This is a genomic window from Microbacterium album (assembly GCF_014643695.1).
Lineage (GTDB): Bacteria > Actinomycetota > Actinomycetes > Actinomycetales > Microbacteriaceae > Microbacterium > Microbacterium album.
Genome location: NZ_BMJY01000016.1, coordinates 1 through 57,671, shown reverse-complemented (window position 1 = coordinate 57,671; position 57,671 = coordinate 1). Strand labels below are relative to the sequence as shown.

49 protein-coding genes (1 of these 49 running past the window's edge) are annotated in these 57,671 nt (G+C 73.1%); 8 read left to right on the top strand and 41 right to left on the bottom strand.

What is annotated here, in order from left to right:
• The 11 genes from atpD to prmC all read right to left on the bottom strand — a co-directional run.
• On the bottom strand, positions 1 to 320 hold the start of the coding sequence (gene atpD, locus IEX37_RS13725) for a F0F1 ATP synthase subunit beta (RefSeq protein ID WP_188756851.1). 1,132 nt of this gene lie to the left of the window's left edge; the window shows 320 of its 1,452 coding nt (coding positions 1-320); the start codon lies at positions 318 to 320; the stop codon falls past the left edge of the window.
• Positions 321 to 367: 47 nt separating this feature from the next.
• Positions 368 to 1,264, bottom strand: a complete 897-nt coding sequence (locus IEX37_RS13720; RefSeq protein WP_188756850.1) for a F0F1 ATP synthase subunit gamma — start codon at positions 1,262 to 1,264, stop codon at positions 368 to 370.
• 21 nt (positions 1,265 to 1,285) lie between these two features.
• On the bottom strand, positions 1,286 to 2,929 hold the full coding sequence (gene atpA, locus IEX37_RS13715; RefSeq protein ID WP_188756849.1) for a F0F1 ATP synthase subunit alpha: 1,644 nt from the start codon (positions 2,927 to 2,929) through the stop codon (positions 1,286 to 1,288).
• 68 nt (positions 2,930 to 2,997) lie between these two features.
• On the bottom strand, positions 2,998 to 3,780 hold the full coding sequence (locus tag IEX37_RS13710) for a F0F1 ATP synthase subunit delta (RefSeq protein ID WP_188756848.1): 783 nt from the start codon (positions 3,778 to 3,780) through the stop codon (positions 2,998 to 3,000).
• Positions 3,780 to 4,331, bottom strand: a complete 552-nt coding sequence (locus tag IEX37_RS13705) for a F0F1 ATP synthase subunit B (protein WP_188756847.1) — start codon at positions 4,329 to 4,331, stop codon at positions 3,780 to 3,782. Before IEX37_RS13705 ends, IEX37_RS13710 begins: the two co-directional genes overlap by 1 nt.
• A gap of 35 nt (positions 4,332 to 4,366) precedes the next feature.
• Positions 4,367 to 4,606, bottom strand: a complete 240-nt coding sequence (gene atpE, locus IEX37_RS13700) for an ATP synthase F0 subunit C (RefSeq protein WP_188756846.1) — start codon at positions 4,604 to 4,606, stop codon at positions 4,367 to 4,369.
• A 43-nt stretch (positions 4,607 to 4,649) separates the two neighbouring features.
• The gene (gene atpB / locus IEX37_RS13695; protein WP_188756845.1) at positions 4,650 to 5,429 is read right to left on the bottom strand and encodes a F0F1 ATP synthase subunit A; all 780 of its coding nucleotides are present in this window, start codon (positions 5,427 to 5,429) and stop codon (positions 4,650 to 4,652) included.
• A 171-nt stretch (positions 5,430 to 5,600) separates the two neighbouring features.
• Positions 5,601 to 6,092, bottom strand: coding sequence for a Cg1360 family ATP-synthase-associated protein (locus tag IEX37_RS13690; RefSeq protein WP_188756844.1), 492 nt, complete (start codon positions 6,090 to 6,092; stop codon positions 5,601 to 5,603).
• Position 6,093: 1 nt separating this feature from the next.
• On the bottom strand, positions 6,094 to 7,293 hold the full coding sequence (locus IEX37_RS13685) for an MraY family glycosyltransferase (RefSeq protein ID WP_188756843.1): 1,200 nt from the start codon (positions 7,291 to 7,293) through the stop codon (positions 6,094 to 6,096).
• Positions 7,290 to 8,006 carry an L-threonylcarbamoyladenylate synthase gene (locus IEX37_RS13680; protein WP_188756842.1) on the bottom strand — a complete coding sequence of 239 codons (717 nt, stop codon included), beginning with the start codon at positions 8,004 to 8,006 and terminating at the stop codon, positions 7,290 to 7,292. Before IEX37_RS13680 ends, IEX37_RS13685 begins: the two co-directional genes overlap by 4 nt.
• A gap of 47 nt (positions 8,007 to 8,053) precedes the next feature.
• Entirely contained in the window at positions 8,054 to 8,950 is an 897-nt protein-coding gene (gene prmC / locus IEX37_RS13675) for a peptide chain release factor N(5)-glutamine methyltransferase (RefSeq protein ID WP_188756841.1), read from the bottom strand.
• A gap of 139 nt (positions 8,951 to 9,089) precedes the next feature.
• On the opposite strand from prmC, the gene cysK reads away from it, so the two are divergent.
• From cysK to IEX37_RS13650, 5 genes are all read left to right on the top strand, one after another.
• Entirely contained in the window at positions 9,090 to 10,028 is a 939-nt protein-coding gene (gene cysK / locus IEX37_RS13670; protein ID WP_188756840.1) for a cysteine synthase A, read from the top strand.
• Complete coding sequence (epsC, locus tag IEX37_RS13665) at positions 10,028 to 10,627, top strand: serine O-acetyltransferase EpsC (RefSeq protein ID WP_188756839.1); 600 nt, start codon at positions 10,028 to 10,030, stop codon at positions 10,625 to 10,627. Before cysK ends, epsC begins: the two co-directional genes overlap by 1 nt.
• Before the next feature lie 42 nt (positions 10,628 to 10,669).
• Positions 10,670 to 12,070 (top strand): amidase, encoded by a 1,401-nt coding sequence (locus IEX37_RS13660; RefSeq protein ID WP_188756838.1) that lies wholly within the window; start codon positions 10,670 to 10,672, stop codon positions 12,068 to 12,070.
• A 197-nt stretch (positions 12,071 to 12,267) separates the two neighbouring features.
• Positions 12,268 to 13,131: a WecB/TagA/CpsF family glycosyltransferase gene (locus IEX37_RS13655; RefSeq protein ID WP_188756837.1), complete on the top strand. Its 864-nt coding sequence runs from the start codon at positions 12,268 to 12,270 to the stop codon at positions 13,129 to 13,131.
• Positions 13,124 to 14,908, top strand: a complete 1,785-nt coding sequence (locus tag IEX37_RS13650; protein ID WP_188756836.1) for a glycosyltransferase family 2 protein — start codon at positions 13,124 to 13,126, stop codon at positions 14,906 to 14,908. The genes IEX37_RS13655 and IEX37_RS13650 overlap by 8 nt, the downstream gene beginning before the upstream one ends.
• A gap of 21 nt (positions 14,909 to 14,929) precedes the next feature.
• Here IEX37_RS13650 and IEX37_RS13645 read toward each other — a convergent pair whose 3' ends face one another.
• The 29 genes from IEX37_RS13645 to argS form a co-directional block, all read right to left on the bottom strand.
• Positions 14,930 to 16,051 carry a glycosyltransferase family 4 protein gene (locus IEX37_RS13645; RefSeq protein ID WP_188756835.1) on the bottom strand — a complete coding sequence of 374 codons (1,122 nt, stop codon included), beginning with the start codon at positions 16,049 to 16,051 and terminating at the stop codon, positions 14,930 to 14,932.
• Positions 16,048 to 17,508 carry an O-antigen ligase family protein gene (locus tag IEX37_RS13640; RefSeq protein ID WP_188756834.1) on the bottom strand — a complete coding sequence of 487 codons (1,461 nt, stop codon included), beginning with the start codon at positions 17,506 to 17,508 and terminating at the stop codon, positions 16,048 to 16,050. The genes IEX37_RS13645 and IEX37_RS13640 overlap by 4 nt, the downstream gene beginning before the upstream one ends.
• A complete protein-coding gene (locus tag IEX37_RS13635; protein WP_188756833.1) occupies positions 17,505 to 18,278 on the bottom strand; it encodes a hypothetical protein in 774 nt (257 codons plus the stop codon). The genes IEX37_RS13640 and IEX37_RS13635 overlap by 4 nt, the downstream gene beginning before the upstream one ends.
• Positions 18,275 to 18,973, bottom strand: a complete 699-nt coding sequence (locus IEX37_RS13630; RefSeq protein WP_188756832.1) for a hypothetical protein — start codon at positions 18,971 to 18,973, stop codon at positions 18,275 to 18,277. Before IEX37_RS13630 ends, IEX37_RS13635 begins: the two co-directional genes overlap by 4 nt.
• Positions 18,970 to 20,220 (bottom strand): rhamnosyltransferase WsaF family glycosyltransferase, encoded by a 1,251-nt coding sequence (locus IEX37_RS13625; protein ID WP_188756831.1) that lies wholly within the window; start codon positions 20,218 to 20,220, stop codon positions 18,970 to 18,972. The genes IEX37_RS13630 and IEX37_RS13625 overlap by 4 nt, the downstream gene beginning before the upstream one ends.
• Positions 20,217 to 21,494, bottom strand: a complete 1,278-nt coding sequence (locus IEX37_RS13620) for a glycosyltransferase family 2 protein (RefSeq protein ID WP_188756830.1) — start codon at positions 21,492 to 21,494, stop codon at positions 20,217 to 20,219. Before IEX37_RS13620 ends, IEX37_RS13625 begins: the two co-directional genes overlap by 4 nt.
• Positions 21,495 to 21,574: 80 nt before the next feature.
• Positions 21,575 to 23,107, bottom strand: a complete 1,533-nt coding sequence (locus IEX37_RS13615; RefSeq protein ID WP_188756829.1) for a lipopolysaccharide biosynthesis protein — start codon at positions 23,105 to 23,107, stop codon at positions 21,575 to 21,577.
• 11 nt (positions 23,108 to 23,118) lie between these two features.
• Positions 23,119 to 24,258 carry a DegT/DnrJ/EryC1/StrS family aminotransferase gene (locus tag IEX37_RS13610; RefSeq protein WP_188756828.1) on the bottom strand — a complete coding sequence of 380 codons (1,140 nt, stop codon included), beginning with the start codon at positions 24,256 to 24,258 and terminating at the stop codon, positions 23,119 to 23,121.
• 106 nt (positions 24,259 to 24,364) lie between these two features.
• Entirely contained in the window at positions 24,365 to 25,312 is a 948-nt protein-coding gene (locus tag IEX37_RS13605; RefSeq protein WP_188756827.1) for a glycosyltransferase family 8 protein, read from the bottom strand.
• Positions 25,309 to 26,997, bottom strand: coding sequence for a glycosyltransferase (locus tag IEX37_RS13600; protein ID WP_188756826.1), 1,689 nt, complete (start codon positions 26,995 to 26,997; stop codon positions 25,309 to 25,311). The genes IEX37_RS13605 and IEX37_RS13600 overlap by 4 nt, the downstream gene beginning before the upstream one ends.
• Positions 26,994 to 27,395, bottom strand: coding sequence for an acyltransferase (locus IEX37_RS13595; RefSeq protein WP_229663276.1), 402 nt, complete (start codon positions 27,393 to 27,395; stop codon positions 26,994 to 26,996). The genes IEX37_RS13600 and IEX37_RS13595 overlap by 4 nt, the downstream gene beginning before the upstream one ends.
• Entirely contained in the window at positions 27,392 to 28,513 is a 1,122-nt protein-coding gene (locus tag IEX37_RS13590; RefSeq protein ID WP_188756824.1) for an FAD-dependent oxidoreductase, read from the bottom strand. Before IEX37_RS13590 ends, IEX37_RS13595 begins: the two co-directional genes overlap by 4 nt.
• On the bottom strand, positions 28,513 to 31,641 hold the full coding sequence (locus tag IEX37_RS13585; protein ID WP_188756823.1) for a beta-xylosidase family glycoside hydrolase: 3,129 nt from the start codon (positions 31,639 to 31,641) through the stop codon (positions 28,513 to 28,515). Before IEX37_RS13585 ends, IEX37_RS13590 begins: the two co-directional genes overlap by 1 nt.
• Positions 31,638 to 32,741, bottom strand: coding sequence for an NAD-dependent epimerase/dehydratase family protein (locus IEX37_RS13580; RefSeq protein ID WP_229663275.1), 1,104 nt, complete (start codon positions 32,739 to 32,741; stop codon positions 31,638 to 31,640). Before IEX37_RS13580 ends, IEX37_RS13585 begins: the two co-directional genes overlap by 4 nt.
• A 173-nt stretch (positions 32,742 to 32,914) precedes the next feature.
• The gene (locus IEX37_RS13575; protein WP_188756822.1) at positions 32,915 to 35,416 is read right to left on the bottom strand and encodes a CHAT domain-containing protein; all 2,502 of its coding nucleotides are present in this window, start codon (positions 35,414 to 35,416) and stop codon (positions 32,915 to 32,917) included.
• A gap of 395 nt (positions 35,417 to 35,811) precedes the next feature.
• Positions 35,812 to 36,276, bottom strand: a complete 465-nt coding sequence (locus tag IEX37_RS13570; RefSeq protein ID WP_229663274.1) for a hypothetical protein — start codon at positions 36,274 to 36,276, stop codon at positions 35,812 to 35,814.
• Complete coding sequence (locus IEX37_RS13565; RefSeq protein WP_229663273.1) at positions 36,263 to 36,964, bottom strand: RNA polymerase sigma factor; 702 nt, start codon at positions 36,962 to 36,964, stop codon at positions 36,263 to 36,265. Before IEX37_RS13565 ends, IEX37_RS13570 begins: the two co-directional genes overlap by 14 nt.
• A gap of 131 nt (positions 36,965 to 37,095) precedes the next feature.
• The gene (locus IEX37_RS13560) at positions 37,096 to 38,904 is read right to left on the bottom strand and encodes a DUF4012 domain-containing protein (protein WP_188756820.1); all 1,809 of its coding nucleotides are present in this window, start codon (positions 38,902 to 38,904) and stop codon (positions 37,096 to 37,098) included.
• Positions 38,901 to 39,551 carry a hypothetical protein gene (locus tag IEX37_RS13555; protein ID WP_188756819.1) on the bottom strand — a complete coding sequence of 217 codons (651 nt, stop codon included), beginning with the start codon at positions 39,549 to 39,551 and terminating at the stop codon, positions 38,901 to 38,903. Before IEX37_RS13555 ends, IEX37_RS13560 begins: the two co-directional genes overlap by 4 nt.
• Complete coding sequence (locus tag IEX37_RS13550; RefSeq protein ID WP_229663272.1) at positions 39,548 to 40,519, bottom strand: glycosyltransferase; 972 nt, start codon at positions 40,517 to 40,519, stop codon at positions 39,548 to 39,550. The genes IEX37_RS13555 and IEX37_RS13550 overlap by 4 nt, the downstream gene beginning before the upstream one ends.
• A gap of 39 nt (positions 40,520 to 40,558) precedes the next feature.
• On the bottom strand, positions 40,559 to 41,584 hold the full coding sequence (locus IEX37_RS13545; protein ID WP_188756818.1) for a VanZ family protein: 1,026 nt from the start codon (positions 41,582 to 41,584) through the stop codon (positions 40,559 to 40,561).
• Between the two features lie 63 nt (positions 41,585 to 41,647).
• The gene (gene prfA / locus IEX37_RS13540; RefSeq protein ID WP_188756817.1) at positions 41,648 to 42,727 is read right to left on the bottom strand and encodes a peptide chain release factor 1; all 1,080 of its coding nucleotides are present in this window, start codon (positions 42,725 to 42,727) and stop codon (positions 41,648 to 41,650) included.
• A 13-nt stretch (positions 42,728 to 42,740) separates the two neighbouring features.
• Positions 42,741 to 44,924, bottom strand: coding sequence for a transcription termination factor Rho (rho, locus tag IEX37_RS13535; RefSeq protein ID WP_229663271.1), 2,184 nt, complete (start codon positions 44,922 to 44,924; stop codon positions 42,741 to 42,743).
• A gap of 174 nt (positions 44,925 to 45,098) precedes the next feature.
• The gene (gene thrC / locus IEX37_RS13530) at positions 45,099 to 46,568 is read right to left on the bottom strand and encodes a threonine synthase (RefSeq protein ID WP_229663270.1); all 1,470 of its coding nucleotides are present in this window, start codon (positions 46,566 to 46,568) and stop codon (positions 45,099 to 45,101) included.
• Between the two features lie 52 nt (positions 46,569 to 46,620).
• A complete protein-coding gene (thrB, locus tag IEX37_RS13525) occupies positions 46,621 to 47,595 on the bottom strand; it encodes a homoserine kinase (RefSeq protein WP_188756814.1) in 975 nt (324 codons plus the stop codon).
• Positions 47,592 to 48,953, bottom strand: coding sequence for a homoserine dehydrogenase (locus IEX37_RS13520; RefSeq protein WP_188756813.1), 1,362 nt, complete (start codon positions 48,951 to 48,953; stop codon positions 47,592 to 47,594). The genes thrB and IEX37_RS13520 overlap by 4 nt, the downstream gene beginning before the upstream one ends.
• Positions 48,950 to 50,437, bottom strand: coding sequence for a diaminopimelate decarboxylase (gene lysA, locus IEX37_RS13515; RefSeq protein ID WP_188756812.1), 1,488 nt, complete (start codon positions 50,435 to 50,437; stop codon positions 48,950 to 48,952). Before lysA ends, IEX37_RS13520 begins: the two co-directional genes overlap by 4 nt.
• 111 nt (positions 50,438 to 50,548) lie before the next feature.
• Entirely contained in the window at positions 50,549 to 51,328 is a 780-nt protein-coding gene (locus IEX37_RS13510) for an LmeA family phospholipid-binding protein (protein ID WP_188756811.1), read from the bottom strand.
• A gap of 31 nt (positions 51,329 to 51,359) precedes the next feature.
• On the bottom strand, positions 51,360 to 53,027 hold the full coding sequence (gene argS / locus IEX37_RS13505; protein WP_188756810.1) for an arginine--tRNA ligase: 1,668 nt from the start codon (positions 53,025 to 53,027) through the stop codon (positions 51,360 to 51,362).
• Positions 53,028 to 53,175: 148 nt separating this feature from the next.
• Between argS and IEX37_RS13500 the strand changes: the two genes are divergently transcribed.
• The 3 genes from IEX37_RS13500 (at position 53,176) to IEX37_RS16005 (ending at position 56,142) form a co-directional block, all read left to right on the top strand.
• Positions 53,176 to 53,982 carry an SGNH/GDSL hydrolase family protein gene (locus tag IEX37_RS13500; protein WP_188756809.1) on the top strand — a complete coding sequence of 269 codons (807 nt, stop codon included), beginning with the start codon at positions 53,176 to 53,178 and terminating at the stop codon, positions 53,980 to 53,982.
• Positions 53,983 to 54,322: 340 nt separating this feature from the next.
• Complete coding sequence (locus tag IEX37_RS13495; RefSeq protein WP_188756853.1) at positions 54,323 to 56,011, top strand: sodium:solute symporter family protein; 1,689 nt, start codon at positions 54,323 to 54,325, stop codon at positions 56,009 to 56,011.
• Positions 56,011 to 56,142 (top strand): putative transporter small subunit, encoded by a 132-nt coding sequence (locus IEX37_RS16005; RefSeq protein WP_229663269.1) that lies wholly within the window; start codon positions 56,011 to 56,013, stop codon positions 56,140 to 56,142. Before IEX37_RS13495 ends, IEX37_RS16005 begins: the two co-directional genes overlap by 1 nt.
• 183 nt (positions 56,143 to 56,325) lie before the next feature.
• Here the strand turns inward: IEX37_RS16005 and IEX37_RS13490 are convergent.
• The coding region (locus tag IEX37_RS13490) for an HNH endonuclease signature motif containing protein (RefSeq protein WP_188756808.1) at positions 56,326 to 57,671 on the bottom strand (1,346 nt) is incomplete at its 5' end.

Genomic DNA, 57,671 nt, shown 5'->3' with positions numbered 1-57,671 from the left:
GTGACGTTGAAGACCTTGCCCTTGGTGACGTCGCCGACGGGCACCGAGATGGGGGCGCCGGTGTCGCGCACCTCCTGGCCGCGGACCATGCCGTCGGTCGGCTTCAGCGAGATGGCGCGGACCATGTCGTCGCCGAGGTGCTGCGCGACCTCGAGCGTGATCTCGGTCGACGTGTCGCCGATGACGATCGTGGTCTTCAGGGCGTTGTAGATCTCGGGGATCGCGTCGTGCGGGAACTCGATGTCGACGACGGGCCCCGTGACGCGTGCGACGCGCCCGACGACCGCGGTCCCGGTCTCAGCCGTGGCGGTGGGAGTCATTTTTCGTCTCTCTCTTACTAGGTCTCTCAGGCCTTGCGCGGTTTCGCTCAGGACGCCAGGGCGTCGGCGCCGCCGACGATCTCGGCGATCTGCTGCGTGATCTCGGCCTGACGCGCGTTGTTGCGCAGGCGGGTGTAGTCGGTGATGAGCTTGTCGGCGTTGTCGCTGGCCGACTTCATCGCCTTCTGCGTCGCGGCCTGCTTGGCGGCGGCCGACTGCAGCAGCGCGTTGAAGATGCGGCTCTGGATGTACACCGGCAGCAGCGCGTCGAGCACGTCGATCGCGTCCGGCTCGAACTCGTACAGCGGGTAGATCTCGCTGCTCGCGGCCTCCGCCTCGTCCCCCTCGACGACCTCGAGGGGAAGCAGGCGCACCTGCTCCGCCTCCTGCGTCATCATGCTGACGAAGCGGTTGTACACGAGGTGGATCTCGTCCACGCCGCCCTCCGAGGCGTCCGTCTCGTACGCCTCGAGCAGGGACGTGGCCATCGCCTCGGCCGTCGCGAAGCTCGGCACGTCTGCGTCGCCCGTCCACTCCGCCGCGGTCGCGATGCCGCGGAACTGGAAGTAGCCGACCGCCTTGCGGCCGAAGAGGTAGAACACGACGTCCTTGCCCTGCGACCGCAGCAGCTCCGCCAGCTCGAGCCCCTCACGGATCACCTGCGAGTTGAACGCGCCGGCGAGGCCGCGGTCGGAGCTGAGGATCACGATCGCCGAGCGCTTCACCGACTCCGGCTCCCGCGTGAGCGGGTGGTCGATGTCGGTGTGCGTGGCGACCGCCGAGACGGCACGCGTCACCGCGCGGGAGAAGGGCGACGACGCGCGGACGCGCGCCATCGCCTTCTGGATGCGCGAAGCCGCGATGAGCTCCATCGCCTTCGTGATCTTCTTGGTGGTCTGGGCAGAAGAGATCTTCTGCTTGTAGACCCGGAGTTGTGCGCCCATGTTCCGTCTTCTCCGAGGGCGTTACGCCCGGCGGCCCTTGACGATCTTCTCCTGCGCCACCTCGGCGGCGTCCGCCGCCTCGTGCTCCTCGTGGCCGGGCGCACCGAGGTGAACGCCCTTGCCGCCCTGGAACTCGAGCAGGAACGTGTCGATCGCCTTCTCCATCTCCGCGACCGTCTCGTCCTCGAGCTTGCCCGTGTCGCGCAGCGTGTCGAGGACAGACGTGTTGCGACGGAGGTAGTCGAGCATCTCGCGCTCGAAGCGCAGCACGTCCTCGACCTCGATCGTGTCGAGCTTGCCGTTCGTGCCGGCCCAGATCGAGACGACCTGCTCCTCCGCGGGGTACGGCGAGTACTGCGGCTGCTTGAGCAGCTCGGTCAGACGCGCACCGCGGGCGAGCTGACGGCGCGAGGCCGCGTCGAGGTCGGACGCGAACATCGCGAACGCCTCCAGTGAGCGGTACTGGGCGAGCTCGAGCTTGAGCGTGCCGGAGACCTTCTTGATGTGCTTCAGCTGCGCGTCACCGCCGACTCGCGACACCGAGATGCCCACGTCGACCGCGGGACGCTGGTTCGCGTTGAACAGGTCGGACTGCAGGAAGATCTGGCCGTCCGTGATCGAGATCACGTTGGTCGGGATGTAGGCCGAGACGTCGTTCGCCTTCGTCTCGATGATCGGCAGACCCGTCATCGAACCGGCACCCATGTCGTCCGACAGCTTCGCGCAGCGCTCGAGGAGACGCGAGTGCAGGTAGAACACGTCACCCGGGTAGGCCTCGCGGCCCGGCGGGCGGCGCAGCAGCAGCGACACGGCGCGGTAGGCCTCGGCCTGCTTCGACAGGTCGTCGAACACGATCAGGACGTGCTTGCCGGCGTACATCCAGTGCTGGCCGATGGCCGAGCCGGTGTAGGGCGCGAGGTACTTGAAACCGGCCGGGTCGGATGCGGGGGCCGCGACGATGGTGGTGTACTCCATCGCGCCGGCCTCCTCGAGGGCGCCCTTCACCGAGGCGATGGTCGAGCCCTTCTGGCCGATCGCGACGTAGATGCAGCGGACCTGCTTGGTCGGGTCGCCCGACTCCCAGTTCGCCCGCTGGTTGATGATCGTGTCGATCGCGATCGCGGTCTTGCCGGTCTGGCGGTCACCGATGATCAGCTGACGCTGGCCGCGGCCGACCGGGATCATGGCGTCGATCGCCTTGATGCCGGTCTGCATCGGCTCGTGCACGCTCTTGCGCTGCATCACGCCGGGCGCCTGCAGCTCGAGGGCGCGGCGGCCCTCGATGCCCGTGATCTCGCCCAGGCCGTCGATCGGGTTGCCGAGCGGGTCGATCACGCGGCCGAGGTAGCCCTCGCCCACGGGGACCGAGAGCACCTCGCCCGTGCGCGTGACCTGCTGGCCCTCCTCGACGCCGGCGAACTCGCCGAGCACGACGACGCCGATCTCGTTCTCGTCCAGGTTCTGCGCGAGGCCCAGCGTGCCGTCCGCGAAGCGCACGAGCTCGTTGGCCATGACGCCGGGCAGGCCCTCGACGTGGGCGATGCCGTCGGCTGCGTCGATGACGGTGCCCACCTCGGTCGCCGCGTCGCCCGTCGGCTCGTAGGCGGCGACGAAGTCCTTCAGCGCGTCACGGATGACGTCGGGGCTGATCGTGATGTCTGCCATTGTCTTCCTTCAGGTTGTGGGATCCGCGGATCCCCAAGTGAGTCCGCTCGGGGCGGCAAGAGTTCGGGTCAGCCGGCCAGCTTCTGCCGCGCGTCGGCGAGACGCGAGGCGATGCTGCCGTCGATGACGTCGTCCGCGATCTGCACGCGCACGCCGCCCACGACCGCCGGGTCGACGACGGGATTGATGGTGACGTCGCCGCCGTAGCTGCGCGACAGCGCGGCGGCCAGGCGCTCGGTCTGCGCCGGCGACAGGGGGGTCGCGGTCGTGACCGTCGCGACCATCCGGCCGCGCTGCGAAGAGACGATGCGGATGGCGCGCGACAGCAGGCCACGGACCCGCCGTCCGCGCGACTGCTGCACGAGCGAGGACACGACGAGCGTCGTGCCGGCGCTCGCGCGGCTCCCGAGGAGGGACTCCATGAGCGCCCCCTTGGCTGCCCCGTCGCCGAGACGGCTGCCGAGCGCGAGCTCGAGCTCCGGGTTCTCCGCGACGATGCGGGAGACGCGGAACAGCTCGCCCTCGAGGTCGTCCTGCTCGGCCTTGGCGGCCGCGCGGATGGCGAGCTCCTCGATCCCGTCGAGCAGGTCGCCCTGCGACGACCACCGCTGGGCGGCGGTCGTCGACAGGAGCGACTGCGCGGTCGGCGAGAGCGAGCCGAAGACGCGGGCGACGAGAGCGCTGCGCGCCTCCGGCGCCGCGGACGCGTCGGTGAGCGCGCCGCTCAGCGCCGGGGAGCCGGCGACGGCACGGGCGGCCGCGAACAGCTCGCGGGCCGTGTCGAGGTCGACCGTCGCGGCGCTGAGAGCATCCGTCTGCGCCGCGAGCGCCTGAGTGGTCGCGCTTCCCATTACTTGGCCGCCTTCTCAGATGCCTCGAGGTCGGCGAGGAAGCGCTCGACCACGGCCGCGGCACGCTGGTCGTCGCTCAGCGACTCGCCGATGACGTTGCCGGCCAGGTCGACCGCGAGCGTGCCCACCTCACCGCGCAGCGAGACGAGCGCCGCCTGGCGCTCCGCCTCGATCTGCGCGTGCGCGCTGGCCGTGAGGCGCTCGGCCTCGGCGGCAGCGGCGGCCTTGGCGTCGGCGACGATGCGCTTGCCGTCCTCCCGGGCGGCCTCGCGGATGTCACCGGCTTCCTTGCGAGCCTCGGCGAGCTGCTTCGTGTACTCCTCGAGGGCGGCCTCGGCCTGACGCTGGGCCTCGTCGGCCTTGGCGATGTTGCCCTCGATGGCGGCGGCGCGCTCGTCGAGCACCTTGTTCAGGCGCGGCAGGGCGACGCGCACCACGACGATCGCGATGATGAGGAAGCAGACGCCCGACCAGATGATGTCGTACCAGGCGGGCAGCAGCGGATTGTTGCTGCTTTCCTCCGCCGCGACGACGACAAGAGCGTTCAGCATCCTGTCTCCTTAATCTCTGAAGTCGCGGTAGAGGATCAGATCGCGGCGAAGATGAACGGCGTCGCGACGCCGATGAAGGCGAGGATCTCGATGAAGGCGAGACCGATCCACATGGTCTGCTGGAACTTGCCGGCGAGTTCGGGCTGGCGGGCCGTCGACTCGACGACCTTGCCGAAGAGGATGCCCAGGCCGATGGCCGGGCCGATCGCGGCGAGGCCGTAGCCCACCGTCGCGATGTTGCCCTCAATGGCGGCGAGAACCGTCGTTGCGTCCACTGGTTGTTTCCTTTCTTAGGGCGGGCAGCCGGTCAGCTGCCCGTCAGTGCTCTTCCGCAACCGCGAGCTGGATGTAGACCGCGGTGAGGATCGTGAAGACGTAGGCCTGCAGGAAGGCGACGAACGCCTCGAACAGCATGAAGGCGAACCCGAGGCCGAGCGTGCCGACGGCCAGCGGCGTCATCCAGCTCGCGCTGAGCAGGAAGAAGTGCGTCGCCGAGAAGAACAGCACGAGCATGAAGTGCCCGACCATCATGTTCATCAGAAGACGCAGCGTGAGCGACGCGGGACGCGCGATGAACGTCGAGATCAGCTCGACGATGGCGATGAGCGGGATCAGCGGGATCGGGACCCCGCCGGGCACGAGCGAGTTGCGCAGGAAGCGGAAGACGCCGTGGCGCTTGATGCCGGCGTAGATGAACGTGACGTATGCCACGACCGCGAACACGAGCGGGGCGCCGATCACCGAGGTGCCCGCGATGTTGAGGAACGGGATGATACCCGTGATGTTCAGGAAGAAGATGCTGAAGAACATGGCCGTCAGCAGCGGCACGAAGCGCGCGCCGTCCTTGCGGCCGAGCAGCTCGTAGGCGATGTTCTCGCGCACGAAGCCGAAGCCGAACTCGAGCACGCTCTGGAAGCGGCCGGGGACGACCGTCATGCGGCGCGTTCCCAGCACGAGGATCAGCACCAGGACCAGCGTCGCCAGGATCTGGACGAGGTTGATGCGCGTGATCGGCAGCCCGGCGAGCATCTCCGGGAAGAAGTCCGTGATCGACGGGGGATGGAACTCGTTCGCTGCGGCCATCGGGACGATCAACATCGCTTGAGTCAACGCGGTGGCTCCAGGTTCTCGCCCAGGCGTGGCCTGAGGGGGTGAATCGGTTGCGAGGTGTCGATCACCGCGGGACCACTGCGCTGTGCGCCGTCTGCCGGCCGCGGGAACTCATCCACCCTACCAAAGGTCTGCGTCACCTTTGACACGCTGTAGAAGTCACGCGCGTGGGCGCCCGTTCCCCGCGCCGTCGTCCTCGACCTCGTCCCCCGGGAGGGCGACGTCGCTCGCGCCGGAGATGCGCATGCGCGACGCGACGACCACATCGACGACGAGGGACGACAGGGCGGCCGCCACGAGCGCGCCGTAGAGGACGAGCCGCTCGACCCACGGCAGCCCGAAGACCACGTTGAGGGCGACGACGAACACCACGATCTTCACGAGCAGCACGCCCATCGTGATGCCGAACGAGACCGTCAGGAAGGACGGGGTGCCGTACCAGCGGTTGCCGAGCAGGAGGCTCGCGACCGTGATGATCGGGAACAGCGCGCCCAGCGCCGCGCCCAGCACGCCGCTCCACAGTCCGTCCGTCCCGGCCACGAACCAGCCCACGATCGAGGCGACGACGAGCACCGCGACCCCGACGATGGCGGTCCAGCGCAGGCCGGCGCGGAGCATGGGGTTGCTGGAGATCGTCTTACGGGCGGACATGTCAGGCCTCCTGGGTGGCGGGGTCCGTGCGGGCGGAGTCGGGATCGGCGGGATCGGCGGAGTCGGGGTCGGCGCCCGGCTGCGGGCGTGACGGCAGGAACGTGAGGACGAGACAGGCCGCGACGCCGACGATCCCGAAGACCACGCCGATCCAGTACTGGCCGAACCAGTCCTCGCGCGTGGCGAGATACATCAGCAGCACCGCGAGCCCGGTCACGGACGTCCAGGCGTAGAAGATGAGGACGGCGTCGCGATCCGTGTGCCCCATGTCGAGCATGCGGTGGTGCAGGTGCTTGCGGTCGGGCGAGAACGGCGACCGGCCGGCACGCATGCGCCGGATCACGGCGAGGCCGAAGTCGGCGAGCGGCAGCATCACGACCACGATCGGGAGCAGGATCGGCAGGAACGCGCCGAGGATCTGTGAGCGGCCGAGGTTGTCCGGGTCGAGGACGGACGGCGGCCACAGTCCCGTGAGGGCGATCGCGCTCGTGGCCATGAGCAGGCCGAGCACGAGCGCGCCCGAATCGCCCATGAAGAGCTTGGCGGGCTTCCAGTTCAGGGGCAGGAATCCCGCGCAGGCGCCGATCATGACGGCCGCGAGCAGCATCGCGAGGTTGAAGTTGGTCGTCACGCCCACGTCGCGGACGAAGATGTAGGAGTACAGGAAGAACACGCCGTTCGCGATGAGCGCCACTCCCGCGACGAGCCCGTCGAGCCCGTCGATGAAGTTCACGGCGTTCATCACCACCACGATCGACAGCATCGTCAGCGTGATGCTCACCCACCCCGACCACAGCGTGATGCCGCCGATCGGGAGGGCGTAGATCTGCAGGCCGCCGCCGACCGCGATGATGCCGGCGGCGAGGAACTGCGCGGCGAGCTTGATCGTCCAGTCGAGATCCCACAGGTCGTCGGCGGCGCCCACGAGCACGATCAGGAGCGCGGCCGCCAGCACCGACCACACGGTCTGCGGCTCGGCCCAGATGATCCGGAAATACGGGTTGGCGGACGAGACGCAGATCGCGGCGACGATCGCAAGGAACATCGCGATCCCGCCCAGGCGCGGCGTGGGGGTCTTGTGGACGTCGCGCTCGCGGATTCCGGGGTACAGCTTGTAGCGCAGGCTGAGACGCCAGACCCCCCACGCGAGCACCGTGGTGAGCGTCGCGGTGAGCAGGATGATGAAGAGGTACTGCCTCACTCTGCTCGATCCCCTGGGGGCGGACCCGCGGCGTGCGGCTCGTGGGCCGGGAGCTCGAGCAGCTCGCCGAGCACCTCGACCAGCTCGTCGCGCGTGACCGCGCCGTCGCGCAGGATGCGCACCCGACCCTCGCCTCCCGCGTCGAGCAGGGACGTGGCATCGAGGATCGTGGACGCCACCCCCGTGCGGGAGGGCCCGTCGTCGAGATACACCGCGACGCTGTCCCCCAGCATCGCGCGCGCGCCGTCGCCGCTCACGGCGGCCGGGTGGCCGGTGAGGTTCGCGCTCGACACCGCCAGCGGGCCGGTCTCGCTCAGCAGCTCCAGCGCGATGCGGTGATCCGGCATGCGCACGGCCACGGTGCCGCGGGTCTCCCCCAGGTCCCACGCGAGCGAGGGCTGCGCCGGGAGCACGACCGTGAGACCGCCCGGCCAGAACCGCTCGACCAGCCGCTCCACGGGCTCCGGAACCCGCTCGACCAGGGCGCGCATCGCCTGGACGCCCGACACGAGCACCGGCGGGGGGCTCTGACGCCCCCGGCCCTTGGCGTCGAGCAGTCGCTGGACGGCGGCGGGACTGAACGCATCCGCCGCGACGCCGTACACGGTGTCCGTCGGCAGGACGACGAGGTGACCGCGCGCGATGGCCTGACGCGCCTGGCGCATCCCGGTGAGGAGCTGAGCCTCGTCCCGGCAGTCGAAGAGGGGGGACATGTCGGGGTCAAGTGTACGTTTTTATCGCGAGACCGAAGGAAGCGGCCTCACCGCACGGCTGTCGTGGCCCTGTCGCGGAGGGTGAGGTCGGGATGCGTGGCCGCGGCGCGCCAGCCGTCCGCTGTCAGCAGATCCCGGATCGCGGTTCCCTGGAGCTCGCCGTGCTCGATCACGAGCGTGCCGCCCGGACGAAGCAGACGCAGGGCCGTGCGGCTGAGCGCGCGCACGACGTCCAGCCCGTCGGCTCCGCCGTACAGCGCCATCTCCGGGTCGTGCAGCCGCACCTCGGGGTCGCGCGGGATCGCGTCGTCCGGCACGTAGGGCGGATTGGACGCCACGACGTCGACCGTGCCGTCGAGCTCGGGCAGAGCGACGGCGAGGTCTGCATGGACCAGCCGCAGATTCGGCGCGCCGACGCGGCGGGCGTTCTCCTTCGCCCAGACGAACGCGTGGGGCGACTTCTCGACGGCGTGGACGCGCGCGTGCGGCACCTCGGTCGCCATGGCGAGGGCGATCGCGCCGCTGCCGGTGCCCAGATCCACGCCGACGGGCTCCCCTCCGGGCGAGGCGCGGAGCGCGTCGATCGCGAGCTGCGCGACCGACTCGGTCTCCGGGCGCGGCACGAAGACGCCGGGGCCGACGGCGAGCTCGAGGTGCCGGAAGGGCGCGAGCCCCGTGATGTGCTGCAGGGGCTCCCGCGCGGCGCGGCGCGCGACGAGCACCTCGTACTGCTGCGCCTCGCCCGCCGTCAGGACATCTCCCCGGACGACCGCTGCCTGCACCTCGCCCCGGCTCTGGCGCCGGAGGTGCGCGAGCAGCAGCTCGGCGTCCACGAGCGGGTCGGGCACGCCCGCCGCCGAGAGACGCTCGGCCGCCGCGCGCACGGCGGCGGCGACACCCGGCCCCGCACCGTCCGGACGGGCCGCGGAAGAGGATTCGGTCACGAGACCTCAGCCTATGCGCGCCCCGCACGCCGATTTCGTCATGGGCGGGCGCTCGGCACCGCGATCCGCCTACGCTGGTGCGTGGCACGCCTGTGCAGGCCCGGCGCCGCCGACCGCAGACCACGACCCAGGAGAAGCCATGCCCGGCATCCACGCCGACATCACCACCGCCTTCGGGAACACGCCTCTCGTTCGCCTCAACCGCGTCACGGACGGCATCGACGCCGAGGTGCTCGCGAAGCTCGAGTTCTACAACCCCGCAGCGAGCGTGAAGGACCGGCTCGGCATCGCTCTCGTCGACGCCGCCGAGGCCTCGGGCGAGCTCAAGCCGGGCGGCACCATCGTGGAGTCGACGAGCGGCAACACCGGCATCGCGCTGGCGATGGTGGGCGCCGCGCGGGGCTACCGCGTCATCCTGACCATGCCCGCGTCGATGTCGAAGGAGCGGCGGGTGCTGCTGAAGGCGTTCGGCGCCGAGCTGGTGCTCACCGATCCGACCAAGGGCATGCAGCTCGCGGTGGACGAGGCCAAGCGCATCGTCGCCGAGACCCCGGGCGCCGTCTGGGTGCGCCAGTTCGAGAACGAGGCCAACCCGGCGATCCACCGCAAGACCACGGCCGAGGAGATCCTGGTCGACACGGACGGCAAGGTCGACGTCTTCGTCGCCGGCATCGGCACGGGCGGCACGATCACGGGTGTCGGCCAGGTGCTGAAGGAGAAGGTGCCCGGCGTGAAGATCGTCGCGGTCGAGCCGAAGGACTCCCCCATCCTGAGCCAGGGTCACCCCGGACCCCACAAGATCCAGGGCATCGGCCCCAACTTCGTGCCGGCGATCCTCGATCGCGACGTGATCGACGAGGTCCTGCCCGTGGGCTTCGAGGACTCGCTGCGTGTCGCGCGGGAGCTCGCGGCGCAGGAGGGGCTGCTGGTGGGGATGTCCTCGGGCGCCGCCGTCTGGGCGGCCCTCGAGGTGGCCAAGCGTCCCGAGAACGCGGGCAAGCGCATCGTCGTCATCGTTCCCGACACGGGCGAGCGCTACATCACGACCGCGCTGTTCGAGGACCTGCGCGAGAGCTGATGGCGCGCAAGCGATTCGGCGCCGGCGTGCGCAGGGCGATAGCGGCGGTGCGAGAGGACATCGCCGCGGCGCGGCTGCGCGACCCCGCGGCGCGCAACGGCCTGGAGATCGCACTGCTGTACCCGGGGCTGCACGCCGTGTGGACGCACCGTCTCAGCCACCGGATGTGGCGACGCGGCTGGCGTCTGCCGGCGCGCGCGCTGTCCCAGTTCGCGCGCTTCCTCACGGGCATCGAGATCCACCCGGGCGCGCGCATCGGGCGACGGCTGTTCATCGACCACGGCCACGGCGTGGTGATCGGCGAGACGGCCGAGGTGGGCGACGACGTGCTGCTCTACCACGGCGTCACGCTCGGCGGCCGCACCCGCGACGCCGGCAAGAGGCACCCGACCCTCGGGGACGGCGTCGCGGTCGGCGCGGGCGCGAAGGTGCTGGGCCCCGTCACGATCGGCGCGCGCACCGCGATCGGCGCGAACGCCGTCGTCACGCGCGACGCCCCCGCCGACAGCGTGCTGGTGGGCGTGCCGGCCAAACCGCGGCAGCGCCGCGCAGGCGAGGACACCCGCTCGGTGCTGACAGCGCCCGAGTACACGATCTGATGCCGGCGCCGTCGCGCCGCCCGGGCGCGCCGCGGGACGCGCGTGACTGAGCTCCACGAGCTCGGGCTGGGCGCGCTCGCGGACGCGCTGCGGGCGGGCGAGATCGCGCCGCGCGAGGCCGTCGCCCACTTCCTGGATCGCATCTCGCGGCTGAACGGGACGCTCGGGGCGTTCGTGCACGTGTCGGCCGATGCGGCAGTCGCGCGCGCCGCAGAACTCGGCCCTCCTCCCGAGCGCGCTCCCGCGCTGTGGGGCGTGCCGCTCGCCGACAAGGACCTGACGGCGCGCGCGGGCATGCCCACGCGCTACGGCTCGCGCGCCTTCGCCGACCACGTTCCGGACCGTTCGGACCCGATGGCGGAGGCGCTCGACGCCGCGGGGGCGATCAGCCTCGGCAAGACGAGCACGCCCGAGTTCGGCCTGACCGGGTACACCGAGACGCGCATCGGCCCGCCCGCCCGCGATCCGTGGGATCCGGCGAACGGCGCCGGCGGGTCCAGCGGCGGCGCGGCCGTCGCCGTCGCCGCCGGCATGCTGCCCGCGGCGCCCGCGTCCGACGGCGGCGGCTCGATCCGCATCCCCGCCGCCACCGTCGGCGTCGTCGGCCTCAAGCCGTCGCGCGGGCGGATTCCGGCCGGTGCGGGCCTCGACTCCCCCGGGGGCCTCGCGGTGGCCGGGCCGATCGCGCGCACCGCGGCGGACGCGGCGCTGCTCCTCGACGCGCTGTCGACCGGTGTCTATCCCTACGCCACGCGCGCGCCGGGCCACGGCCCGTTCGCGGGGGCGGCGCACGCCGACCCCGGCGCCCTGCGGATCGGCGTCACGGCCGTCTCCCCTTGGGACGACGCCCTCGACATCCGCCTCGATCCGGAGGCGCGCGCGGCGCTGGATCATGCCACGCACGTGCTCGACCGCGGCGGCCACGTCGCCGAGGACCTCGCGTGGCGGCCGCACGGCTACGCGGAGATGTTCATGACGCTCTGGCGCGCGTCCGCCGCGCGGATCCCCGTGGCGGACGACCGGCTCGGCGTCGTCGAGCCGGTCACGGCCTGGCTGGTGCGCGAGGGGCGGGCGCTGCCGGCCGCAAGCCTGCTCGCCGCCCAATCGGCCGCGGCGGCGTTCGAGCGCCGCACGGTCGAGGCGTTCGCCCCGTTCGACGCCGTCCTGACCCCGGCCCTCGCGCTGCCGCCGCAGCCCATCGGCTGGTTCGCCCCCGACGATCCCGAGCAGAGCTTCGCGCGCCAGTGCCAGTACGCGCCCTACAGCAGCTTCGTCAACGTCGCGGGCCTCCCGGCGATCACGGTGCCCGTGACGCGCGCGCGAGACGGCCATCCCGTCAGCGTGCAGCTGATCGGACGCCCCGGCGGCGAGGCCGCGATCGTCGCGCTCGCGGCCCAGCTCGAGCGCGCCCGCGGACCCCTGCCGCGCCCGTCCATCGACTGAGCCGCGCCAGCGCCCGCGTCCGGCTCGCACTCGCGGCCTTCGTCCACGTGCGAGATCGGCCGGAGATGCATCACGGAGCCCCCTCGCGCCTCTGAGTGTGCGAGGCCCCGATCCTCCACGGCGGTGCCTCGCCGTGCGGCGACCGTCGCACGGCTGTCCGGCGAGCCGCGCAGCGGCGCTGAGCACACGAGGCAGCGATGACGCAACAGGGGACGACACAGCAGGAGTTCGGGCACGGGGCGGTCGGCAGCCTCACGGGGACGATCCCCACACTCGACACGGATGGCGTTCCCATCCACCTCGTCACGGCCGAGCCCGCGCTGCGGGCAATCGCGGACGCCGCGGCCGGACGGTCGGCGCGGCCGCTGGGCGTCGTCTCGGTCAACCTCGACCACCTCCACCACTTCGGCCGCCACGCGCCGCACGCCGTCCCCCTGCGGGTGAACGATCCTTCGAGCCGCGTCGAGTGGCTCAGTCTCATAGACGGGTCCCCGATCGCCCGGTTCGCGCGGCGGGCGACGGGCCGGGAGTACCCGAAGCTGTCCGGCAGCGACCTCATCGGATCCGTGCTCGACCGCGCCGCGGCGGAAGCGCTGTCCGTGGGCATCCTGGGTGGCACGGGCGAGCTCACCCCCACGCTGCGCGCGCGCTTCGGGGAGCGCTGGCCCGGCATCCGCTTCGCGGGTCACTGGTGCCCGACCCGTGAGGAGCTGGCGGCTCCCGCGCGGGCCGCGGCTCTCGCGGCCGACATCCGGGCGACGGGCGTCGACCTGCTGCTCGTGTGCCTCGGGAAGCCGCGCCAGGAGACATGGATCGAGCAGCACGGGCCGCTCACCGGAGCGGGCGCCCTCCTGGCCTTCGGCGCGGTCGTCGACTTCCTCGCGGGACGCGTGACGCGCGCCCCGGGGTGGGTCTCCCGCGCCGGGCTCGAATGGGCCTGGCGGCTCGCCCTCGAGCCGCGCCGGCTCGCGCGCCGTTACCTCATCCAGGGCCCGCCCGCGTACTGGGCGCTGCGCCGCTCCGGGACCACGCCGCGCGCGGCGATGCAGCGCCATGCGTGACACGGCCTCCGCCGCGCCCGCGACCGCGCGGTTCCACGCCACCGGCCGCGTCGACGTGGCGGTGCTGATCGTGACCTACGGCAGCGCCGCCCAGCTCGAGCCGCTCATCGCGTCGCTCCGGGCCGAGGCGGCCGAGCTGTCGCTGCGCGTCGTGGTGGGCGACAACTCCCCGGATGGCGAGACGCTGCGCGTCGCGCGACGGCACGCCGACGTCATCGCGGTCGCGACGGGGGGCAATCTCGGCTACGCCGGCGGCCTCAACGTCGCGGCGGAGCACGCCGGGGACGCCGAGGCGCACCTGATCCTCAACCCCGACGCGCGCGTGCACCGCGGCGCAGTCCGTGCCCTGCTCGACGCGCTCCGGACGCACCCGCGCGCCGGCGCGGTCGTCCCCCGCCTCGTCGACGCCGACGGGAACACGTCGGCGTCGCTCTTCCACGAGCCGCGCCTGCTCGGCGCCCTGGGCGACGCCGTCCTGGGCCCGCTCTGGCCCGGTCGGCCACGGGTGCTCACGGGGCGGGTGACCGATCCGCGCGCCTACGACCGCCCCGGCCTGGTCGACTGGGCGACCGGCGCCGCCCTCCTCGTCTCGGCGGAGGTGGCGGCGCGCGTGGGCGAGTGGGACGAGCGGTTCTTCCTCTACTCGGAGGAGACGGACTACCTCCGACGGATCCGCGCTTCCGGCTACGAGGTGCGCTACGAGCCGGTGGCGACGGTCACGCACACGCAGGGCGGCTCGGGATGGTCCCCGATGCTCGACGCCCTCCTGGCGGTGAACCGGGTGCGCTACGCGCGCAAGCACGCTCCCCGCGTGGCGTGGGCGTACCGTGCCGTCGGGCTCCTCGCCGCGGCCCTGCGCGCGCCCCGCGACGCGCGGCAGCGCACGGTGCTCGGGTACTTGCGCGACGAGCGCCGGTGGGGCGACCTGCCCGCCGCGACCTGGCGCGGCGACGGCACGCCCGTCGCGTCGATCGTGATCCCCGCGTGCAACGAGGCGAGCGTGATCGCCCGCACGCTGTGGGAGCTCGCCACCCCCGCGGCCCTCGGCTCGCTCGACGTGATCGTGGTGTGCAACGGCTGCTCCGACGACACGGCCGCGCGGGCCCGCGCCTTCCCGGGGGTGCGCGTGGTCGAGCTGCCGGAGGGGTCGAAGCCCGCGGCCCTCAACGCCGGCCGGCGCCTTGCCGTGGCCGACACCATCGTGTTCCTCGACGCCGACATCGCGCTTCCGGCCGCCGCGATCCCCGGCCTCGTCCGTGCCCTGCGCTCCCCCGGCACGCTCGCGGGACGGCCGCCCTTCGAGTACGACACGCGCGGGGCGGGCCCGCTGGTGCGGTCGTACTACCGCGCCAGGTCGCGGATGCCGGCGACCTCCGGCGCGCTGTGGGGCGCGGGTGTGTACGCGCTCACGCGAGAGGGCGCCGAGCGGGTCGGCCCCATGCCCCGCATCACGGCGGACGACCTGTACGTCGATGCGCGGCTCGCGCCGCAGGAGAAGGCGCGGCCGCCCGTGCCGCCCGTGCCCGTGCGCGTGCCGCGCACGGGCAGATCACTGCTCCGGACCCTCGTGCGCGTGCGCCGCGGGCCCGCGCAGCTCGGGCTCGACACGGGCCGCGCCACACTCGCCGCGCTGGTGCGGACCGTGACCGGCCCCGCGAGCGGGTGGGACGCGCTCGTCTATGCGGCGTTCGCCCTGGCGGCGCGCCGGCGGGCCGCCGCTCCCACCACCGGCGGCTGGGAGCGGGACGACTCCACGCGCGCGGTCGTCGCCACGTGACCGTGCGGCCCCCGCACGGGGTCAGCGCGGCGACCCGCCCGCCGGTCGCGACCGCCTCGCCGCGTCGCGCAGCACGCGACTCACGCCGTCGCTGAAGACGCGATGGTCCCGTTCCCGGACGACGAGGCGTCGGCCCGCCTCCCCCATCGCCGCGGCGCGGCGCGGGTCGTTCCACAGCTCGACGATCGCTCGCCGCAGCGCCTCCGCGTCGCCGGTCGGGACCCACAGCCCCTCCCGACCCTCGACGAACGCGGCACGCTGTCCGGCGACGGCGGAGACGATGACCGGCCTTCCCATCGACCAGGCCTCGTGCATGGAGGTGATGCCGTTGTCGCTGTCCGTCGGACGCAGCGGCACCACGACGAAGCGCGAGCGGCGGTAGAGCGCGCGCAGCTCGGCCGCAGGCATCGTGCCGAACGTCACGTTCGGCGGCACGCGATCCTCGCCGCGACGGTCGCGCTCGTCGGCGTTCCACCAGTCGGCCCGCGTGGTGTCGAGGACACCCGCGATGTGACAGCGGATGTCGAGCCCCGCCATGGCGCGCACGAGCGTCGGGTAGTCGCGCATCTCGCCCCCGGCCGCGCAGATCATGTCGGTCTCGAGCGCGCTCCCCGGCTCCGCGACCGGCGCCGACCAGAACGTCGTGTCGAGCGTCCACGGCAGCGCGACGAGCTTGGCCTCGGGAACGCCGAGCTCGCGGACGGCGTGCTCGCGCTGCACGGCGGGCGGCAGGATGATGCGGTCGAGGTGGGAGTGGACCCGCCGCAGCAGCAGCGCCTTCTTGCGTTCGGAGACACGGGTGAGCAGCGCCACGACCGGCATGCGCCGGCGCGTGAGCTTGAGCAGCAGCGCGAGCGACAGGGCGACGTCGGCGACGCTCCAGCAGAACACGACGTCGTACGCCCGGCCGACGCGATACGCCTCCAGCACCTGCACGACCCACAGGGGCAGACGCCGGTACAGGGCCCGCCGCAGGCGCGAGGGCGCCGTGCGCAACCGCTGGTCGACCGAGAGCAGGTCGGCCTCCACGTCGTTGATCCAGGCGCGGGGATGCGCGCCCGTCAGCGCGGGCAGTTCCTCGGGGTAGGGAGGGAAGAAGACCGTGTTGGCGAGCAGGAGCACGCGCGGGCGGGGGGCGCTCAACGCCGCTCCCCCCGGAGGGCTGCGCGCGGCTCCGCGTGCGGGAGGGTCGCGTTCCCGCGCCCGTGCGGTTCGCCCTCGCGGTCGCTTTCGGGCCGGGCGAGCAGACGCCCCACGTCGATGCGGCCGTCCGCATGCCCGATCGAGCGCACAGCGCCCGACAGCCCCACCAGCAGGAAGAACACGCCGGCCGAACCGGGGAAGCTGAGCCCGTCGAAGAAGGCGAACAGGACCGCGCTCGTCGCGATGGCCGCGATGATCCCGCGCCCGAGCGCCGCCACGTCCCCGTAGGGAGAGCGGCGGACCGTGGAGACCGCACCCCACATCGCCGCCAGCACGAGGAGCCCGAAGGCGAGCAGTCCCAGCACCCCCAGCTCCAACAGGATCAGCACCCACTGGTTGTCGAAGATGTAGTAGCGCGGCAGGAAGGTGCCGAACCCGAGGCCGAAGACCGGGCTGGACTCGATGAACTCCGGCACGCGCGCCAGCCCGTTCGCGCGCGACAGCGTGCTCGAGTCGGACTCGATCCCGCTGAAGAGATCGACGAGCGTGCGGAACAGTCCCGGCACCACCACGACGGCGACCCCGGCGGCGAGCGTCCCGCCCGCCGCGACGATCCAGCGATACGCAGCGGGGAGCGCGGGAAGCGAGGCGATGACCGCGACGACCAGGCCGATGAGGCCGGACCGGGAGACCGACAGCAGCGCCGAGAACCCGATCAGCGCGGCCGGGAGCCACGTCCAGGGCAGCCGCCCGCGCCCCGCGTCCGCACGGATCACGCCCAGGGTGATGGCGAGCGGCAGCACGGAGCAGATCGCCGCCGAGTACTCGAGCGGGTGCGTCGCCGTGCCCGCCGGGCGCGTGAAGCCGCCTCTCGCGATCACACCGGCCTGCTCCGCCTCGAGGCCCGGGATCAGCGCGAACGCGTCGAGCAGGGTCTGCCCCGTCACGAACTGGGCCAGGCCCAGCACGGACACGGCGGCGCCCGCGGCGACGATGCGCGCGATCAGGGCGTCGACGTCGCGCAGCGTGCGCAGCCCGTCCATCGTCACGAGCAGCACGCCGCCCCACGACAACAGGCGTGCGAGCGCGGTCATGGCCGTCGTCACCTGGTCGTCGGGCTGTCCCCGGAGCATCGCCGCCGCGAAGCTGACCAGCGCGACGACGAGCAGCAGCGCGCACGCCCAGCGCACCGGCTGCGATGCAGCACGGACGTCGGCCTCGCGCGCCTGGAGCCTGGCCACGATCCACCACAGCAGCAGGAGCAGCCCCCACAGCACCGAGGGACGGCCGAGCGAGCCGAGAGCCGGGATCACCAGGTTCGACGGCACGGCGAACAGCAGCACGACGTACACCGTGACCATGGTGAGCGCGGTACCCGTGCGGGGGCGGCGCGCACGCCGACCGAACGCCGTCGAGACGGGGGGCGCGAAGCCGGCGGGCCGGCGTGTCACGCTCACGGCAGGCTCGCTGTGCGCTGTGGCACGGGCTCCGCCTCCTCGAGCATCCGCCCGATGGCGCGTTCGACGTCGTCGCCCGCCGCGGGGACCACGACGAGCTCATCCGCCGTCTGGCCCCGGCGCCCTCCCCGCCGGGGACGACGCGCCAGACCGTCGACCGCGGCGGTGACGAACAGCGTGAGCAGGGCCGTCGCGGCGCCCGCGGCCGCCGCGAGGAGCGTCCTGTCGCGGCCGCGCAGCACGCTCTCGCTGTCCACCGCGATCGGGGAGACCCGCACGCGCGCCGCTTCGGGGACCTTCTGCTCCGTCTGCAGCTCCTCCAGGACCTGCTCGGTGCGATCGAGCATGACGTCGATGAGCCGGGCGGCCGCCCGGTCGCTCGGCGCGCTCACGGTCACCAGGAGCATGGGGCCGGACGTCCTCGGGTCCCGCGCCACGGTCACCTCCGATCCCTCGAAGAGGTCGGTCGCGACCGACACGGAGTCGGGCGAGCCGACCGCGCTGACGAGCACGTCCGCTGCGGTCGTGAGGCCGCCCAGGAACAGGAAGGGGTTCGCTCCCGGCACCTCCTCGTCGTCGTCCTGCCCGGCGACCGGCTCGGGCTGCGGCAGGGACGCCTCTCCCGGCAGCAGCAGCTGGGTGGCGGACCGCTCATAGGTCGGGGGCACGTGCAGCCACACGGCGCCCGCGGCGGCCACGGCGAGCAGGAGTCCCGGCGCGGCGATGTACCAGCGGCGGAGCAGGCCCCGCAGCGTGTCGGCGATGTTCATTCGGTCTCCTCCGTGTCGGTTCGGTGCGGCAACCGCCGGTGCGGGCGGCGCGCCGTGTGCCGTCCGGCGAGCACGCGATCCGCGCCCACCGCACCGATGCCCGCGGCGAGCCCTCCCGCGAGGGACATCGCCGCGAGGGCGGCGCCCTGCGCGATGCGCGACGGCGCGATGTGCTCGATGCGCATGCTGAGGGGGTCGACCCGCGCCGAGACGTCCGTCGCCGCCCCCGGCTGCTGCTGCAGGTAGGCGCTGTGCTCGATGCGCTCCAGCGCTTCGCGCTGCCGCTCGCGCACCGCCTCGAGCGTGGGCCCGACGATCTGGATCACGATGACGGCCGCCCCGTAGCTGGGGGTCCACTGGTTTCCCTGATCGAGCAGGCCGACGAGGATCCCCTCGCGCAGCCCTGCCCCGTAGTAGGGCGCGTCCGCCGCCGAGTAGCGCACCGCCTCCCGGCCCGGCACCACCTCCGCGGCCACCGCGCCCGCGAACGCGATCACGTCCTCGTCGACGACCGAGCCGTTCACCCCGAGCGAGGACTCGTACGCCTGCATGAACGTCACCGCTGTGCGGGTCGAATAGACACCGCCGGCTGCGGCCGAGGCCAGGTGCGCGGTGAGGGCGCCCGTCGCGGCCAGGAGCGCCACGGCGACGTACCAGCGGCGCCGCAGGACGATCAGGAAGGCCCGGACGGTCATCGTCCGCCCCGTGCGACGGCAGCGACCGGCGCGGCGGACCGGCCGTGAGCGGGGCCGAACACCTCGTCCTCGACGATCCGCACGACATCCGCCTGCGCCTGCCGCCAGCCACCGGGGCGCGCGGTGCGGGCCACGCGCACGGCGCGCGCGTCGCGATCGGGATGGTCGACGGCCGCGGCGAGCGCCTCCGCGATCCCCGCCGGGGTGGGGCGCGCCCACGCGACGGCGCCCCCCGGCAGGTCGGCGCGCGCGTCCGCCGTGTCTCCCACGACCGGCACGACGCCTGCCGCGAGCATCTCCTCGGCGACGAGCGAGATGTTCGTGAACGACATCGCGACGCCCGCCACGCACCGCGTGTAGAGGCGGTTCAGGTTAGTCGGCGCGAGCTTTCCGTGCTGAGTGGCGGGGAAGGGAAGGTCGCGGACCGTGGCGCCGTAGACGTGGATCCGGACCGCGGGCCGCATCGCGTGGAAGCGCTCGAGCGCGAGCCGGGCCAGCTCCCAGCCGCGGCGCGGCACGCCGGGGCGGGCATAGGCGACGACGCCGTCGCGCAGCGCACCGGGCAGCGGGCGGTAGGTCTCCGTGTCGCAGCCGAACGACGTCACGTCGGGTCGCAGGCCGATCTCGCGCCGCAGCGCCCCCGCCACGGCCTCGCCGAGAGCGAGGCACCGGAAACCGAAGCGGTACGTGTCCTCGGCCAGCGCGTAGGCGGCGCCGCGCGGGTAGAACCAGGGCTCGTAGTCCTGCACGAAATACAGCCGGCGCATGGGCGTCCGCCCGCGCGAAGCGAGGACGTGCGCCGTCTCCCACGACGAGGCGATCGCGGCGTCGACGCCCGCGAGTCCCTCGGCCGCCGAGCGCACTTCGGCCCGGACGCCCGGCCACCACGCACGCAGCGTGCGCTCCTGCTGGCGCGCATCGCCGCCGTGCCTGTCGACCAGGAACAGCACGCAGCGGTGCCCCGCGGCCTCCAGCGCCTCCACCATGCGGAACAGGGTCGTGTGTCCGCCGGACCCCGGGGCGGGCGGCGTCAGCAGCCATCCGACCGTCAGCGACGAGCCGCGAGGCGGCCTCGCCGCGGGGACCGGGAGCGTCAGCAGCGCCGAGTCCGCGATGTCGCGCGGGTCGAGCGGGAGCTCGGGGTCGAGGGCCCCGAGCCGGACCGCCGCGACGCGGGCTGCGCGGCGCGCGAGCTCCCGCGGACCCTCGCGCCGCAGCACGCGCAGCCCCGCCGAGACGGGGTTCACGCCGCCTCGCGCGGGGGAAGAGGCTGCGCGCCGCGCGCGAGGGACCGCGCGGCGCGCAGCGGCTCGTACACGCCCGTACGGTGCCAGCGCGCGAGCCGCACGCGCACCTGCAGGCGGCGCAGGAGCCGCGGCGCCGCTCCCGCGGCGATCGCGAGGAGACGGGGCCAGCCGTGGGCGCGCCGACGCGCAGCCTCGAATCGGCGGCCCTCGGGGGTGGCGAGGACCCACGGGAAGGTCTCCACGGCGAAGGCGAGCAGCTCCTCCGCCTCGCGCGTGAGCCGCGCCCGGTCGATGTCGCGGCGGCCGTGCCGCAGCGCGGCCAGGGCGACGGCACGGCGGGCGCGCCGGCGCAGGCGCTCGCCCTCGCCGAGCGCGTCGCACAGCATGTCGAATCCGGCGCGCACCTCGCGCAGGAACACGCGCGGCTCCTGCGCGCGCGTCGACAGGCTGTCCGGGTGCTCGCGGTGCCACGCCTGGTCGCAGCCGGCGACGTAGGCGACGTCCGCATGCGCCGCGATCCGCAGCCACAGCTCCATGTCGTGGGTGTGGGCGAGATCCCGCTGTCCGCCGATCGCCGCGAGGATGCTGCGGCGGACGACGACCTCGGGGGACGTGATCACGTTGTCACCGGCGGCGCAGCGGGCTTCCAGCCACGCGCGCCCGTCCCACACGGTCCAGGAGCGGGCGCGCAGCCGCGCCGGGCCGCGCGCATGCGCGAAGTGCAGCGGACGGCCGTAGACCATCCCGACCGACGGAAGGTGCTGAAACACCGCGGCGGCGCGCTCGAGTGCGCCGGGCGTGAGGAGGTCGTCGGCGTCGAGTCGCACGAGGAACTCGCCGGTCGCGGCTCGCAGCCCTCGGTTGAACGTGTGCACCGGACCGAGGTTGCGCGCGTTCGCGAGCACCCGGACGCGCGGATCGGCGTGCGCGAGCCGCCGCGCGACCTGGAGGCTGGCGTCGGTGGACGCGTCGTCGACCACGATGACCTCCACGTCGACACCGCGCTGCCGCAGCGCGCTGCCGACGGCCTGCTCGAGGAATCGGGCGTAGTTGAAGCACGGCACGACGACCGAGACCGTCGCCCGCGCCCGCGACGGCTCGGGCCGGAGCCGGGCGGCGGGCAGCCGGCGCGAGCGCGCCGGACGCGGCGGCGACTCGCGCGGTCGCGACACGTCCGCGGTCGGCGCGCTCATGCCCGTCGGCGCGCTCAGCCCGATCGGCGCGCCGAGGCCGGTCGTGCCGTCAATCGGCGCGCCGGTCATCGATGTGCTCACTGCAGGACCTCCTCAGCCCTTCGCCCGCGGACCGCGGGTCCGGCCCGTCCCGACGTGCCGGACCCTCACCTGGAGAACGGTCACGGCGCGGCTGATACGTCCGCCGCCGACGCTCGCCCCGCTCGTCCGATGCGGCGAACGGTCGTGGAGGCGAGCCCGTGCAGTTCGCGCCAGGTCTGGCACGCGGCCAGTCGCAACAGGGGCAGGTAGACGGCCAGCACCGTCAGGACGATCGCGGGCAGCGCGACCCACGCGGTCGCATCGCGGAGCCACGTCGCGAGCAGCAGGCCCGCCGTGCCGGCTGGCGCGGCGGGAAGGAGCACGCGTGCGGCAGGACCGGCGACCGTCCATCCCGGCGCTCGCAGCAGGCGTCCGACCATCGCCCAGCGCGCGACCGTCGCCGTCAGGGCCACCGCGAGCGCCCCTGTCGCGATGGCGACGAGCCCGTGCGGGGCCGCGAGCGCCGTGACGGCGAGCGCGACCGCCTCGACGAGGACCGCATAGCCGAACCACGCGCCGGGGCGTCCGAGCCCGTAGAAGAGGCCGTGGTCGAGGGCGCCCAGCGTGAAGACGCCGGCGAGAGCGAGCAGCTGAGCCGGCACGACGCTCTCGGACCACTGGCCCCCGAACAACAGCGGCAGCAGCCACGGCCCGGCGACCGCGAGCACGAGCATGATCGGGACGACGAGAGCGTAGGAGACGCCGACGGCACGCACGTAGCCCGCGCGGAGCCGCTCGGCCGAGGCCCGCAGCTGTGCGAACACCACCGTGGAGACAGGCACGAGCGCGCTCGTCGTCAGGTCCTGCGCGATCTGCACCAGCCGCTGCGCGATGTGCAGGTAGCCGAGACCCGCCGGTCCGAGGAACGCGATCACGACGAGGTTCTCCGCCCAGACCCGGATCATGCTCACGAGCTCGACCCCGACGACCTTGGCGCCGAAGCGCGTCATCTCCCGCAGCCTCGCGCCCGAGAACGCCCGGTTCGGACGCCACCCGCTCGCGCCCCATGCGAGCGCGGTCGCGAGCACCTGGTACACCACGGTCTGAGCCACGAGCGCCCACACGCCCAGCCCCAGCACGGCCAGCAGCACGGCGACGGCCTGGCCCGCGGCGCCCGCGACCACGGCCTGCACCGCGATCGCGCGGAAGCGCAGCGCGCGCCGCAGTAGGGCGATCGGCACGGACCCGAGGGTCACGGCGAGCGCCGCCGGCGCGAGCCCCTGGATGACCGGGGCCGCTTCGGGCACCCCGAGGGAGCCCGCCACGGGGTGCGCGATCGCGATCAGGCCCGCGCTGAGCGTCACTCCCGCGCCGGCGGAGAACCAGAACGCGGTGCTCACGGTGCGGGCATCGGGTCGGTCGGCCTGGACCAGGTAGGCGGAGAAGCCGAGATCGGAGAGCACCTGGATGAGGGGGAGCAGGGCGAGCGCGATCGCGACCACGCCGAAGTCCGCGGGGGTCAGCAGCCGGGTCAGGATCGCGATCGTGGCCAGGCCCGTGATGCGGATGACCCACTTCTGTGCCGCCGACCACGCCACGCCTTCCGCCGCGCGACCGGCCAGGCCCGCGGGAGGCCCGCCGGCGGCGGACGCCTCGCCATCGCCCACGGCCATGCGCGCGCCCCTCACGACGCGCCGACCGCGGCGCGCAGGGTCGCGACGACGCGCTCCTGCTGCGCCGGCGTCAGGTGGGGGTGCATGGGCAGCGAGAGGATCCGGCCGGCCGCGCCCTCGGAGACGGGGAAGGCACCGGCGCGGTGGCCGAGATGGGCGTAGGCCGGGGTGAGATGGATCGGCGTCGGGTAGTGGATCGCGACGCCGATGCCCGCGGAGCGCAACGCGTCCGCGACCCGGTCGCGCTGCGCCACGCGCACGACGTACAGGTGCCAGACGTCCCGGTTGCCCGGCCGCGACGTGGGCGCGTGCACACCGGGCACATCCGCCAGCAGCCGCGCGTACCGCTCCGCCGCCGCGCGCCGGGCCGCGTTCCAGGCTTCGAGCCGGCGCAGCTTCACGCGCAGCATCGCCGCCTGCAGGGCGTCCAGCCGCGAGTTCAGGCCGACGCGATCGTGCACGTACTTGATGGTGCTGCCGTGCGCGGCGACGTTGCGGACGAACTCCGCCACATCGTCCCGGTCGGTCATGACGGCGCCGGCGTCTCCCGCCGCGCCGAGGTTCTTGCCGGGATAGAAGCTCGTCGCGGCGGCCGTGCCGAGCGCTCCCGCGCGCCCCGCCGTCGACCTCGCCCCCTGCGCCTGCGCAGCATCCTCGATCAGCGCCAGGTCGTACCGCGCCGCGAGCGCGGCGAGCGCCGCCATGGGCGCGGTCTGCCCGAACAGGTGCACGGGCACGATCGCCCGCGTGCGGGCGGTGACGGCCGCCTCCGCGGCCGCGGGATCCATCAGGAGGTGCTCGGGATCGACGTCGACCAGCACGGGCACGGCCCCGATCCGCGACACCGCCTCGGCCGTGGCGACGAAGGTGTTGGCGGGGAGGATCACCTCGTCGCCCGGGCCGACGCCCACCGCGCGGTACGCCAGCTCCAGCGCGTCGGTGCCGTTCCCGACGCCGATCGCGTGACGGACGCCGATGTACTCGGCGTACTCGCGCTCGAAGCCGGCGACCTCCGGGCCGCCGACGAAAGCGGCGGCGCCGAACTGCGACCGCCATACCGCGAAGACCTCGTCGGCGACCTCCGCCTGCTGCGCGGCCAGGTCGAGGAAGGGGACGGCGTCGGCCCTCGTGGCGGTACCAGCTTGTGTCATGTCGCCTGTCCTCGGTCGGTGCGTACTCGGTCGGTGCATAGTCGGTCGGCCCGTCGTCGGTCGGTCCTTGCCCGCGCGTGCCGCACGCGGCCCGGATGCCCGCGCCTCATCTCGGCAGCACCGGCGCCGCGCGGCGCGCTCGCAGCTCCCGTAGCGCCCGCAGCGCGGCGCGCCCCCAGCGATCGACGATGCCCCGGCGCGGGAGGGCCGGCCGCCAGCCCGCCCACGCCGTGCGGTCCAGGTGCGCGTACCACTGGGGCGCGAGCGGATGGCGGGTGCCCGCGTGCCACGGCTTGTCGCGGTCGGTGTAATGCACGACGGCGGGGTCGCCCAGCGCGCGCTCGACATCGTCCGGCCACAGCGCCCACGCCGCGGCCTCGCCGCGGGCGTCCGCCGACTGGAGGTTCCACCGGCGCGGAAGCTCGAGCCAGTCCTGCTCGAGCACCGTGTTGAGCGCGTCCTGGTCGCCCCACCGCGGGCGGACCCGCCGGAGGAGCTCAAGACAGCGGCTTCCCACCTCGAGCTCGCGCCAGCGGCCGAGGTCGATCAGCATCACGCCGGAATTGAAGTACGGCGAGGCGGGGTCCAGCCCCAGCTCGCGCCAGGGCGGCCCCAGCGGCCCCGCCGCCCAGGGGGACTGCGCTTCCCGCACCGCACCGAGCGCGTAACCCTCCAGGTCCTGCGCGGCCAGGGACGACGGCGACTCGAGCAGGACCGTGTCGGCATCGAGGTAGAGCACGCGGTCGAGCCGGTCGGGAAGCAGGTCGGCGATGAGCAGGCGGTACAGGGACGCGCTCGAGAGGAAGGTGGAGTGGTGCGCTCCCCTTACTTGCGCGTCATCGACGTCGATCCAGTCGACGCGTACCCGCGTCAGGCCCTGCTCGACGCGCTGCCGCGAGGACGCGGGAAGCCCCGGATGCAGGACGTGCGCCGTGGACGCGGCGCCGGAGACCCGCTCGAGGCTCGCGAGCGTGACGGCCAGCGGCAGCGTGAAGCCGTGGTCCACGCACAGCACGACATCGAGGCGAGGGGTGTCGGGCCTGGCGGAGATCATGCCGACCCCGCCGTTCCGAGGAGCCGCGCCTGCCAGCGGTCGCACCATCCCGGCACGCAGCGGCGCGCCAGCCGCACGGCCAGGGTGCGCGCGCGCCACTCGGCTCGATCGCGGCGGTCGAATCCCCCCATCCCGCCGCTCACGGTCCACAGCAGGGGGATCCGCTGCTCCACCGCGAGCAGCGCGAGGCCGTAGTCGGCCAGCTCGTCGCCCGGCTCGGGCACCGTCGCGGCGCGAGCCTCGGCGCCGACGGTCTGCCCTCCCCGCGCGGCCTCCTCGAGCCGCCGGTAGAGGCCCTGTACGGCCGTCGCCCATTTCTCCTCCGGCACCAGCGCGGCGTGCGCGGCGCGGGCGCTTCGTCCGGCCTCGGCCCGGGCATGCGGGTCGCGCGCCAGTGCGCGGACGCGGTCGGTGAGTGCCGCGAGATCCCGCGGTCTGTCCGCGGCCGAGGTCACGAACTCGGCGACGCCCAGCGCCCGCCGCAGCCCCCGGTGTCCGTCGAGCGTGAGGGTCGGAAGCCCCCAGGCCGCCGCTTCCAGCAGCGAGGTCAGTGAGGAGAACGGATACGGATCCAGGTACAGGTCCGCCGCGCACAGGTGACGAGCGGTGCCGGCGACGGGCCCCGTGGCACGGACGCGCCCGGGGTAGCGTGCGTACAGCTCGGGCCACGGATCGGTCTCCCCCTCCGGTCCCACCGCGCAGAGGACCACGCGAGGATCCGCGTCGAGGACCGCCGCCGCGAGCTCGGCGAAGCGCGGACGCAGCTGCGTGTCCCGGTACTTCACGGCTCGGGCGGCCGTGATCACGAGTACGTCGTCCGGTCCGACCTCCAGCGATGCCCGCACCGCGTCGCGACGGGCATCCGTCGGCTCGCGCGGCACCAGGAGCGGCAGCAGCTCCGTCGTCGACGCCGCGTATCCCCGGGCACGGGTCGTGAGCTCCGCGCCGGCGCGACGGAAGTCGACGATGGCTGTCGCGCGCGTCGGCGCCAGCCAGAACAGGTGATCGGCGTGGTTGTAGACCGCGACGGGCGCACCGGCGTACCCGCTGCCGAACGCTGCCGCCGCGACGGGGTCGTCCGGCTGAAGATGACACACGACGACGTCCGCATGCTCCGCCAGGCGTCGCAGGCGAGCGGCCCGGGTGAGCGCGCCGAGCGCGCCGAGCGCGACGGCCGTCCCTCCCGATGACCCGGCCGCCCGCGCGAGCGGATCGGGCACCGCGTCCTGGCGCGTGAGCACCACGGAGGAGACGCTGTCCCCGGCGCGCCGGATCCACCGTTCCGCCAGACGCGTGAGGCCGCCGATGTCCGCCGCCTCGCTGAGGACGTGCAGGACGCGGCGCGCGCCGCCCCCGGTGGGAGCGAGTGACGCTGCGGGACGCGACGGCGGCAGCGCCGCCGCGGCGAGGTCGACGATCCGCTCGAGCCGGTCGCTGCGGAGCTGGCCCGTCGCGTTGGTCATCGCGAAGCTCGCCGCGATGCGGCACCACTCGAGCGCCGTCGCGGTCCGGCCGGACCGGACGCGCGACTCGGCGATGTCCAGCAGCCGGGAGAAGGCGAGGCGGTTGGCGTGCAGATCCCGCTGCTCCCGGCCCTGCGCGCCCAGGACCGCCACGTGGCGCCGGGCTGCGGCCGGCGCGGGAGTTCCGGCGGGCGCGGGCGTGGCCGCGACGGCGGCGGTCACGTGCGCGCTCCCGCCGGGCGCGGCGCGCGCAGCACCTGGTCTCGCCCGACGATCACCGTGCCGGCGGCCACGTCCTTCGAGACGATCGCCCCCGCCCCGATGACGGCGTCGTCGCCGATCGCGACGCCCGGCAGAATCGTGGCGTTGGAGCCCACCGCGACGCGATCGCCGATGCGCGGCGGCTCGCACGTCCACTCCGCCGCGCCGGCCCGGGGGTAGCGGGCGTTCGCGGTCATCACGCCGTGCCCCACGAAGACGTCGTCGCCGATCGTCATCCCCTCGCAGATCAGCGTGTGCGACTGGATGCGCACGTTGTCGCCGCACACCACGCCGTTCTGGATCTCCACGAACGGACCGACGAAGCAGCGGTCGCCGAACACCGCCTCGTAGATGTTCACGTGGTCAGCGACGAGACATCCCTCGCCGAAGCGGGAATCGCGGATGCCTGTCGCCAGTCGCCGAGGCTCGGCCATGTCATCTCCTGGAGGATCGTGTCGGACGCCTCGAAGACGGCGTCGATCTTGCCGCACAGCACCGAGAAGAGGCGTTCGTGACGCCGCACCTCCGTGACGCGCGAGTCGCCCATGTCGGTCGCGAGCTTGGTCTTCGCCGTCACCCACACGTCCCGCGTCCGATGCTCGAGGCGCAGGTGCTGCGCGACGTGCCGGACGATGGCGGCCGCGCTCCCCGTCCGCGCCGCGAGCTCGTGGCGCCGCGCGTAGTCGGCGACCAGGGCGGCGTGCTCGGCGTAGCGGCGCACGGGCGTGTGGAGCACGGAGGACAGGGTGTGCATGCCGCCGTACGCCGGGTAGACCGAGACGAAGTCGCCGTCCATGATCGTGACGGCGGCGTCGGCCGGCAGCGACGTGCGGGCGAGCACGAGCGCCGCCAGCTCCCACTTCACGGCGAAGCGCAGCGGGGCGGGGAGCCCCAGGTTCGGATCGGTGTAGCTCGCGTTGACGATGTAGTCGAACGGGCCGTGCACGTCCGCGCCGCTGCGGAGCAGCCCGCGTGCCGCGTCGACCTCGTCGACGCGTGTGCCGAGGCGGACGCGCGCCTGCACGCGCGAGGCGAGCGTGGCCCGCAGGTGCCGGACATCGATCGACTTCTCGGGCACGCGCAGCACGACGCCGATCTCGTCCGGAACACGGAAAAGCCGTTGCGAGGGGACCAGGGTCTCGTACCGGAGGTGGAACGCGTCCATCACGGCGAGGTACTCGTCCACGGACACGAGGCCGTCCCTGCGCACCGCATACAGGTTGTCGGGGACGTCGTGGAGATGCTCGCCGTATTCTTCGACGAAGCGGTCGAAGCCCATGATCGACTGATAGATCGTGTAGCCCGAGCGTGGGTAGTGGAACCCCATGTGCAGGCGGCACTGATTGGTCGTGCCCGCGCCGGTGAGCGGCGCCGCCTCCTTCTCGAACATCTCGATGTCGATGCCGGGATAGCGCCGCTCAAGCTGGCGGGCGATGTGGAACCCGAAGAACCCCGCGCCGATGATGCCCACGCGCATCAGGCGCCTCCCGTCGTCGCGACGATGGCGTAGTGCAGGGTGGCGACCGGGGCGCCCGACGTCGATCCCGCGACGTTGATCGCCAGTCGCGCACCCGGGATGTCGCGGGGAACCGTCCCGACGCGGTGCCAGCCGCTGCCCTCGTCGTCCGACGCCCAGCCGGTCACGGTGCCGGCGTCGGCGTCCCGCTCGAGCCGGAGCGTCACCTCTACGGCATCGGTGCGCCATCTGGGGTGGTCCGTGGCGACGCCCCCGAGCTCGCTGATGAGCGCCACGCCGTTGCCGCCCACGTAGGAGTTGAACGCGCGCGTCAACTCGATGTAGTCGTCGTCGTGCCCGTAGAGGACGATGCCCGCGTGCTGGAAATCCGCCGAGGGATCGAAGCTCAGGCCCACGCGCGCGCTCGTCCAGTCGGCCGGGAGGTCCCGGAACAGCGTGTTGCGCGTGTCGTTCATGCCCTCCCACAGGTCGCCCGGCCCCGCGGGCACGCGCAGGCCGTGCGGCCCGTACTCCACGCCGGGGGTCGAGGCCTCGGTGTCGCGGGGCTGGCCGCCCGCCGTGCGGCCGACGAAGTCCCAGCCGTCTCCGAGGAGCCCGGCACGGTCGGGGTGGTCGAAGACCCACAGCTCCTCCCCCGGCCCCGGCTCGGGGACGGGAACCGGTGTGGGCGTCGGCGTCGGCGTCGGAGTCGGAGTGGGCGACGGGGTCGGAGTCGGAGTGGGCGACGGGGTCGGTGTGGGCGTCGGGGTCACATGGCCCGTCGTCACGCGCACCTCGGACACCGTGGCGTACGGGAGGCCGCGCGGCGAGGAGGCCGTCACGAGCGCCAGACGCGGCTCGTCGACGGCGTTGCCGACGCCGCCCACGTCGATCCACGTGCTCCCGCCGTCCGAGGAGAACGAGCCCGAGACGGCGTCCCCGGCTCCGCGCTCCAGGCGCAGCAGGAAGGACGTCGCGGTCGTCCGCGTCCTCCGGCTGTCGTCCGGCACGCCGCCGGTCTCGGAGATGAGCGCGATCGCGTTGCGCCCCGCGTACGAGTTGTAGGCTCGCGTGAGCTCGACGTAGTGGTCGTCGTGGCCGTAGATCGCGATGCCGGCCTGCTGGTAGTCCAGGTACGGGTCGAAGAGCACCCGCGCCTGCACACTCGACCAGTCGTCCGGCAGATCGCGGAAGAGCGTGTTGCGGCTGTCGTTGAAGTCGGCCCACAGGTCTCCGGTCCCCGCGGGGATCCGCAGCCCGGCGGGTGTGTATCGCACGCCGCCCTGCTCCCTGGGCGCGTGCTCGGTGTCGCGCGGCGTGCCCGACGGCGTCCGTGCGACGAAGTCCCAGCCGTCCGCGTGAAGCGCCGAGCGGTCCTCGTAGTCGAGCGCGAGCACCTCGGTCTCGGCATCGCCGACCGCCACCGTGACGGGCACGCGGACGACGTTCGCGTCGGCGTCGGAGCCGACGAGCACCTCCCCGCGGTGCACGCCGGTCGGCAGGTCCCGCACGTCCGCCCGCACCGTGAGCTCCCCCTCTCCCGCGTCCGGCTGGGCGGTGAGCCAGGCCGGCTCGGCGCGGGCCCACCACGACAGCTCTCCCCCTCCGGCGTTCTCGACGCGCAGCGTGCGCGTCAGGACGTCGTCTCCGCCGACGGACGCCAGACGCACGCGGGCGGCGTCGAGGGCGATCACCGGCGGCGCAGTCGCGGACAGGGCCAGCCGCACGGTCTCGACCGTCGTCGTGACCGGCGCCGAGAACGTCACGATGGCGGGCTCGGCACCGCTGACGGCGAACGGCCGGGAGACCCCTGCCACGCTGACGTCGGCCGCGTGGCGGCCGGACGGGAGCTCCACCTGGAACGTGACCTCGTCCGCTTCCGTGACCGCAGCCTCGAAGTCGCGCACGGGAGACGACGGAAGGGGCAGCCGACGGACCTCGAACGTCAGGGCGTCGTCGGTCTCCGTGTAGCCGGCGACGACGGTGCGGTCACGCTGCAGGATGTACTTCACGACGGTCCCGATGGGAGCGACCCAGACATCCCTGTCCGTGGCGTAGGTGATCGCGCCGTCGTCGTTCGTGAAGTCGTGGAGCACGAGGTTGGCCCACGCGCCCTGCGCCTCGGCAGCGTCGACGATCGAGCGGAGATCGGCCGGAGGAGCCGGCTCGTGTTCGTGCGAGTTGTAGCTCTTGAGGTTCATGAAGTCCGCGGGCGTCGGGTCCTCGAGCTGGTTGATCGTGTAGCCGCGCGCGGACAGGAAGTGGTCGGCGGCGACCACCCCGTACTCGATGCTGCGGAAGCCGCACGGCCACACGAGCGAGACCACCTCGTCATACGACCCGGTGGCCTGCGCGACGCCGGCGACGTTGTCGACGATCTCCCGCGTCAGCGTCGGGCGATCGACCTCCCAGCAGAAGTGGCTGACGAGGTGGGAGCCGATCTCGTGGCCCGCGGCATGCAGCGCCGGGTAGTCGGCGGGGGGTTCCGTGCCGTTCATGACGAACGTGCCGGCGGCGCCGCTCGCGCTCAGGTCCGCGGCGCCCGAGCTGCGACCGTCGTCGGTCGAGGAGCTGAACGCGCCGGCATGCCCGTCTTTCCAGGTCGCCACGCGCACGGGGGAATCGGGATTGACGACCGCGAAGACGGGGACGAGTGCCGGAGACGGCGCGTCCTGTCCGGGGGCGGGATCGCCGGCGACGGAGATCGTCACGACCGCGTCGTGGACGCCCGCGGGAAGCGCGGCGCAGTCGACCGTGACGGTGAGTTGCGACGGCGTCGTGCCGGCGGCGGCCGACAACTGTACCCACGGGGCGTCGGCCTCGGCCGTCCAGTCGTACTCGGTGTCGTCCCACGTCACCACCGAGACCGACTGCTCGGCCGCACAGCCCTCGCCTGCCACGCCGGCGAACGCGAGCTGGGACGGCGCCGTCTGCAGGGGTCCCGCCACGGACGACGGCATGGTGCCGGCTGCCGCCGAGGTGCCCGCGGGCGGAGGCGCGGCGGGTGCGGGCTCCGCGGCCCCGGCCGCGGGGAGACCCGCGAGCGCGAGCGTGGTCGCGAGGGCGAGCGCTGTGACGGTGCGCCGCGGGCGGCCGAGCAGGGCGCGCCGCGTGCTCTCGGCCGGATCGGCCGCCGCGCGGGCGCTCATGCGCCGCCCTCACCGGGGCACGCCGACAGAGCGTGCGGCGGACACGGACGTCCCGTGAGGTCGTCGGGGATCTCCTCCGCCCGATCGCCGGCCCGGGCGAGCAGCTGCTCGGGGGCGGTCGCCTGGCCCCGCACCCAGCGCACGAGATCCAGCAGCCCGTCTTCGAGCGTGAGCGCGGGGGTGAAACCCGTGAGTTTTCGCAACAGCCGCACATCGACGCGCGAGCGGCGCGTGCCGCTCGCGCAGCCCGCGAGCCGCACGGGCTCGAGGTCGGGACGGCCGACAGCGCGCGCGACCACCTCGGCGAGCGCGGTGACCGTGATCTCCTCGCCGGAGCCGATGTTGATCGTGCGCCCCACCGCCTCGTCGCACTCGGCGATCGTCGCGAGCGCGCGCACCGCGTCGCTCACGTGCATCAGATCGCGCGTCTGGCGCCCGTCCCCCGAGATCCGCGAGGGCAGGCCGCACAGGTTGCGGATCACGGCACGCGGCAACGGGTCGTCGCCGTCCAGCCGGCACCGCGGTCCATACGTGTCGAACGGACGCACGACGACCACCTCGAGGCCGTGGGTCCGATGGGCGGCACGCGCGTACGCCTCGCCCGCGAGCTTGGCGGCGCCGTGCACCGTGTCCGGCAGCGTGGGGTGCTTCTCGCCGATCGGGACGCGCCGGGGCGTGCCGATCACCGCGCTCGAGCTGACGTGGACGAACCGTCCCACGCGGGCCGCGCGAGCGCGCTCGAGGAGCATCAGCGTGGCGGTCGCGTTGACGTCGTGATTGCCGATCGGGTCGCGACGGCCGTGTGCCGCGCCGAGCCCGGCGAGATGGAACACCACGTCGGCTCCGGCGAGCGGCCGCACGGCCGCGCCCGACCGGATGTCGGCCCGCACCAGCCGCACGCGCGGGTCGCCGGTCCACCGCGCGATGTTGGACCGTCTCCCGCTCACGAGCGAGTCGACCACCGTGACGTGGGCCACGTGCCTCCGGGCCACGAGCTCATCGACCAGGTGGCCGCCGATGAACCCCGCTCCGCCCGTCACGACGACGCGGACGCCCGCCAGCGACGTCATGCCGCGCCCGCCGCTCGCATCGTCCCGCATGTCGCCACAGTCCGCACCCTCGCCATCGGGGCGTCCCTCTGCCCCTGAGGCCGGTCACCCGCTGCGACCGACGAGTGCGAAGAGGCCGCCTCTCCGCGCCTGATACACGGCGAGCGCGCCCCGAGCCGTGACCGTCGGGCGACGGAGCGGGCCTGCGGGCGGCGAGGGGCGGCTCAGAAGCCGCTGCCGTGGCTCAGGAACGGCGCCACGTGCCCGGTCTCACCGGATGCCCGCGCGAGCGCGTCAGCGGGGGCCAGTCCCGCCGCGAGACCGCCGTGGAACGCTCCGAGCAGCTCCGCCGCGACGTCGTCCGCCACGATGACGGGCGCGGCGATGACGCACACGGCCCCCGCGTGGAGCCACGTGTGGGCCATGCCGATGGCCTCGGCGCCCCACCGCACCGACGATCGGCCGAGCTCGCACGCCGAGAGCACCACCGTCCGGGGCGTGCGCTCGACGAGATCGATGTCGTAACCGAACAACGCGCCGTCGGCGAGGCTGAGACCGGACATCATGGGCGAGTTGCTCGCATGACGGCCGTGCGCGATCACGTGCAGCACGTCCACCTGCTCGGCGAGGGCCCGCACGGCGTCCACACGCGCCTGCCCTTCCTGGAGCAGGCGGGGCGGTGGTCGCTGGGCGCGCTCCGCCGGCCGGGCACGGTCGCGCGCCGCCTGCCATGCCGCCATGCCGCTCTCGGCCTCCTCCCGCCCGCGGGCGACGGCGGGGCCGACCGCGAACCCCGCCGAGTGCGGGGTGACGCACGCGCCGCGGGAGAGCAGCCAGCGGGAGGCCGAGCGGGCGAGCGTCACGGACCTTCCGCGCATGGCCGGCAGCATGCCCCACGGGAGTCCCGCGAGGATCCCGGGCGCGGTGAGGAGCACCCGGCGGGGGTCGCCGGCCGCCGCGAGCGCCGGTTCGACGAGCAGCCGCGAGAGCAGTGACAGGCGCCTCTCGAGGGCACTCCTCACGACGCGGCTCATGGGGCCCGTCCGAACGGCCGCCGAGACATCCAGGTCGGCGCGCAGGCCGGACAGCTGGGGGCGGACCTCCTCCCACGGCACGTCGAAGATCGCGGGAGAGCCGTCGCCCGGGACGGCCAGGCAGGTGAGGGAGCCGTTCTGGTAGAGGAAGGTCACCAGCGCGGTCTCGCGGTCGAGGCCGGCGCGCAGTTCCTCCAGCCCGACGCGGGGTATCCCCTCGTCTCCCCCCGCCGTCGCCCACACCCGCTCGCGCACACGCTCCCGGATGACGGCGACGCGCTCGTCGCCGTCCCCCTCATCGCCGAGCTCATCTCGCAGCAGACGCAGCTGCGCCAGGTCGGCGGCGTGCTGGGGGTCGCGCGGCGGCCGCACCGGGACGACCTGGTGCGCGAAATGGCGGGCGCGCTCCGACCACTCGAAGATGACGTCCGGGCGCCGCGTGCGCACGGCCGCGGCGATGCCCTCGAACATCAGTCCCGTCCCGTGCATGGCGACCGAGGAGAGCATGTCGAGAGATCCGAAGGACCGCTGCCACGCCGCGAGGCTCTCCAGGCCCGCGGCTGCGCTCCGGCGCGCCTCGGCATCCCGCCCCCGCGCCGCAGCCCGTACCGCGCGGGCCTCGTACACGAGCAGCCGCACCGACAGCGGGTCCCGGTCTCGCAGACGCGCTCCCCAGTGCGCGAGGTCGCCCGCCCGCGCACGCGCGATGCGCTCGGTGAGCCGCAGTGCGCGAGCCTCGTCGCGCAGGCCGGCGTCCATGAGCTGGCCCACGACCTCGTCCACGCGCACCGCGCTCGGTGCGCGGTGCCCGGCGTCGCTCCCCTGGCCGAGCAGCGCGCGCAGCCGGACGGCCTCGGCCCGGGCGGCCCACACGGCGCTGCCGAGCGCACGGAACCGTCGGCGAGCGGCCTCCGCGACGTCCGCGGCACGCTTCCGGTCGTGCGTCAGCAGCGAGCGTGCGAGATGGAACTCGGCCTCCGCCCGGGACTGCGGCATGTGCGCGGCGCCGAAGGAGCGGGCCGCCGCCGCCAGGGTGCGCTCGGCCTCCGCGACCTGGCCCGCCTCGCGCAGCACCTCGGCGCGATCGACGTCGCAGATCGCCGCGTTGACCGGCGATGTCGCCACCAGCGGGCGCGCCTCCGCCATCTTCTCGAGCGCCGTGACGAGGTCGCCCTCGAGCAGCGCGACGTACCCCACGTTGTGAACCGTGAAGGCCCGGTCGAGGTCCTTTCCCACCGCGGCGAAGTGCTCGGCCGCCGTGTCCAGATCCGTCCGCGCCTCGCGCAGCCGGTCGAGCCGCATGAGGGCGACGCTGCGCGTCGTCAGCATGCCGCCGAGTCGCTCGCGATCCGTCTCGACCGAGATCGCCTGGTCGAGCCAGCCGAGCGCGCCCACGAAATCGCCGCGCTCGACCGCGAGGGTGCCGAGCTGGCCGTGCAGCACCGCGACCGTGCCGAGCGACAGACGCTCGTCCTCGCCGCGCAGCTCGAGCGCCTCGCGGCACGTCCGCTCGGCCTCTTCCGGATGCCCGGTTCTTGTCATGACGTACGCGAGCGTGCCGGCGATGCGAGCGCGCGATTCTGCGGAGGTCGCGCGCTCCCCAGCCACGCGCAGGACCTTGCGCGCCGCCGCGAGGCGTCCCCGGTTGCAGAGTTCGACCGCGCGCGCGTGCAGCGCCTCCGCGCTCAACATACCGAGATACTTCTCGTCGCGGTCTTCCGGTACACCCGGCCTTGGTACACGATGTGCGTGAGCACCCCCACCACCCCCCGGTGGGAGCCTCCACCGTTCGACCCGAAATTATTCACCTGAACCGAGGCAATCTCATGCCGTTCACCCGCACAAACACCCTCCGCGCGACGCCGCCCGGAGCCACGCACGCACCGGTCGGCAGTCGCCCCTCCGCACGGCGGCGCGCCGGCTCGCCCCTCGCTTCGTCGCCGCCGAGACGCCCGACGCACGGGCCGTGCGCAGCCTGAAGGCCGGCGCGACGCACGAGGGGACCGCGCCTCACCTCTTCGGCGCGGTGACCCTCGCGGCGATCGCACGTGGATCGATCACACGTCGATCGACCACACCTCGATCGATCACACCTCGAACTGAGGTGTGATGAACTCCTTCAGCTCGCCGCCCGCCTGCACGATCAGGCGCACCGCCGACAGCCCGGGTGTGACGTCTTCGAACGCGAACCGACCGGCGTCGCCCACCTCGGCCGCCCACTCGCGAGCGTCCTGGGCGAGACGCGCAGCCAGGAGCGGCGGCTCGCACCAGCCGTCGACGCGGCGGGCACCCGACTCGGTGGCCGCGACGTGGAGCAGCACGCTGATGGCATCGTCGCTGAACTGGAGGGTGAGCCGCTCCTGCTCGCTGCGAACGGCTGCCCGGCCCTCGGAGACCTCGGTGAGCAGGGCGTACTCCCGCGAAACGTCGTCGACCGCGACGGCCGCGATCATCCGCTCGGTCAGGTCCGCCGGCGGGGCGTCCCGGCTCTCCCACATCCTGCGCAGGAGAGCGAGCAGCTCGTCGTCGGTGCGGTCGCTATCCACGCCCATGGTCATCTCCTCGCTCCGCACCCCCGCCGTCCAGCAACGCGCGCAGCTTGCCTAGGCAGCGCTGGCGCGTCGGACCGATGCTGCCGATCGGCATGTGCAGCTCGTCCGCGATCCGCCGGTAGTCCGGTCGATCGTCGAACGCGACCACACGCAGCAGATGGCGGCACCGCTCATCCAAAGAGAGTACCGCTCTCCACAGCCGCTGCGCGGTCACGGCGTCGAGCGCCTCCTCCTCTGCGGAGCGCTGGGGCGGCATGCGCCGTTCGAGCGCCTCGTCCTCGGTGGCGTCCGCCCGTCCGTCGACCCGGGACGTGCGCCACGCCTCCCGGCGGGCCGTGGTCGTCAGCCACGCCGAGACGGCGGCGCCGTCGGTGATGGAGTCGTGCTTGCGGACGAAGGTCAGCCACGTCGTCTGGACGATGTCCTCGGCCGCCGCCCGGCTGAGGCCGTAGGCACGAACGACGTGCCACAGTACGGGCGTCATGAGCCGCACGAGCTCGTCCATGGCCTTCGCGTCGCCGTCGCGCCAGCGCGCGTAGAAGGCGGCCGCCTGCTGCCATCGCGCGCCCGTGTCCGCCGGGGCATCGCCTGAAGGACCCGGCTCGAACGGCGCGGGCGCCCCGAGGGCATCGGCTGCGGAGGCCCCGCGCCCCTTGGCCGGGCGGGCCGAGCGCGCCTCTTCGTCCACGTGCTCATTCTGTCCACGTGGGTGAGGACGGCGCAAGGCGCAGAATGATACGCCCCGGCGACCGCTCCCGATGGGGAGAACTGCCCGTGCCAGCCAGCCGTGCCAGCCAGCCAGCCAGCTAGCCGTGCCAGCTAGCCGCAACGCGTGCCGCTCGTGGCCACGTCGGCATCCGCGACGAGCGGGGTGTGGAGCAGCACGGGATCGTCGCCGGCCCCCGGTGGTGCCGTGAACCGCAGCTCGAGCTCGACGCGCTGTCCCGGCCGCACCACGACGGGGAGGACTCCGGCGGGGCGACCGTCGAGCTCGTCTCGCATCATCCGGACCGGTTCCCCGTCGATCCAGGCGCCCTCCGGCACGGCGCCGGCAGGCGCGAGCGCGGTCACCCTCAGGGCGACGTCCTCGCGCGCGAAGCCACCGAAGCCGGGGGCCGCGCGCCACGGGATCTCGACGGACTGCGGCACGCCGCTCGACAGGCTCGCCGTCAGCACGAGCTGTGCCCGTCCGTCCGGTCGGCACGCGCCGGCCTCGAGCGCGAGCCGGGCGTCCAGATACGCGTCCAGCTTGCTGCCGGTGAGGTTGTCGAACAGCAACGCGTACCCCTCATCGCCCGCGCGCGACAGCCGGGCGAGCATGCCCGCCGCCGGCGTGCGCGCGATGACGGCCTGCTCCTCGGGGTGCGCACTCCACACCGAGATCCGCCCCCGCTCCGCCAGCGGACCCAGTGCGGCGGCGAGCCGCGGCAGCTCCGTCGCCGAGTCCAGCGCGGCCTCGATGACGGCCTCGGAGACGTCACGGAAGAACCCGGTCTGGTCGTCGTGCGACAGAGTCAGGTACGGCGCACGCAGCAGAGTGTCGACCAGATTGACGGCATCGACGCGCACTCCGTCGACGTCCAGCGGCCCCACGACCTCCAGCACGGTCGCCAGCACGGACGGGTCGATCGAGACGACGGCGTCCGGCGTCAGACCCGAATGGAGCCGCCACCACGCGGACGCGAGCGACGCCGACAGGGGGAAGTCCGGCGTCATCGTGATGTTCGGGACGAAACGCCCCACCTTGCTCGGTGAGCCGATGACGAGGGCGTCGGGAACCGCCGCGACCGGTCCGTCGGGCGTGGGAAACGCCGAGCTGTCGGCGTGGCCGACCAGCTCGAGACGCCCCTCTCGGGCCCGGACCGCGAAGAACGTGCCCGTGATCCCGCCGCCCATGCGCAGCTCGGCGTTGTTCTGCAGCATCACGAGGATCAGGCGCGGCTCGTCGGCACCGAGCATGGCTCCCGCGATCTGCGCCGCGGGGGCCAGCGAGGAGAACACGGGCAGGACCGCGGCCAGTTCCGCCTCGAGGCGGTCGAGAGGGCGGGCGACACGCGGGATCACGCTGTCGCGATCGATGGCGGCGACCGCCGCATGCGCCCGGATCAGGGCAGCACGCGCGGACAGCAGCGGTTCCCCGACCCGGCTGAGGGCACGCGCATCGATGTGCTCGCCGTCGAGCCGCAGGCTCGCCGCGACCTCGGCGGTCACCGACAGGAGCGGACGGGCGCCGTCGACGGCCTCGCCGAGGGCCTGCACCCCGAGGCGGGTCGCGTGCAGGGTGGATCCCGCGAGCGGGAGCGCCTCCGCGGTGCGCCACACCGGGTCATCCGTGAGCGAGACGATCGACGCCGCGTGCCGCGACACCGCGTCGGCCTCCGCCAGGACGCGCTCCAGATCGAGCGGCTCCGCGGAGGGACGGACGATCTCCCGCGCCCGGTCGGCGACGGCGAGCAGGGCGGTCAATTCCTGGTGGACGAGCACCACGCGCACTCCGAGCCACGCTCCGGTCACGACGAGCGCGCCGGCGAGGAGCAGCGCGCCCCGGCGCACGAGACGCGCGGCGCCGAGGCGCCGCGCTGCGGACCCCCGCCGGGCGCGTCCGCCGCGCTCGGCGCTCGAGGTCATCCGCGCCCGCCGCGCCGCCGCCCCGTCGCCATCGCGAGCACTCCGGCACCGAGGGCAGCGGCGCCGGCCACCAACGGCCCGAAGACCGAACCGCCCGTCGCGGCGAGCGAGCCGGGATCGTCCGGCCCGGGGGCCGCCGCCGCACGCGGCCCCGGCGTGCACCCCGGGGTGGACGGCGGGTAGGTCACCGCGATCTCCGCCTCGGGATTGGCGGCGATCGTCACCGTCGCGCCCTCACGGGTCCAGCCGAGGCTCTCCTCGCCGACGTCGATCCACGCGCCGTCCTGCTGGACCCAGCCCGGCCAGGCCACTCCGGCACCGGCATCGTCGACGGCGGCTCCGGGCCACAGGACGCGACCGCGCAGGCGATCGTCGCCGTCGAACTCGCCGAGCGGCACCTCGACGCGCTCGGCTCCCTTCGCGAAGACCAGCCGCGCCTCGCGGGACCCGCCCTCACCGTCGGGATCGATGAGCGTGGCGTCGTACGCGATCCACGGCGCGTCCCGCTCGCACACGGCGTATCCGCTCGCATTGAGCGAGTCGCCGGTGCCCTCGCCGGGCTGATACGGCGAGTACAGCTCGTCGGCCGTGGCCGCCGGAGCCGTCAGCAGCGCGAGCGCGAGCCCCGCGACCATCCCGTGCATCACGATGCGTTCCCGTCCCGCCCGCCACCCGGCGGACGTCCTCCCATCTGGAGCGCGGCCGGGGGGCGGTGATACAGCCGGTCTTTCAGGGCATCGAGCCCGCGCTTTCCCGCCGCCGCGAGGACGACGCGCTTGCCGAGCACGCGCACGCCCTCTCGGGACTCGCGCAGGGGACGCCGCAGCCATCCGTCGACGAGGATCGCTCCCGGTCCCGTGGGGGCCGCGTCGTCGAGCATGCCCGGGAAGAGCGCGCGGTGCCGGCCCGGGTCGATCCGGCGCCCCCGCACGCGGTTGCTGACGTTGCGATCGTGGACCACCTGGATCCAGGCGGGCGCGCCGCCGTCGACCAGCACCGGCATGTGCCGGTGCATGAGATTGTGCCAGTCGCGCCACGCCGTCATCGGCTCGTCCCATGGCTCCGAGACGGACACGAACGCGTTGCGGCGGTCGCGCCGGAGGTAGACGTGCCCTCCGCGCCGGATGAGCCCGTGCGCCAGGTACAGCGCCCGGCGCTCGCCGGGCCGGGCGAGCGCCTGGAGCCGCGCCGCGAAGTCCGTCGCGAGGGCGTCGTCGTTGTCGAGGTTCGTGGTCAGCAGGACGTCCCCGCTCCCGCCCGTGACGGCACGCGCGTCCTCGGCGATCTCCTCGCGTGAGACGGTCTCCCGATACAGCGGCGCGAACGCACCTGCCGTCACCAAGGGCGCGAGCCGCTCGAGCAGCCAGGCGGGACTCGCGGGATCGAGGTACACGATCCACCCCACCGGGGCCGTCTGCGACGCGACCGCCGGCACGGTGTAGCGCAGGAAGAGCTCGAGGCGCTCCCGCAGCCAGCCGTCCTGCGCGCGGATCACGCTCTCGCGTCCGACCGACGGCAGGTTGAACCGCGTCAGCAGGACATGGTCGACGCGCCGCGTGGGCGCCGGTGCGGCGCGCGGCCGCCGTTCGAGATCCGTTGCTCCCACATCAGGCACAGAGGCGGCGAGGCCCGCGCGTGATACGAGGCGGGGGCTTCAGCGCCGCGCGACCTCGAGCGGGCGCCGCATGACCATTCCCGGCAGACCGCGCCCGTCCGCCGTGACAAAGACCAGGATCACGCTGACGGCGGCGAACGCCAGGTCGAACGGGGCGAGGAAGCCGAGCGCCTGGAACCCGCCGATCCCCGCCGCGTAGCGGACCACGCCCTGCAGGGGGACCGGCGCGAAACCCGGCGCATACCGGATGTGCGCAGCGTGGTCGCCGATCGTGCGTCCGGTGGCGACGGCGACGAGCCCGTGCAGGACGAGCGGGACGAGCAGCACGGCATCGGAGACGTCCGCGAGCTCGCCTCGGGGAACGCCCAGCAGGAAGAGCTGGACGGCGTTCGCGGCGATTCCCGTCGCGACGGCCATCAGCCACGTCGTGAGCGCGTCGCACGCCATCGCGGTCAGCCGCCGCCCGCGGGTCACCTCCGACGGCAGTGTCCTGCCCGTCCCGATCCCGCGGGTGCGGATCAGCAGCCGCGCGGCGATGGCGCCCAGGAACCCGCCGAGCGTATTGGCGAGCAGGTCATCGACGTCGAACACGCGATACGCGCACGGGTAGATCCCGTACAGCCCCGTGAGCTGCGTCACCTCGATCAGCGCCGACAGCGCGAGCGCGGCCGCGGACGCCGCCAGGATCCCGCGTCCCCACAGCGCGCGCAGGAAGAGGCCCAGCGGCAGGAACAGCAGGACATTGAGCACGACCTGCTGCACCGCCGGGTTGCGCAGCAGCGCCCCCACGCTCGAGACGTCGTACGACAGGATGTCGGCGACGAACTGCCCGGGGCGCAGCTGCACACCGGCGCAGCGGATCGTCGCGGGGTCCGGCAGAGGCAGCAGCGTGTAGGTCCACAGGGCCATCGCGTAGACGACCGAGGCGCCCCACGTCAGCAGCCGCGCGGGGGTGAGCCGACCGTGGCGGCCGTACTCGGATGCGACGAAGGGCACGAACAGCAGGACGGCGACGACCGCGCCCGCGATCAGGGCGATGAACGCCGGGATGACGCGATCGGACACCCGCTCAACATATCGGTGCGACGACCGGTTCGCCGTCCGGGGGGCGCCTGTGGGATCGGACGATCAGGCGGTGTCGCCGAGGGAGGCGAGGCGCTCGGCCTCGTCCGCCTCGATGCACGACTCGATGACCGGTCCGAGAGCGCCGTCCATCACCTGGTCGAGGTTGTAGGCCTTGTAGCCGGTGCGGTGATCCGCGATGCGGTTCTCCGGGAAGTTGTACGTGCGGATCCGCTCCGAGCGGTCCATGCCGCGGATCTGCGACTTGCGCGCGTCGGCGGCGGCCGCGTCGAGCTCCTCCTGCTGCTTCGCCAGCAGGCGCGCCCGCAGCACGCGCATCGCGGCCTCGCGGTTCTGCAGCTGCGACTTCTCGTTCTGCATCGACACGACGATCCCGGTGGGCACGTGCGTGATCCGCACGGCGGAGTCGGTCGTGTTGACCGACTGGCCGCCAGGACCCGACGACCGGAAGACGTCGATCTTCAGGTCGTTCTGGTCGATGTGGATCTCTTCGGGCTCGTCGACCTCGGGGAACACCAGCACGCCGGTCGTCGACGTGTGGATGCGCCCCTGCGACTCGGTGGCCGGCACGCGCTGGACGCGATGCACGCCGCCCTCGTACTTCAGGTGCGCCCACACCCCCTGCGCGGGGTCGGACGACGATCCCTTGATCGCGATCTGCACGTCCTTGTATCCGCCCAGGTCCGACTCGTTGCGGTCGAGCAGCTCGGTCTTCCAGCCCTTCGAGGCCGCGTACTGCGTGTACATGCGCAGCAGGTCGGCCGCGAAGAGCGCGCTCTCGGCGCCGCCCTCGCCGGCCTTGATCTCCATGATCACGTCGCGGGCGTCGTCCGGATCCCGGGGGATCAGCAGCCGACGCAGCTTCTCCTGTGCCTGCGCCAGCCCCTCCTCGAGCGCGGGGATCTCGGCGGCGAAGGCCTCGTCCTCGCGCGCGAGATCGCGCGCCGCCGCGAGGTCCTCCCCCGCGGCGATCCACGCCTCGTGCGCGGCGACGATCCTGCTCAGCTCCGCGTAGCGTCGGTTCACGCGCTTGGCGCGCGCCGCGTCGGCGTGCACGGCGGGGTCCGAGAGCTCCTCCTGGACCCGCCGGTGCTCGTCGATCAGGGCGTCGACGGACTCGAACACTGTGGCGCGTGCCTCAGCGGATCTCGCTGTCGTGCCCCGACGAGCGCCCGCCGGCCGACGACGGCGCGTTCTTCATCTGCGCGCTCTGCATCTGGGCCGTCTGCATCTGCACGAGGAACTCGACGTTCGACTGCGTCTCCTTGAGCTTGTCGAGCACGGTCGCGAGCGCGTGCTGCGGGTCGAGACCCGCGAGCGCGCGACGCAGCTTCCACGTGATCTTGACCTCGTCCGGAGACAGCAGCATCTCCTCGCGGCGCGTGGAGGACGCGTTGACGTCGACGGCCGGGAAGATGCGCTTGTCGGCCAGCTGCCGCGACAGGCGCAGCTCCATGTTGCCCGTGCCCTTGAACTCCTCGAAGATGACCTCGTCCATCTTGGATCCGGTCTCGACCAGGGCCGTGGCGAGGATCGTGAGCGATCCGCCGTTCTCGATGTTCCGCGCCGCGCCGAAGAACCGCTTCGGCGGGTAGAGCGCCGACGCGTCGACGCCGCCGGAGAGCACGCGACCCGACGTGGGCGCCGAGACGTTGTAGGCGCGCCCGAGCCGCGTGATCGAGTCGAGCAGCACGACGACGTCGCGTCCCAGCTCGACGAGGCGCTTGGCGCGCTCGATCGCGAGCTCGGCGACGGTCGTGTGGTCCTCGGCCGGCCGGTCGAAGGTCGAGGCGATGACCTCGCCCTTCACCGTGCGCTGCATGTCCGTGACCTCTTCGGGGCGCTCGTCGACGAGCACGACCATCAGGTGGGCCTCGGGGTTGTTCTGCGCGATCGCGTTCGCGATCTGCTGCAGCACGATCGTCTTGCCGGCCTTGGGCGGAGCCACGATGAGGCCGCGCTGACCCTTGCCGATCGGCGCGACCAGGTCGATGATGCGCTGCGTCAGCTTCTCGGGCGCCGTCTCCAGGCGCAGCCGGTCCTGCGGGTACAGGGGCGTGAGCTTCGAGAACTCGACGCGGCCCGCGGCGTCCTCCACCGACAGGCCGTTGACCGAGTCGACCTTGACGAGCGCGTTGTACTTCTGGCGCCCCTGCTGCTCGCCCTCGCGCGGCTGCTTGATCGCGCCGACGACCGCGTCGCCCTTGCGCAGGTTGTACTTCTTCACCTGGCCGAGCGAGACGTACACGTCCTGCTGGCCGGGGAGGTAGCCCGTCGTGCGCACGAACGCGTAGTTGTCGAGCACGTCGAGGATGCCGGCGATCGGGATGAGGACGTCGTCCTCGGTGATCTCGGTCTCGAACTCGTCGCCCTGGCCGCCGCGGCGCTTGCTGCGGCCACGGCCGCGTCCGCCCTGATCCGAGCCGGACTCGTCGTCGGACGCGTCCTGCCCGCCCTGGGCCTGCTGCCCGTTCTCGGCCTTGTCACCCTTGTTGCGGTTGCGGTTGCGGTTGCGGCTCCGGCCGCGACGACCGGTGCCCTCCTCGCCCGACTCCCCCTTGTCGGAGCCCGCGTCGCCCTCGCCCTCGGGCTTGGCGTCGGCGGGCTTCGCGTCGGCGGGACGGTCGGCCTCCGGCTCGGCCGCCACGGTCTTCGACTCGGGTGCCTTCCGCTCCGCGTCCCCGGCGGTTGCGCTCGGCGCGTCCGGGGCGGTCGCGTCCGCGACCTGCGCGGCGGCGGCCTCGTCGGTCCCCGCGTCGCGGGTCTGTGCGTCATCGTCCTTCGAGGCGGCGTCCTTCGAAGCGTCGTCCTTCGAGGCGGTGCTCTTGGAGGCGGCGGACCTCGACCGCGAGGTCCTGGCGGCCCGGGGCTCGGCGTCGGGCGTGGCCGGCGCGTCGGTCGTCGCCGCGGCGGAGGCATCGGCGGGCGCGTCTGCGGACTCGGACTCGCCGGCCGGCTCGGCGTCCTTCGAGGCGGCGGGCGCGGCCTTGGGCGTGCGCTTGCGCGGCGCGCGCTTCGGCTTGTCGGGCTTCGCCTCCGCGTCGGCCGCCGGGGTGTCGGTGGCGGAAGTCTCGGGCGCCGCGGCGTCCGCAGACGAAGGCTCAGTAGCCGCGGCGTCGGCGGAGGTGGTGCCGGCGGACTTCGCGCGACGCGGCGCACGCTTGCGCGGCGCCTTCGCCGGGGCCTCCTCCGTTGCCGGAGCGGCCTCGGGCGCCGAAGCGGCGGGCTGGTCGACGGCGGGCGCGGCGGTCTCGGATGTGGCCTCGGGCGCGCGGCCTTCCGGCGCGGCGAGGTCGGTCTGGATCTCGGAGATGGACTCCACGAGTTCTCCTCTGGGTAGAACGTGGTGTTGTTGCCCGGCGCACATGCGGGAATCGCGATGCGCACGCCACGACGCGCGCCGATCACCCGGATGCTCGGTGAACTGGGTGCTCAGGAGCTGGCCGGGGACCTGTACGGGGGCTTCGCAGACTGCGAACGGCGGGAAAGAAATGTGCTACGGGGCACCCGCCGTGATTTCTCTCACTGTACCACCTTTGAGGGCGGCGGCCTCGATGAAGACGCGCAGCGCGTCCGGGTCGTTCGGCATGTCCGTGACGCGCTGGGGCGCCTCCAGCATGGCGCGCAGCTCCGGCGAGTACTCGAGCTCGATCCCCAGCGCCTCGCGGATCGTCTCGGCGAACTTCTGCGGCTTCGCCGTCTCGAGCACGAGCATCGGCACGCCCGGCTCGACATGCTCCCGGGCGACCTTCACGCCGTCAGCCGTGTGCGGATCGATGACCTCGCCGGTGGCGGCGTGCACCGAGCGGATGGTCTCGATCCGGTCGGCATGCGTCGAGGTTCCGCTGACCAGGCCGAACTCGTCCGCGAAACGCGGCTGTTCGGAGGCGACGTCGAAGAACCCCTGCTCCTCGAGCAGCGCCCAGGACTCGACGACGCGCCGAGGGTCCCGGCCGAACAGCTCGAACACGAAGCGCTCGAGGTTGGACGCCTTGGAGATGTCCATCGACGGACTCGAGGTCGCCAGGGTCTCGGCGGCGGAGCGCGGCCGATAGACGCCGGTGCGGAAGAACTCGTCCAGCACGTTGTTCTCGTTCGTCGCCAGCACGAGCCGCCGGACCGGCAGCCCCATCTGCTTCGCGTAGAGGCCCGAGAGGATGTTGCCGAAGTTCCCGGAGGGCACGGTGAACGACACCTCGGCGGGCCCGCCGGCGTCCGTCGCCCGCAGCCAGGCCCAGAAGTAGTAGACGACCTGCGCCGTGATGCGGGCGAGGTTGATCGAGTTGACGGCGCCGAGCTGCTGCGCGCGCTTGAAATCCACATCGCCCGCGAGCTGCTTGACGAGGTTCTGGCAGTCGTCGAAGACGCCGTCGATCGCGATGTTGTGGATGTTCGCGTCGTCCAGCGAGAACATCTGCGCCCGCTGGAAAGCGCTCATGCGGCCGCGGGGCGACAGCATGAACACCGAGATGCGCTCCTTGCCGCGCAGGGCGTGCTCGGCGGCCGAGCCGGTGTCGCCGGAGGTCGCGCCGAGCACGTTCAGCACGGAGCCCGTGCGCTCGAGGGCGTACTCGAGCGCCTGGCCGAGGAACTGCATGGCCATGTCCTTGAACGCGAGGGTCGGCCCCTCGGAGAGCCCGACGAGCGTGAGGCCGCCGTCGAGCGCCCGCAGCGGCACCACCTCCGAGGGGAACGAGGCGTAGGCGGCGGCCGTCATCCGCGCCAGCTGCTCGCGCGGGATGTCGGTGGCGAACAGCGCGAGCACCTCGGTCGCGAGCTGCGGGTAGATCAGCGCCCGCCATCGCTCGAGCGTCTCGGCGTCGACGTGCGGCATCGTGGCCGGGACCGAGAGCCCGCCGTCGGGGGCCAGGCCCTCGAGCAGCGCGTCGACGTACGACAGCGGCTCCGATCCGCCCCTGGTGGAGATGTACTGCGTCGAGTTGTGCTGCGTCGGGTTCTGCTGCACGCTGCTCCTCCTCGGGTCGGGGCTCGCGCCCGGAGCGGGCGCGAGCCCGGCGTCAGGCGCCCGCACGGGTCGTATCCATCCTCGCATCGGAGGCCGTCGTCACGGTCCCTCCCTTGAAATCCACGGCGAGCATGAGCGGCTGCCACGATCCGCCGCCGATCTCGTCCACCACGGCGGCGGCCTCCAGACGCCGCCCGGGCCCGTCGGCGAGCACGAGCACGCTGGGCCCGGCGCCCGAGACGACCGCGGCGAAGCCGCGCTCGCGCAGCGCGCGCACGAGCCCGAAGGTCTCGGGCATCGCCTGCCCGCGCCGTTCCTGGTGCAGCTTGTCCTCGGTGGCGGACAGCAGCAGGTCCGGGCTCTGCGTCAGCGCCGCGATCAGGAGCGCCGAGCGGGACACGTTGAACACCGCGTCCTCACGCGACACCTCCGGTTCGAGCACGCTCCGCGCGGTCCACGTCGACATCGTCCGGTCCGGCACGAACACGACCGGAGCGACACCGCGGTGCACCAGGAGCTTCTTGTGCTGCGGCACGCCGTTCTCGGTCCACGCGATCGTCAGACCGCCGAAGAGGGCGGGCGCGACGTTGTCCGGATGCCCCTCGAGCTCGGTCGCGAGACGCAGCATGTCGGTGTCCGTGAGCACGGCCTCGCCGCGGCCGTCGAACTCCAGCAGCCCCTTCGCCGCGAGCACGCCCGCCACGACCGCCGCCCCCGAGGATCCCATCCCCTTGCCGTGCGGGATGCCGTTGCGCGCCACGATGCGCAGGCCCGGCGCGGGGCGCCCCACCGCCTCGAAGCAGTAGCGGATGGTGCGCGCGATGAGGTGCGACTCGTCACGCGGGATCTCATCGGCGCCCGGGCCCGTGACCTCGATCTGAAGCGAACCCGGGGCCAGCGCCGTGACCTCGAGCTCGTCGTACACGCTCAGCGCCAGGCCCAGCGTGTCGAAGCCCGGGCCGAGGTTCGCGCTGGTGGCGGGGACGCGCACGTACACGGTGCGCGTTCCCGAGGGCGGCGCGGTCATTCTCCCTCGACGCGCAGCACCGACACCACGCGCTCGACGACATCGCTCGCGCCCAGGCGGGCGACGGTGTCGCCGAGCGCCTGCTCGCGGGCCCGGTGGGTGCCGATCACGATGTGCGCCCGGCCGGTGGCGTCCTGCGACGGCGTCTGCTCCACGGTCGCGACCGAGACTCCGGCCTCGCTCAGGATGCCGGCGATCCGCGCGAGCACGCCCGGCTCGTCCGCGACCTCGAGGGTGATCTGGTAGCGGGTCACGATGCGGCCGATCGGGGCGATGGGCAGGCTCTGGCGGGGCGACTCGCCCACGCCGACGCCGCCCGCGATGTGGCGCCGGGCCGCCGAGACGACGTCGCCGAGCACGGCCGAGGCCGTCTGCAGGCCGCCCGCCCCGGCGCCGTAGAACATGAGGTCGCCCGCGGCCGCCGCCTCCACGAAGACGGCGTTGTTGCCGCCGTGGACGGTCGCCAGGGGGTGATCGCGACCGATGAGCGCGGGATACACGCGCACGGAGATGGCCTCGCCGCCCGCCGTACCGTGTTCCGTGCCATCTTCCGCGCCGCCCACGGTGCCGTCATCCGCGCCGTCGGCGTCCAGGCGCTCGCAGACGGCCAGCAGCTTGATCACGAAGCCCGCGCGGCGGGCCCCCTCGATCATGTCCGCCGTGACGCTCTCGATGCCCTCGCGGTGGACGTCCTCGAGCGACACGCGCGTGTGGAAGGCGAGGCTCGCCAGGATCGCGGCCTTCTGAGCCGCGTCGTATCCCTCGAGGTCGAGCGTCGGGTCGGCCTCCAGGTAGCCCAGCTCGGTCGCGATGCGCTGCGCCTCCGCGGCCGAGAGCCCCTCGCGGTCCATCTTGTCGAGGATGAAGTTGGTGCTGCCGTTGACGATCCCGAAGATCCGCTTGATGCGGTCGCCCGCGAGCGAATCCTTGAGCGGGCGGATGATCGGGATCGCACCTGCGACGGCCGCCTCGTACGACACGGAGGCGCCGACCTGGTCGGCCGTGTCGAAGATCTCGGCGCCGTGCGTCGCCAGCAGCGCCTTGTTGCCCGTGACGACGTCGGCGCCCGAGGAGAGAGCCGCCAGGATGTGCGTGCGGGCAGGCTCGATGCCGCCCATCAGCTCGATCACGATGTCGCTGCCGAGGATGAGCGTCTCGGCATCCGTCGTCAGCAGCTCGCGCGGCAGGTCGGCATCGCGCGGCGCGTCCACGTCGCGCACGGCGATGCCGGCGAGCTCGAGATCGGCGCCCGCGCGCTCGGCGAGCTCCTCCGCCTGGGTCAGCAGCAGGTGCGCGACCTGCGACCCGACGGAGCCCGCGCCCAGCAGCGCGACCCTCAGACGACGGTGATCGATCATGCTTCTCCCTCTCCCGCGGCGACCGGGTGGTCAGCCGCACCGTGGATCCCCGCATCGCGCGCGAGCAGATCCTCGATCCGCTCGCCCCGCACGATGACGCGCGCGCTTCCGCCCGTGACGGCCACGACGGGCGGGCGCGGCACATGGTTGTAGTTGCTGGCGAGCGGCGCGCAGTAGGCGCCGGTCGCCGGCACCGCCAGCAGGTCGCCGGGCGCGACGTCGGCGGGCAGGTACTCGTGGTCGACGACGACGTCCCCCGACTCGCAGTGCAGGCCCACGACGCGGCTCAGCACCGGCGCCCCGACGCCCTCGCGCGAGGCGAGACGGGCCGAGTACTGCGCGCCGTACAGCGCCGTGCGGGCGTTGTCGCTCATGCCGCCGTCGACGCTGACGTAGCGGCGCTCGGCCGTCCCGGCAGGGCCGTCGACCGCGACGCTCTTGATCGTGCCGACCTCGTACAGAGTGACGCCCGCGGGGCCGACGATGGAGCGGCCCGGCTCGAACGCCAGCGTGGGCAGCGGGATGCCCCGCACGGCGCACTGCTCCGCGACCGCGTCGACGATGCCGTCCGCGAGCTCCGCGATGGGCGTGGGCGCGTCGGCACGCGTGTAGGCGATGCCGAAGCCGCCGCCGAGGTTGAGGACGGGCCCGCCCTCGGCGGTGAACATGTCGGCCTCCTGCAGGCGCGCATGCAGCTCGAGCACCCGGGCGGCGGATTCGCGGAAGCCGCCCGTGCCGAAGATCTGGGAGCCGATGTGACAGTGCAGGCCGGCGAAGTCGACGAGCGGCAGCTCGCGGATCCGCGCGACGGCGCGCTCGGCGGCCTCGAGCGTGAACCCGAACTTCTGGTCCTCGTGGGCCGTGGCGAGGAAGTGGTGCGTCTCGGCGTGCACGCCGCTGTTGACCCGCACGAGCACGGTCTGGCGGCGGTCGGTGCGCGCCGTGATCGCGCCGATGCGCTCGATCTCGATGTCCGAGTCGACGATGATCGTCCCCACGCCCACGGAGATCGCCCGTTCGAGCTCGAACACGCGCTTGTTGTTGCCGTGGAACCCGATCCGCTCGGGCGGCACCCCGGCCGCGAGCGCGACCTCGAGCTCGCCCGCCGAGCAGACGTCCACGCCCAGGTCGGCGTCGATCATCCACCGCGCGATCTCGGTGCTGAGGAACGCCTTGCCCGCGTAGTAGACACGGGCCGTGCCGCCGTGTCGCGCGGCCGCGTCGACGAACGCGCGGCGCGTCCGGCGCGCCCGGGTGCGCACGTCGTCCTCGTCGATCACGAGCACGGGCGTGCCGAAGCGCCGGACGAGGTCCGGCGCGGCGATGCCGGCGATCGTGAGAGCTCCGTCGCCGTCCCGACGCGCCGAGGCCGGCCACACGGCGGGGACGAGGTCGTTCGGGTCCTCCGGCGGTGTCAGCCACCCGGGCGCGAGCGCGCTCTGTCCTGGGTCGGCGGGGACAGGGTCGGCTGCGGCGTCGGGCACGACGTTCTCAATCGTGAGGGGGTCAGGACTTGCGCGGTGCGGGATGGGCACGCGTCCGCGATGTCCCCGAGTCTAGGGCACCCGCGTCGTTCTTTTTCTCGCGGGCGCCGCTCAGCAGGTGCCCGGCTCGCGCAGCACGGGGTCGCTCATCGCGCCCGCCTCGATCGCGAGGCGCGCCACGAGCGCGTCCCCCTCGACCGCGACGTCGTGGAGCGCGAGTCCCGCCGGGAATCGGTCGGCGACGCAGACGTCGACCGGCGGGAGGTCGAGGCCGGTCATACCGGCGAGCTGCTCGGCCGACACGCGTGCACCGCCGACGGAGGCGCCCGTCGGCCGCAGGACGAGCCGACCCTCGGCGGCCTCCGGCGTCAGCGTGACGTCGATCGGGATCGACGTGCCGAAGATCGGCAGGTCCATCACCACCGCGACGTCCGGAGCGGCGAACCCGATCGTCGGATCGCTCAGGATCGCCGGCAGGTCGGCGCGCGCGAGCAGACTCTCCACGGCGGTCGCGTCCAGGCGCAGCTCGGCCGTGCCCGGACCTCCCGCCGCGCCGTCCCGCAGCGCGACGCCCGTGAGGTGCACGTCCACATCCGCCACGACGTCCTCCAGCGGCACCTCGTCGCCGGAGATGCGCAGGTCGTCGAGCCGTCCCGCGATCAGCTGCGGCACGAGCAGCCCGCCCCCGACCGCGACGTCGAGCTGCTGGTCGGCGGGCATGCCGAGCTGCGCGACGACGGCCTGGCGCACCTGCTGCGGCACGATCGCGCGCGCCGCCAGCTCGGCGGCTCCGGCGAGCGCCGCGAGCACGACGACCGCGACGAGCAGTGCCCAGGGCCACCGCCGACGGCGTGCGGGCCTCCGCACCGTCGCGGACTGTCCTGCATCCATGGCGTCCCCCTCCGGTTGCCCGCCGGCCGCGTCACATCCGGGTCGGGGCGCTCACGCCGAGCAGATCGAGCCCGTTGCGCAGCACCTGGCCGGTCGCGTCGTTGAGCCACAGGCGCGTGCGGTGCACCGTGGCGACCGGCTCGTCGCCCTTGGGCGTGACGCGGCAGTTGTCGTACCAGCGGTGATACAGGCCGGCAAGCTCCTCGAGGTAGCGCGCCACCCGATGCGGCTCACGCACCTCGGCCGCGAACGCCACGATGCGCGGGAACTCCTGCAGCGCGCCCAGCAGCGCGGCCTCGGTCTCGTGCTCGAGCAGCTCGGGAGCGAACTCGGAGCGGTCCACGCCGGCGTCGACGGCGTTGCGGGCGACGTTGTGGGTGCGCGCGTGCGCGTACTGCACGTAGAACACCGGGTTGTCGTTGGTGCGCTTGCGCAGCAGGTCGGGGTCGAGGTCGAGCGGCGAATCGGCGGGCGAGCGCTCGAGCGAATAGCGCAGCGCGTCGGTGCCGAGCCACTCGATGATGTCGTCCATCGCGATGATGTTGCCGGCGCGCTTGGACAGGCGCGCCCCGTTGATCGAGACCATCTGCCCGATCAGCACCTCGATGTTGCGCTCCGGGTCCTCGCCCGCGGCGCCCGCGAGGGCCTTGAGGCGGTGGACGTAGCCGTGGTGGTCCGCGCCCAGCAGGTAGATCTTGTGCTCGAAGCCGCGATCGCCCTTGTTGAGGTAGTACGCGGCGTCCGCCGCGAAGTACGTGTACTCGCCGTTCGAGCGCCGGATGACGCGGTCCTTGTCGTCGCCGTAGTCGGTGGTGCGCACCCACACGGCGCCGTCCTCGTCGAACACGTGCCCCTGCGCCCGCAGCCGTTCGACCGCCTGGTCGATCAGGCTGGGCTCCCCGTTCGGGCCGGCGGCGTGGAGGACCCGCTCCGAGAACCACTCGTCGAACGCGACGTTGAACGACTCCAGCGACGCGCGGATCTCGGCGAGCTGGTGGGGATAGGCGAGGTCGCGCGCGACGGCCACCTGCTCCTCGTCAGGCAGCGAGAGGATGTCGGGGCGCTCCGCGAGCACCTTCTGCGCGAGCTCGTCGATGTAGGCCCCGGAGTATCCGCCCTCGGGCTTGTCCTCGCCCTTGATCGACGCCAGCACGGACGCGCCGAAGCGGTCCATCTGCGCTCCGGCGTCGTTGATGTAGTACTCGCGGGCGACCTGCGCGCCGCTGAACAGCAGCAGGCGCGCGATGGCGTCGCCCAGTGCCGCCCAGCGCGTGTGCGCGATGTGCAGCGGCCCCGTCGGGTTGGCGCTGACGAACTCCAGGTTGATCGTGCGGCCCGCCTGCGAGTCGTTGCGGCCGTAGTCGGCGCCCGCGTCCACGATCGTCTTCGCGAGGGCCCCCGCCGCGGCCGCGTCGAGGCGGATGTTGATGAAGCCCGGGCCGGCGACCTCCACGCTCGCGACGCCCTCGGTGTCGGACAGCCCCGCGGCGATCTCGTCGGCCAGCTCGCGGGGCGCGGCGCCCAGCCGCTTGGCGAGCTTCATCGCGACGTTCGAGGCCCAGTCGCCGTGGTCGCGGTTGCGGGGCCGCTCGAAGGTGATGTCGGCGGCACTCAGCCCGAGGGGCTCGCCGGGGCGTCGCCGCTCCGCGATCGGCGTCAGGACGGCGAGCAGGGCGGCGGCGAGGGCATCGGGGTTCATAGGCCGACAAGTCTAGGGCGTGGGCCTTGTCGCTCCCCGTGCGCGCGGCGGCCCCGCCGGCCGGCGAACGTCACGGCTTGGCAACGGATCGCGCTCGGGGCCCTCGGTGCTCTCGTGCCGTTCACGCGCATCGCCTACTGTGCTTCGCATGTCGCGCGCGCCGATCCCCCGCCGCGTCGTCGCCGTCCTTCTCGTCGCGGCGGTCGTCGCCGTGGGCGCGGCCGTCCTCGCGGGCGCCCTGCGGCCGTGGGCGGCCCCCGTGGCCGAGGTCGAGCGGGCCGCCGCGGCCGATCCGGCTCCCGTGCTCGAGCCGGCGCCGCTCGCGCTTCCCGAGGAGCCGGACGTGCTCGTCCTCGGCGACTCGTGGACCTACGGCTCCGCCGCCACACCGCTGGAGCTCGGCTACGCGTACGTGCTCGCGGACCTCCTCGGCGGCCGTACGCACGTCGACGGCGTCCGGGGCAGCGGCTACGTGCGTCCCGGCGTGCCGACGTTCGGGGAGCGCATTGCGGAACTCGACCCGGAGGCGCGCTACGACCTGATCGTCGTCCAGGGGTCGATCAACGACCGCCGGGAGCCCGCCGAGGGGTACCCGGACGCGGTCACGGCGGCGTGGGACGCCCTTGCGGCGCTGTATCCCGAGACGCCGGTCGTCGTCCTCGGCCCCGCGCCGCAGGTGCTTCCCGTGGAGGAGGCGACGGCGCGCATCGACGCGGACCTGGCGTCGCTCGCGCAGACGCGCGGGTGGTGGTACATCTCTCCGCTGCGCGAGGAGTGGATCACCGAGGACAACTACCGGACGGTCATCGACACGAGCGAGACGGGCGCGAACCACCCCTCCGTGGCGGGCCACGCGTACCTCGCCGAGCGGCTCGCGCAGAGCCTCGCCGAGATCGTCGACCCCGCCACGCGCCTGGAGGCCGCCGACGACCCCGAGGCGCCGGGGAGCCTCTGAGGAAGCGGTCTTCGCGGGGACCGCACGGCACGCGCGGATTCCGGTCGTGGCCGCGGCCCCCACTACGATGAGGCGCGGAAAACCCGCACCCCGGAAAGGAGCCGCACCCCGGGCCTCTCGTCGTGCGCTGCCATGCGCCTCAGTGGTCCAGGTTCGTTCGCCATGCTGACAGCACGAGATCTCTCGACGACCACACCTCCCCCGACCGCCCCCTCCCCCTCCCCCACTTAGCCGGCACTTTCTCCTTCGACCGGCGGCTCCTGCCGCATCACGACGAGAAAGTGAGAAACACCCGGTGGGCGACCTCCAGACACTCTCAGGACCGATCGTTGTCCTGCTCATGCTGCTGTTCTTCGGCGGCAGCCTGTACATGTCGATCCGCATCTCCCGCAGACGGGAGAACGCCGACGGCTACATGACCGGCGGCGGCAAGATTGGCTTCGGCATCTCGGCCGCGTCCATGACCGCGACGTGGATCTGGGCATCCTCGATGTACGCATCGGCGACATCCGGCTACACGTACGGCATCTCCGGCCCCATCCACTACGGCCTGTGGGGCGCGCTGATGATCCTGCTCATCTACCCGTTCGGGCGCCGCATCCGCGCGGTGGCCCCGAAGGCGCACACCATCGCCGAGGTCATGTTCGCTCGACACGGACGCTCGAGCCAGCTCATGCTCGCGGGGTCGAACGTGCTCGGCAGCCTCATCAGCCTGACCTCCAACCTGATCGCCGGCGGCGCTCTCATCGCGATGCTGTCGCCGTTCACCTTCACCCAGGGCATCGTCGCGATCGCGATCGGCGTCCTCGCGTACACGCTGTGGTCCGGCTTCCGCGCATCGGTGCTGACGGACTTCGTGCAGGTGCTGGCGATGCTCGGCGCTGTGGCCATCCTGATCCCGGTGATCTTCTTCGCGGCGGGCGGCCCGGACCTGTTCGTGACGGGCGCGCAGAACCTGACGCCGCAGCAGGGCGACTTCTTCTCCTCCGACGCGTTCTTCAACCAGGGAGCGCCGTACATCGCGGCCGTGCTCGCGTACGCGATCGGCAACCAGACCATCGCGCAGCGCCTGTTCGCCGTGCGCGAGGACCTCATCAAGAAGACGTTCGTCACCGCGACGGTCGGGTACGGCGCGACCATCATCGGCGTGGGGATGCTGGGCGTCATCGCCCTGTACGCCGGCATCGAGCCGATGGGCGGGGACGTCAACAACCTGATCCCGCAGATGGCGGCGACCTACCTCACCCCGATCCTGATCTGCGTGTTCTTCGTCATGATCATCGGCTCCCTGTCGTCGACGGCGGATGCCGACATGACGGCGCTCTCGTCGATCATGATGGCCGACGTCTACGGCCAGAACATCGCCGGCAAGAAGAACGCCAACCCGAGGACCATGCTGGTCGTCGGCCGCCTGACGATGGTGGGCGCGACCGCGGCGGCGCTCGGCTTCGCGTCGATGCAGTTCAACATCCTCGACCTGCTGGTGTTCGTCGGGGCCATGTGGGGAGCCCTCGTGTTCCCGGTGATCGCGAGCTTCTACTGGAACCGCGTCACCAACGTCGCCTTCAGCGTCGCGGTCGTCGCCGCGCTCGCCACGTTCCTGCCGGTGCGATTCGAGTGGGTCGACCTGTCCGGCGGGCTGGGCATCGTCAGCGACGTGCTCTCGGTGATCGGCATCGGCGTCGTGCTCGGGCTGATGGCGTTCGGCTTCTTCGGCCTGCGGGTCGCGCTGGTCGTCGGCGGGATCGCCACGGTGGCCTCTGCGCCGTTCGCGATCGGGTTCCTGCACACCTACCCGGTGTTGTCGGGCTCGCTCGTCGCCTACGCCGTCAGCACGACGGTCTGCGTCGCGCTGACGATGCTGAACAAGGACCGGCGTTTCGACTTCTCGGTGATCCGGCAGCGCACCGGCGACTTCGACACGGCGGAGACCGCCGGTGCCGCCGGTGCCGCCGGTACCGAGATCGTCGCAGAAGCGGAGGGCGTCGTGAAGGACGCCGACGCCTCCTACACCGGAAAGGAGCAGTGATGGACCCCCTGCTGCTGACCGCCTACGTGCTCGTCTGGCCGGTCGTGGTGATCGGCACGCTCGCGGTGATCATCCGCGCGTTCGTGAAGGACGCCCGCCAGGCGAAGCGAGAAGGACGCCGGATCATCTGACCCCGCGACGGGCGGGAGGGGGCGCATCGCCCGCCTCCCGCCCGTCGACGGACCCACGCGCGTCGACGGAGCGTTCGAGTTCGACGCGCGCGATTCCGCCCCGCGCCGGCAGCGCACCGCACCGCACCGCACCGGCAGGGGGTCGCGCTGCTGGGCTTGGACGTCCTGATCAGCACGCCGTGGTCAGCCGGAGGGCGGCCGTGCTCTCGGTCTTCGGGTCAGGGCGTTGGGTGCGGGTCGGTAGGTGCCGCGTCTGTCGATCCAGGGTGGGGCTTTGATGACCGGGATACCGGCTCTCATGCGGATGTCCCATCCGGAGCGGTCGAGGTTGTGGTGGTGCCCCCAGCAGAGCAGGACTCCGTTGTCGGTATGCGTGGAGCCACCGTTTGCGTGTTCATCGACGTGGTGGATCTCGCACCACGCCGCCGGGATCGTGCAGCCGGGGATGATGCATCCTCCGTCGCGGGCGGTGATCGCCCGGCGCTGGTGGGTGTTGAACACCCGCTCGGGGGTGCCGAGGCGGACGATCCTCCCGGTGCGGTCGTGGATCACCTTCTGCACGGCCCCGGTGCACGCGATCCGGTGCGCGGTGGACACCGGCACGCGGGTGTCGTCGATGCGCGCCGCGGCAGTGGGGTCGTGGAGGTCTTCCTCGGCGACCGTGACGACGAGGGTGGGGGCAGCACCACCCAATGTCGGGGTGTCGGTGGCTTTCGCGGCGGTCTGGATGATCACGGCAAGCACGTCGTGACGCTTCTGCGTATTCGTGCGGGGGTCGTGCACGGCCTCGTCCTGTGACCAGGCTTCGGTTTCGTCCCGGTCTTCGGGGTCGGTGGGGGTGAAGCGGACGGCGGGGTTCAGGTGCGCGTCCAGCAGTCGCTGCAGCCCGGCGGCGACTTCCGGGAGCAGGGACCCGCGCAGCGGGACGACGCCGTCACGCGGGATCCCGAGGGTGAGGCCTCGGTTGCGGGCGGCGCGTTCGGCGTCGGGTTCGGGGCCGTCCTGGTCCAGGTACGCCGCCCAGGTGCTGACGTGGACCAGCACCTCACCGAACGTCGGCGGGATCATCCCGGCCTGTTCGTCCAGGGCACCGGTGGCGTACGCGACGGTGGTGGCTTCGGCCGCGTCGAACTCGACCGGGTCGGCACGATCCTCCACCCGTGCGAGAGCTGTCGTGATCTCGTATGCCGCGTCGACCCCGAGGGCGCCGTCGCGGAGTGCGTGGGCGACGTGGGGGAACCGCGCCGGGAGTTCCTCCCCGGTCAACGACACCCGGGGCCGGGTGCGCTTGTCCAACCGGATACGGGCGTTGATCGTCTTCGCCGACACCCGGGTCGTGCGCTCGAGCAGTTCCACCCCGTTGCGGCACCCGTACCGGGCCGAGAGGCGGTCCTCGGAGTCGCGGGCAGACCGGGCATCCACCTCGCCGGCCAGACGCACCCGGGCGGCGTCGACCATCCGCCCCAACGCCTCCACCGTGCCGACGGCATCGACCAGATCGGCGTCCGCCAGGGCCCCGGTCTGCTGGA

Coding starts and splice junctions, on each gene's coding strand:
- IEX37_RS13720 (WP_188756850.1), bottom strand. CDS start 1,264: ATGGGCGCACAACTCCGGGTCTACAAGCAGAAGATCTCTTCTGCCCAG.
- atpA (WP_188756849.1), bottom strand. CDS start 2,929: ATGGCAGACATCACGATCAGCCCCGACGTCATCCGTGACGCGCTGAAG.
- IEX37_RS13710 (WP_188756848.1), bottom strand. CDS start 3,780: ATGGGAAGCGCGACCACTCAGGCGCTCGCGGCGCAGACGGATGCTCTC.
- IEX37_RS13705 (WP_188756847.1), bottom strand. CDS start 4,331: ATGCTGAACGCTCTTGTCGTCGTCGCGGCGGAGGAAAGCAGCAACAAT.
- atpB (WP_188756845.1), bottom strand. CDS start 5,429: ATGTTGATCGTCCCGATGGCCGCAGCGAACGAGTTCCATCCCCCGTCG.
- IEX37_RS13690 (WP_188756844.1), bottom strand. CDS start 6,092: ATGTCCGCCCGTAAGACGATCTCCAGCAACCCCATGCTCCGCGCCGGC.
- IEX37_RS13680 (WP_188756842.1), bottom strand. CDS start 8,006: ATGTCCCCCCTCTTCGACTGCCGGGACGAGGCTCAGCTCCTCACCGGG.
- cysK (WP_188756840.1), top strand. CDS start 9,090: ATGCCCGGCATCCACGCCGACATCACCACCGCCTTCGGGAACACGCCT.
- epsC (WP_188756839.1), top strand. CDS start 10,028: ATGGCGCGCAAGCGATTCGGCGCCGGCGTGCGCAGGGCGATAGCGGCG.
- IEX37_RS13655 (WP_188756837.1), top strand. CDS start 12,268: ATGACGCAACAGGGGACGACACAGCAGGAGTTCGGGCACGGGGCGGTC.
- IEX37_RS13650 (WP_188756836.1), top strand. CDS start 13,124: ATGCGTGACACGGCCTCCGCCGCGCCCGCGACCGCGCGGTTCCACGCC.
- IEX37_RS13635 (WP_188756833.1), bottom strand. CDS start 18,278: ATGAACATCGCCGACACGCTGCGGGGCCTGCTCCGCCGCTGGTACATC.
- IEX37_RS13630 (WP_188756832.1), bottom strand. CDS start 18,973: ATGACCGTCCGGGCCTTCCTGATCGTCCTGCGGCGCCGCTGGTACGTC.
- IEX37_RS13615 (WP_188756829.1), bottom strand. CDS start 23,107: ATGGCCGTGGGCGATGGCGAGGCGTCCGCCGCCGGCGGGCCTCCCGCG.
- IEX37_RS13610 (WP_188756828.1), bottom strand. CDS start 24,258: ATGACACAAGCTGGTACCGCCACGAGGGCCGACGCCGTCCCCTTCCTC.
- IEX37_RS13605 (WP_188756827.1), bottom strand. CDS start 25,312: ATGATCTCCGCCAGGCCCGACACCCCTCGCCTCGATGTCGTGCTGTGC.
- IEX37_RS13590 (WP_188756824.1), bottom strand. CDS start 28,513: ATGCGCGTGGGCATCATCGGCGCGGGGTTCTTCGGGTTCCACATCGCC.
- IEX37_RS13585 (WP_188756823.1), bottom strand. CDS start 31,641: ATGAGCGCCCGCGCGGCGGCCGATCCGGCCGAGAGCACGCGGCGCGCC.
- IEX37_RS13580 (WP_229663275.1), bottom strand. CDS start 32,741: ATGCGGGACGATGCGAGCGGCGGGCGCGGCATGACGTCGCTGGCGGGC.
- IEX37_RS13575 (WP_188756822.1), bottom strand. CDS start 35,416: ATGTTGAGCGCGGAGGCGCTGCACGCGCGCGCGGTCGAACTCTGCAAC.
- IEX37_RS13570 (WP_229663274.1), bottom strand. CDS start 36,276: ATGGGCGTGGATAGCGACCGCACCGACGACGAGCTGCTCGCTCTCCTG.
- IEX37_RS13560 (WP_188756820.1), bottom strand. CDS start 38,904: ATGACCTCGAGCGCCGAGCGCGGCGGACGCGCCCGGCGGGGGTCCGCA.
- thrB (WP_188756814.1), bottom strand. CDS start 47,595: ATGACCGCGCCGCCCTCGGGAACGCGCACCGTGTACGTGCGCGTCCCC.
- IEX37_RS13520 (WP_188756813.1), bottom strand. CDS start 48,953: ATGATCGATCACCGTCGTCTGAGGGTCGCGCTGCTGGGCGCGGGCTCC.
- IEX37_RS13510 (WP_188756811.1), bottom strand. CDS start 51,328: ATGGATGCAGGACAGTCCGCGACGGTGCGGAGGCCCGCACGCCGTCGG.
- argS (WP_188756810.1), bottom strand. CDS start 53,027: ATGAACCCCGATGCCCTCGCCGCCGCCCTGCTCGCCGTCCTGACGCCG.
- IEX37_RS13500 (WP_188756809.1), top strand. CDS start 53,176: ATGTCGCGCGCGCCGATCCCCCGCCGCGTCGTCGCCGTCCTTCTCGTC.
- IEX37_RS13495 (WP_188756853.1), top strand. CDS start 54,323: ATGCTGCTGTTCTTCGGCGGCAGCCTGTACATGTCGATCCGCATCTCC.
- IEX37_RS16005 (WP_229663269.1), top strand. CDS start 56,011: ATGGACCCCCTGCTGCTGACCGCCTACGTGCTCGTCTGGCCGGTCGTG.